Annotated in this window: 55 protein-coding genes and 1 pseudogene (1 of these 56 running past the window's edge); 27 read left to right on the top strand and 29 right to left on the bottom strand. The window is 71.9% G+C overall.

The window, feature by feature from the left end; all coding sequences use genetic code 11:
* On the bottom strand, positions 1–137 hold the beginning of the coding sequence (locus AB0G63_RS02405) for a HipA family kinase (protein ID WP_360742901.1). 778 nt of this gene lie to the left of the window's left edge; only the first 137 of its 915 coding nucleotides appear in the window; its start codon is at positions 135–137; its stop codon lies beyond the left edge, outside the window.
* A gap of 396 nt (positions 138–533) precedes the next feature.
* Between AB0G63_RS02405 and AB0G63_RS02400 the strand changes: the two genes are divergently transcribed.
* Positions 534–2498, top strand: coding sequence for an ABC transporter ATP-binding protein (locus AB0G63_RS02400; RefSeq protein WP_360742898.1), 1965 nt, complete (start codon positions 534–536; stop codon positions 2496–2498).
* Between the two features lie 95 nt (positions 2499–2593).
* On the top strand, positions 2594–3682 hold the full coding sequence (locus tag AB0G63_RS02395) for a sulfite oxidase (RefSeq protein ID WP_360742895.1): 1089 nt from the start codon (positions 2594–2596) through the stop codon (positions 3680–3682).
* 9 nt (positions 3683–3691) lie between these two features.
* On the opposite strand, the pseudogene AB0G63_RS02390 reads toward AB0G63_RS02395, so the two are convergent.
* A pseudogene (locus tag AB0G63_RS02390) lies at positions 3692–3985 on the bottom strand (acetoacetate--CoA ligase); the annotation flags it as partial.
* On the opposite strand from AB0G63_RS02390, the gene AB0G63_RS02385 reads away from it, so the two are divergent.
* Positions 3888–4397, top strand: a complete 510-nt coding sequence (locus AB0G63_RS02385) for a TetR/AcrR family transcriptional regulator (RefSeq protein WP_360743178.1) — start codon at positions 3888–3890, stop codon at positions 4395–4397. The pseudogene AB0G63_RS02390 and the gene AB0G63_RS02385 sit on opposite strands and share 98 nt — an antisense overlap.
* Before the next feature lie 25 nt (positions 4398–4422).
* On the opposite strand, the gene AB0G63_RS02380 is transcribed toward AB0G63_RS02385, so the two are convergent.
* A complete protein-coding gene (locus tag AB0G63_RS02380; RefSeq protein ID WP_360742892.1) occupies positions 4423–5394 on the bottom strand; it encodes a LysR family transcriptional regulator in 972 nt (323 codons plus the stop codon).
* Positions 5395–5742: 348 nt separating this feature from the next.
* Here AB0G63_RS02380 and AB0G63_RS02375 point away from each other — a divergent pair, with 348 nt between their 5' ends.
* The 11 genes from AB0G63_RS02375 (at position 5743) to AB0G63_RS02325 (ending at position 20461) form a co-directional block, all read left to right on the top strand.
* Complete coding sequence (locus AB0G63_RS02375) at positions 5743–6246, top strand: ATP-binding protein (protein WP_360742889.1); 504 nt, start codon at positions 5743–5745, stop codon at positions 6244–6246.
* 20 nt (positions 6247–6266) lie between these two features.
* Entirely contained in the window at positions 6267–7742 is a 1476-nt protein-coding gene (locus AB0G63_RS02370) for an aminopeptidase P family protein (RefSeq protein ID WP_360743175.1), read from the top strand.
* Between the two features lie 138 nt (positions 7743–7880).
* Complete coding sequence (locus AB0G63_RS02365) at positions 7881–9326, top strand: aminopeptidase P family protein (protein ID WP_360742886.1); 1446 nt, start codon at positions 7881–7883, stop codon at positions 9324–9326.
* A 119-nt stretch (positions 9327–9445) separates the two neighbouring features.
* On the top strand, positions 9446–10150 hold the full coding sequence (locus AB0G63_RS02360; protein ID WP_360742883.1) for a GntR family transcriptional regulator: 705 nt from the start codon (positions 9446–9448) through the stop codon (positions 10148–10150).
* A 313-nt stretch (positions 10151–10463) separates the two neighbouring features.
* The gene (locus AB0G63_RS02355; RefSeq protein WP_360742880.1) at positions 10464–12209 is read left to right on the top strand and encodes an ABC transporter substrate-binding protein; all 1746 of its coding nucleotides are present in this window, start codon (positions 10464–10466) and stop codon (positions 12207–12209) included.
* 57 nt (positions 12210–12266) lie between these two features.
* Positions 12267–13166 (top strand): ABC transporter permease, encoded by a 900-nt coding sequence (locus tag AB0G63_RS02350; protein ID WP_360743172.1) that lies wholly within the window; start codon positions 12267–12269, stop codon positions 13164–13166.
* On the top strand, positions 13163–14149 hold the full coding sequence (locus tag AB0G63_RS02345) for an ABC transporter permease (RefSeq protein WP_360742877.1): 987 nt from the start codon (positions 13163–13165) through the stop codon (positions 14147–14149). Before AB0G63_RS02350 ends, AB0G63_RS02345 begins: the two co-directional genes overlap by 4 nt.
* 2 nt (positions 14150–14151) lie before the next feature.
* Positions 14152–15213, top strand: a complete 1062-nt coding sequence (locus AB0G63_RS02340; protein WP_360742874.1) for an ABC transporter ATP-binding protein — start codon at positions 14152–14154, stop codon at positions 15211–15213.
* Complete coding sequence (locus tag AB0G63_RS02335) at positions 15210–16223, top strand: ABC transporter ATP-binding protein (protein ID WP_360742871.1); 1014 nt, start codon at positions 15210–15212, stop codon at positions 16221–16223. The genes AB0G63_RS02340 and AB0G63_RS02335 overlap by 4 nt, the downstream gene beginning before the upstream one ends.
* Before the next feature lie 329 nt (positions 16224–16552).
* A complete protein-coding gene (locus AB0G63_RS02330; RefSeq protein WP_360743169.1) occupies positions 16553–19084 on the top strand; it encodes a collagenase in 2532 nt (843 codons plus the stop codon).
* 147 nt (positions 19085–19231) lie between these two features.
* Positions 19232–20461 carry a S1 family peptidase gene (locus tag AB0G63_RS02325; RefSeq protein WP_360742868.1) on the top strand — a complete coding sequence of 410 codons (1230 nt, stop codon included), beginning with the start codon at positions 19232–19234 and terminating at the stop codon, positions 20459–20461.
* A 106-nt stretch (positions 20462–20567) separates the two neighbouring features.
* Here AB0G63_RS02325 and AB0G63_RS02320 read toward each other — a convergent pair whose 3' ends face one another.
* The 12 genes from AB0G63_RS02320 to AB0G63_RS02265 all read right to left on the bottom strand — a co-directional run bounded on the left by AB0G63_RS02320 (position 20568) and on the right by AB0G63_RS02265 (position 32519).
* Positions 20568–21500, bottom strand: coding sequence for an ornithine cyclodeaminase family protein (locus tag AB0G63_RS02320; protein ID WP_360742865.1), 933 nt, complete (start codon positions 21498–21500; stop codon positions 20568–20570).
* On the bottom strand, positions 21497–22540 hold the full coding sequence (locus AB0G63_RS02315; protein ID WP_360742862.1) for a proline racemase family protein: 1044 nt from the start codon (positions 22538–22540) through the stop codon (positions 21497–21499). The genes AB0G63_RS02320 and AB0G63_RS02315 overlap by 4 nt, the downstream gene beginning before the upstream one ends.
* A 3-nt stretch (positions 22541–22543) precedes the next feature.
* Entirely contained in the window at positions 22544–23257 is a 714-nt protein-coding gene (locus AB0G63_RS02310) for an ABC transporter ATP-binding protein (RefSeq protein WP_360742859.1), read from the bottom strand.
* A complete protein-coding gene (locus tag AB0G63_RS02305; RefSeq protein WP_360742856.1) occupies positions 23254–24093 on the bottom strand; it encodes an ABC transporter ATP-binding protein in 840 nt (279 codons plus the stop codon). Before AB0G63_RS02305 ends, AB0G63_RS02310 begins: the two co-directional genes overlap by 4 nt.
* Entirely contained in the window at positions 24090–25190 is a 1101-nt protein-coding gene (locus tag AB0G63_RS02300) for a branched-chain amino acid ABC transporter permease (RefSeq protein ID WP_360742853.1), read from the bottom strand. Before AB0G63_RS02300 ends, AB0G63_RS02305 begins: the two co-directional genes overlap by 4 nt.
* Positions 25190–26089: a branched-chain amino acid ABC transporter permease gene (locus AB0G63_RS02295; RefSeq protein WP_360742850.1), complete on the bottom strand. Its 900-nt coding sequence runs from the start codon at positions 26087–26089 to the stop codon at positions 25190–25192. The genes AB0G63_RS02300 and AB0G63_RS02295 overlap by 1 nt, the downstream gene beginning before the upstream one ends.
* Positions 26090–26165: 76 nt before the next feature.
* Positions 26166–27314 carry a branched-chain amino acid ABC transporter substrate-binding protein gene (locus AB0G63_RS02290; protein ID WP_360742847.1) on the bottom strand — a complete coding sequence of 383 codons (1149 nt, stop codon included), beginning with the start codon at positions 27312–27314 and terminating at the stop codon, positions 26166–26168.
* 446 nt (positions 27315–27760) lie between these two features.
* Complete coding sequence (locus AB0G63_RS02285; RefSeq protein ID WP_360742844.1) at positions 27761–28762, bottom strand: proline racemase family protein; 1002 nt, start codon at positions 28760–28762, stop codon at positions 27761–27763.
* A 2-nt stretch (positions 28763–28764) separates the two neighbouring features.
* Entirely contained in the window at positions 28765–29661 is an 897-nt protein-coding gene (locus AB0G63_RS02280; RefSeq protein ID WP_360742841.1) for a dihydrodipicolinate synthase family protein, read from the bottom strand.
* Entirely contained in the window at positions 29658–31109 is a 1452-nt protein-coding gene (locus AB0G63_RS02275) for an NAD(P)/FAD-dependent oxidoreductase (RefSeq protein WP_360742838.1), read from the bottom strand. The genes AB0G63_RS02280 and AB0G63_RS02275 overlap by 4 nt, the downstream gene beginning before the upstream one ends.
* Complete coding sequence (locus tag AB0G63_RS02270; protein ID WP_360742835.1) at positions 31102–31356, bottom strand: (2Fe-2S)-binding protein; 255 nt, start codon at positions 31354–31356, stop codon at positions 31102–31104. Before AB0G63_RS02270 ends, AB0G63_RS02275 begins: the two co-directional genes overlap by 8 nt.
* Entirely contained in the window at positions 31353–32519 is a 1167-nt protein-coding gene (locus tag AB0G63_RS02265) for an FAD-dependent oxidoreductase (RefSeq protein ID WP_360742832.1), read from the bottom strand. The genes AB0G63_RS02270 and AB0G63_RS02265 overlap by 4 nt, the downstream gene beginning before the upstream one ends.
* A 143-nt stretch (positions 32520–32662) precedes the next feature.
* On the opposite strand from AB0G63_RS02265, the gene AB0G63_RS02260 reads away from it, so the two are divergent.
* On the top strand, positions 32663–34249 hold the full coding sequence (locus AB0G63_RS02260; RefSeq protein ID WP_360742829.1) for an aldehyde dehydrogenase (NADP(+)): 1587 nt from the start codon (positions 32663–32665) through the stop codon (positions 34247–34249).
* Between the two features lie 81 nt (positions 34250–34330).
* On the opposite strand, the gene AB0G63_RS02255 is transcribed toward AB0G63_RS02260, so the two are convergent.
* The 5 genes from AB0G63_RS02255 to AB0G63_RS02235 form a co-directional block, all read right to left on the bottom strand.
* A complete protein-coding gene (locus AB0G63_RS02255; RefSeq protein ID WP_360742826.1) occupies positions 34331–34663 on the bottom strand; it encodes a cupin domain-containing protein in 333 nt (110 codons plus the stop codon).
* Positions 34664–34714: 51 nt separating this feature from the next.
* Complete coding sequence (locus AB0G63_RS02250; RefSeq protein ID WP_360742823.1) at positions 34715–35299, bottom strand: NifU family protein; 585 nt, start codon at positions 35297–35299, stop codon at positions 34715–34717.
* A gap of 18 nt (positions 35300–35317) precedes the next feature.
* Positions 35318–37267, bottom strand: coding sequence for a ferrous iron transporter B (locus AB0G63_RS02245; RefSeq protein ID WP_360742820.1), 1950 nt, complete (start codon positions 37265–37267; stop codon positions 35318–35320).
* Positions 37264–37572: a FeoA family protein gene (locus AB0G63_RS02240; protein WP_360742817.1), complete on the bottom strand. Its 309-nt coding sequence runs from the start codon at positions 37570–37572 to the stop codon at positions 37264–37266. The genes AB0G63_RS02245 and AB0G63_RS02240 overlap by 4 nt, the downstream gene beginning before the upstream one ends.
* Before the next feature lie 186 nt (positions 37573–37758).
* Complete coding sequence (locus AB0G63_RS02235; protein WP_360742814.1) at positions 37759–39249, bottom strand: IucA/IucC family protein; 1491 nt, start codon at positions 39247–39249, stop codon at positions 37759–37761.
* 95 nt (positions 39250–39344) lie between these two features.
* Between AB0G63_RS02235 and AB0G63_RS02230 the strand changes: the two genes are divergently transcribed.
* Genes AB0G63_RS02230 through AB0G63_RS02220 form a run of 3 tightly spaced genes read left to right on the top strand, consistent with a single transcriptional unit; the run spans position 39345 to position 42988 of the window.
* Positions 39345–40916, top strand: coding sequence for an IucA/IucC family protein (locus AB0G63_RS02230; protein ID WP_360742811.1), 1572 nt, complete (start codon positions 39345–39347; stop codon positions 40914–40916).
* 9 nt (positions 40917–40925) lie between these two features.
* Positions 40926–42191 (top strand): VWA domain-containing protein, encoded by a 1266-nt coding sequence (locus AB0G63_RS02225; RefSeq protein WP_360742808.1) that lies wholly within the window; start codon positions 40926–40928, stop codon positions 42189–42191.
* Entirely contained in the window at positions 42191–42988 is a 798-nt protein-coding gene (locus tag AB0G63_RS02220) for a hypothetical protein (protein ID WP_360742805.1), read from the top strand. The genes AB0G63_RS02225 and AB0G63_RS02220 overlap by 1 nt, the downstream gene beginning before the upstream one ends.
* Positions 42989–43403: 415 nt before the next feature.
* On the opposite strand, the gene AB0G63_RS02215 is transcribed toward AB0G63_RS02220, so the two are convergent.
* Positions 43404–44030: a winged helix-turn-helix transcriptional regulator gene (locus tag AB0G63_RS02215; protein ID WP_360742802.1), complete on the bottom strand. Its 627-nt coding sequence runs from the start codon at positions 44028–44030 to the stop codon at positions 43404–43406.
* Between the two features lie 87 nt (positions 44031–44117).
* On the opposite strand from AB0G63_RS02215, the gene AB0G63_RS02210 reads away from it, so the two are divergent.
* The 5 genes from AB0G63_RS02210 to AB0G63_RS02190 all read left to right on the top strand — a co-directional run bounded on the left by AB0G63_RS02210 (position 44118) and on the right by AB0G63_RS02190 (position 47707).
* Positions 44118–45326 (top strand): pyridoxal phosphate-dependent aminotransferase, encoded by a 1209-nt coding sequence (locus AB0G63_RS02210; protein ID WP_360742799.1) that lies wholly within the window; start codon positions 44118–44120, stop codon positions 45324–45326.
* Between the two features lie 111 nt (positions 45327–45437).
* The gene (locus AB0G63_RS02205) at positions 45438–46295 is read left to right on the top strand and encodes a helix-turn-helix transcriptional regulator (protein WP_360742796.1); all 858 of its coding nucleotides are present in this window, start codon (positions 45438–45440) and stop codon (positions 46293–46295) included.
* Complete coding sequence (locus AB0G63_RS02200) at positions 46295–46525, top strand: DUF397 domain-containing protein (RefSeq protein WP_360743166.1); 231 nt, start codon at positions 46295–46297, stop codon at positions 46523–46525. The genes AB0G63_RS02205 and AB0G63_RS02200 overlap by 1 nt, the downstream gene beginning before the upstream one ends.
* Before the next feature lie 63 nt (positions 46526–46588).
* Positions 46589–47221, top strand: a complete 633-nt coding sequence (locus tag AB0G63_RS02195) for a hypothetical protein (RefSeq protein WP_360742793.1) — start codon at positions 46589–46591, stop codon at positions 47219–47221.
* Positions 47222–47284: 63 nt separating this feature from the next.
* The gene (locus AB0G63_RS02190; RefSeq protein WP_360742790.1) at positions 47285–47707 is read left to right on the top strand and encodes an acyl-CoA thioesterase; all 423 of its coding nucleotides are present in this window, start codon (positions 47285–47287) and stop codon (positions 47705–47707) included.
* Between the two features lie 115 nt (positions 47708–47822).
* Here the strand turns inward: AB0G63_RS02190 and AB0G63_RS02185 are convergent, their stop codons facing one another.
* A complete protein-coding gene (locus AB0G63_RS02185) occupies positions 47823–48017 on the bottom strand; it encodes a hypothetical protein (protein WP_360742787.1) in 195 nt (64 codons plus the stop codon).
* A 153-nt stretch (positions 48018–48170) separates the two neighbouring features.
* Complete coding sequence (locus AB0G63_RS02180; RefSeq protein WP_360742784.1) at positions 48171–49028, bottom strand: NAD(P)H-binding protein; 858 nt, start codon at positions 49026–49028, stop codon at positions 48171–48173.
* 87 nt (positions 49029–49115) lie between these two features.
* Between AB0G63_RS02180 and AB0G63_RS02175 the strand changes: the two genes are divergently transcribed.
* Both AB0G63_RS02175 and AB0G63_RS02170 read left to right on the top strand, forming a co-directional pair.
* Positions 49116–49913 (top strand): helix-turn-helix domain-containing protein, encoded by a 798-nt coding sequence (locus AB0G63_RS02175; protein WP_360742781.1) that lies wholly within the window; start codon positions 49116–49118, stop codon positions 49911–49913.
* A 43-nt stretch (positions 49914–49956) separates the two neighbouring features.
* A complete protein-coding gene (locus AB0G63_RS02170) occupies positions 49957–50571 on the top strand; it encodes a 3'-5' exoribonuclease (RefSeq protein WP_360742778.1) in 615 nt (204 codons plus the stop codon).
* Positions 50572–50582: 11 nt separating this feature from the next.
* Here the strand turns inward: AB0G63_RS02170 and AB0G63_RS02165 are convergent, their stop codons facing one another.
* The 6 genes from AB0G63_RS02165 to AB0G63_RS02140 all read right to left on the bottom strand — a co-directional run bounded on the left by AB0G63_RS02165 (position 50583) and on the right by AB0G63_RS02140 (position 54547).
* Entirely contained in the window at positions 50583–51953 is a 1371-nt protein-coding gene (locus tag AB0G63_RS02165) for an 8-oxoguanine deaminase (protein ID WP_360742775.1), read from the bottom strand.
* Between the two features lie 31 nt (positions 51954–51984).
* On the bottom strand, positions 51985–52878 hold the full coding sequence (gene pucL / locus AB0G63_RS02160; protein ID WP_360742772.1) for a factor-independent urate hydroxylase: 894 nt from the start codon (positions 52876–52878) through the stop codon (positions 51985–51987).
* A 4-nt stretch (positions 52879–52882) separates the two neighbouring features.
* A complete protein-coding gene (gene uraH / locus AB0G63_RS02155) occupies positions 52883–53299 on the bottom strand; it encodes a hydroxyisourate hydrolase (protein WP_360742770.1) in 417 nt (138 codons plus the stop codon).
* On the bottom strand, positions 53296–53814 hold the full coding sequence (gene uraD / locus AB0G63_RS02150; protein WP_360742767.1) for a 2-oxo-4-hydroxy-4-carboxy-5-ureidoimidazoline decarboxylase: 519 nt from the start codon (positions 53812–53814) through the stop codon (positions 53296–53298). Before uraD ends, uraH begins: the two co-directional genes overlap by 4 nt.
* Positions 53815–53930: 116 nt before the next feature.
* Positions 53931–54299: a helix-turn-helix domain-containing protein gene (locus tag AB0G63_RS02145; protein ID WP_360742764.1), complete on the bottom strand. Its 369-nt coding sequence runs from the start codon at positions 54297–54299 to the stop codon at positions 53931–53933.
* On the bottom strand, positions 54296–54547 hold the full coding sequence (locus tag AB0G63_RS02140) for a hypothetical protein (RefSeq protein WP_324786886.1): 252 nt from the start codon (positions 54545–54547) through the stop codon (positions 54296–54298). Before AB0G63_RS02140 ends, AB0G63_RS02145 begins: the two co-directional genes overlap by 4 nt.
* A 233-nt stretch (positions 54548–54780) precedes the next feature.
* Here AB0G63_RS02140 and AB0G63_RS02135 point away from each other — a divergent pair, with 233 nt between their 5' ends.
* Positions 54781–55020 carry a hypothetical protein gene (locus tag AB0G63_RS02135; protein ID WP_324786885.1) on the top strand — a complete coding sequence of 80 codons (240 nt, stop codon included), beginning with the start codon at positions 54781–54783 and terminating at the stop codon, positions 55018–55020.
* Positions 55021–55344: 324 nt separating this feature from the next.
* The gene (locus tag AB0G63_RS02130) at positions 55345–56037 is read left to right on the top strand and encodes a hypothetical protein (RefSeq protein WP_360742761.1); all 693 of its coding nucleotides are present in this window, start codon (positions 55345–55347) and stop codon (positions 56035–56037) included.
* Positions 56038–56216: the final 179 nt, after the last annotated feature.

Genomic DNA, 56216 nt, shown 5'->3' with positions numbered 1-56216 from the left:
AGCGCCTTGTGCCCCTGCGCGGAGCCGGTGAACTTCACGACGTAGGTGCCGAGGTCGTCGGCCTCGACGATCGCGGGGACGGAGCCGCCGGAGTGCAGGGGCGCGACGTAACGGGTTGCGGTGACCTCTCTCAGCATCTCCCAGGCCCCCACAGTGTCCTTCGGCTCACTCGGTTCACTCGGTTCACTCGGCTTGCCTTCCCCGGTCGGCCTCCGGCCCGAAGTGAGCATAGTAACCGAGCGTGACAGGCGGGGAGGAATGCCCGAGCCGTCGCACCGGCGGCGCAGCCCCACGAGCGAGCGGACCGGGCCGTCCGCACACGGCACCCTGCCGGCCGGCTCGGACAGCGCATCCGAACGCCTGGTCGGACATGAGCAGAACTCGCCCCGGAAGCGTGACACTTCCGCGAACCGATCGTGCCGGACGGCGGTCTGCAACAGACTCGGCATGCTCGCCCACGGCCCGGCGTACCGGGCCCTGAACTGGCCCACCTCGGGAGGCGCCCGGTGAAGAGGTTCTTAGGTCCGGTGAAGATGGCCGAGCCACGGGTCTCCGACGCCGAACAGGAGCTGTTCGGCGGACCGTTGCGCTATGACATGGGCTGGTCCCACCACGAGCACGCCGGCCTGGACCTGACCATGATGTCGGCGCTGCGCTCCATGCCGTCCCTCGTCGGCGCCACCCTGCGCCTGGCGTGGAGCGCCGACCGGCGGGCGCTGTTCGCCGTGGCGGTCAGCGAACTCGGCCAGGGCATCGCCGCGGCCGTCGGCCTGCTCGCCCTCAACGCCGTCATGCACGCCCTGCTCGCCGGGAGTGGCGACGCCGCCCAGCGGCTGCACTCACTGCTGCCCGGCCTGCTGGCCGTCGCTGGCATCGGGGTGGTCAACTCCGCCCTCTCCGCCTGGTCGACCTCTCGCGCCGGGCGCCTGGAGCCGATGGTCGAGCGGATCGCCACCACCCAGTACCTGGCCGCCGCCACGAGCGTCGAGCTGGAAGCCATCGACGACCCCGACTTCCGGCGGCTCGTGGACGTCGCCCAGTACGGTCCGGCCTCCGCCCGCCGCATGATCGGCGCCTGCGTCGCCGCGCTGAACGGCCTGATCTCACTGGTCACCACGGCCGGCGTCCTCGCCGTCCTCCACCCGGTCCTGCTGCCCATGCTGATCCTCATCGCCGCCCCGCGCGGCTGGGGCGCCATGCGCGTGGCCCAGGAGCGGTACGTGTCGGTGATGAGCTGGATCGAGCATGTGCGGGCCGGCCGGCTCATCGGCAACCTGCTCACCGAGCGCAGCGCCGCCCAGGAGGTCCGCCTCCACGGCGTCGGTGCCTTCCTCCTCAGCCGCTACGAGCGCATGGCCGAGAGCGCGGAGGCCGAACAGGAACGCCTCGCCTCCAGCAAGGCCCTGACCGAATGGGTCGCCTCCGCGCTGTCCGGCCTGGCCGTGGCCGCGACATACGGGGCCATGTTCTGGCTGATCACGGCCGGGCACATGAGCCTCGCCATCGCCGGTACCGCCGTGATCGCGGTTCGGACCGGGTCGGCGAGCCTGGGCGCGCTGGTGATGAACATCAACCAGCTGCACGAGGAATCCCTCTACGTCCGCGACCACGGCCGCTTCCTGGTCCAGGCAGCGCGGCGCACCATCCCCGAGGGGGGCGATCCGGTCCCCGAGCAGGTCAGGGAGATCGTCCTCGACCGCGTGACCTACCGCTACCCGGACCGTGACACGGACGCCCTGGACCAGGTGTCCCTCACCCTGCCGATGGGCTCGGTCACCGCCGTGGTCGGTGAGAACGGCTCCGGCAAGAGCACGCTGATGAAGATCCTGTCCGGCCTGCTGCTGCCCCAGGCCGGCAGCTTGCGCTGGGGCGGGGCGGACATCGGCGACCTCGACCGCTCCCAGGTGTTCGAACGCGTCTCCCTGCTCACCCAGGACTTCCAGCGCTGGCCCGTGACCGCGGCCATGAACATCCGCCTCGGCCGCCCCGCCCACGCGGCCACACCGCGGGACCTGCAGCCATCGGTGGACTACGCCGGAGCCGGACCGGTCATCGCCAGACTCCCCGACGGGCTGCGGAGCCTGCTGGCCCGCGTGTTCCGCGGCGCCATCGAACTCTCCGGCGGCGAATGGCAGAAGGTGGGCCTCGCCCGCACCCACTGGCGCAGTTCGACATCGCGGGCGGACAGCGTCCTCATCGTCGACGAACCCACCTCCGCCCTCGACCCCGAAGCCGAGATCCAAGCCTTCGACCGCATCCGCCGCCTCGCCGCCCCGAACCGGGCCGTCGTGCTGGTCACCCACCGCATGTCCGGCGTCCGCCACGCCGACCGCATCTACGTCCTCGACCACGGACGCCTCGCCGAACACGGCACCCACGACGAACTCATGACCGCCCGGGGCCGCTACGCCGCCATGTTCGACGCGCAGGCGGCCCAGTACGCACCCGACGCCGACATCCCCAAACCCGCCGCGCCCCCCGTCGCGGATCCCGCATGACCCATCGATCGGCTCGGCCGGAAAGCCCACGCCCGGTCGGGGGCATCTTCCCCGCATGCGAGGGTTCGATCGCGGGCCGCGGGTAGGCGTCCGGTATGGAGCTGTGGGGCAAGCGCGACGACATGGTGGTGCACGAGCGGGAGCCGTTCAACGCCGAGCCGCCGCGCGTGGCGCTGGCGCGAGAGCGGCAGACCCCCGTCGGCGTCTTCTACAGCCGCAACCACGGACCGATCCCCGACATCGACCCGAAGGCGTGGCGTCTGCGGGTGGACGGCCTGGTCGGGCACCCGCTGGAGCTCTCCCTGCGGGAGCTGCGCGAGCGGTTCGGGGAGGTGGAGATCGAGGCCACCTTGCAGTGCGCGGGCAACCGGCGCGCCGGTCTCGCCGCGGTACGCGCCATCCCCGGCGAGGCTTGCTGGGGCCCCGGCGCCACCGCCACCGCCCGTTGGAGCGGCGTCCGGCTCCGCGACGTGCTGGCCGAAGCCGGCCTTGGATCCCCGGCCGCGCACATCGCCTTCAGCGCCCCGGACGTCTCGCCGAGGGCCGACCCGCCCCAGCCCTACGGCGGCTCGATCCCCGCCGCCAAGGCCCGCAGCCCGGAAGTGCTGCTCGCCTGGGCCATGAACGGCGAACCACTCCCCCGCGTCCACGGCGGCCCGCTGCGTGTGGTGGTGCCGGGCTGGATCGGCGCACGCAGCGTCAAATGGCTCACGCGGATCACCGCCCGGTCCCAGCCCTCTACCAACTACTTCCAGGCGACCGCCTACCGCATCCTGCCGGCCGAAGCCGATCCCGCCCGAGCCGAACCCGGCACCGGCATCTCCCTCGGCCCGCTCCCCGTGAACTGCGACATCCTTCACCCTGACAACGGCGCCCGACTGCCCCCGGGGCCCACGGAAATCACGGGCTACGCCCTGGCGGGCGACGGCCGCACCGTCGCCCGCGTCGACGTCTCCCTCGACGCCGGAGGCGACTGGCAGCAGGCCGAACTCGACCCCGCGGACAGCCCCTGGGTCTGGCAGCACTGGCGCACCACGCTCGACCTGCCCGCCGGCGAAAGACACGTGACCGCCCGGGCATGGGACAGCACCGGCGCGCTCATGCCCGAATCTCCCCTCTCCCTGTGGAATCCCCGGGGCTACGGCAACAACTCCTGGGCCGCCGTCCACGTCACCTGCCGCTGAACCGGGGCACAGCTCCCCCGCCCACACGGGCGTGGTGGGGGCGCTGCCGGCGAACCCCGACACCACGTCGGTGCCGCCGCTGGTCGAGGCCGGCAGCACCCGGTCGCCGACGTGGTCGCGCACCCAGGGGTAGGCGGAGGCCGGCAGCGTGGACCCGGTGCAGCCGACGGCGCGGATCGACGACAGGTCGTGCGCCGACGGGTCGATGCCGGACTTGGCCATGCCGAGCAGGTATTGGGGGCTGGTGCCGAAGAGGGTGACGCGGTGGCGGGCCGCCAGTTCCCACGGGATGTCCGGGCGGGCGGACCGGACCTTCGACGAACGCCTCGCGGGAATCGACGACCCGGCGGAACTGGTCGCGGCCGGCTTCCGGCTCAGCGCCCGCATGACCGGCTCCCACCCGGAGCTGATGCAGGTGCTGCGCCGCCGCGGACTCGGCTACCTGCACACGGACAACGGCCTGTCCTCCCGGGCCCGGCGCGACCTGGAGAGCGGGATCGCCTCCGGCCGCTTCACCGCCGTGGAACCCGCCGTGGCCCTCTCCGCGCTGGGCGGCACGCTGCTGACACTGCTGGAACTGAAATTCTCCCGCCCCGACCTGGACGGGGACGAGGCGGCATCGCACCTCGCCGAGATGGTCCTGCGCATGCTGGGCCTCTGCGCGGACGACGCCCGAGAGGTCGCCCGGCGCCCCCTGCCCGACCTCGGCCGGTGAGAGCCGGACGGAGAGACGGAGATTCCTACCCGAGCCCGCTCGGCAGGCGTGCGGAGGTGTAGGCCCGGTTCACCCATCGCTGCAGGTGGGGGGCCTGGGCCAACAGGTCGCGGTAGACGCGGACCGCGTGGTGATGCACCGCCTCGACCACGGATGCCTCGACGGCCTCACCGCGCCAGATCAGCAGGTGCCGCTGCCACAACGGGTCCCCGGCCAGGGGCTTGACCACCACCCCGTCGATGGGGCGCACGGTGGGCTGAACCACGGTCACCCCCAGTCCCCTGGCGATCATGGACTGCAGCTGATCGAGTACGTGGAACTCGTGTGTGCCGGCCGGCATGAAACCCGCGGCCTGGCAGGCGTCGTAGAAGGCGCCGGGCCAGCCCACCCCGTCGTCGGAGGAGACGAACCAGGTGTCCTCGGCCAGTTCCTCCAGCGGGACCTCGACGCGGTGCGCCAGTGGGTGGCCGGCGTGCATGGCCACGAAGATCGGGACGGTGTTGATGGCACGGTGTGCCAGAGCGGAGGAGTGCCGTAGGGGCAGTCCGGGGTAGTCGACGCCCAGTGCGGCGTCGAGTTCGCCGGCCTCCAGCAGACTGAGCAGTTCGCCGGTGGCGTAGACGCTGCAGACGGAGACCTTGAGGTGCGGGCAGGCGTCGCGCAGGGCGTTCAGCAGCGTCGGCACGATCGGTGTGTTGGTGGCGCCGAGGCGGAGCGTACCGTCCACTGTGGCCGGCAAGCCCGTCCGCCGTCGCCCGAGGGCGTCGGCACGCACCAGGATCTCGCGTGCCTGGCTCACGACCTCCGCTCCATAGGCGGTCAGCCGCACACCGGTACTGCCGCGCAGGAACACCCCCTCACCGAGCAGTCGCTCGATGCGACGCAGTTGTGTGCTCAGTGCGGGCTGGGTGAATCCGAGCGCGACGGCTGCCCGGCCGACGCTCCCGCAGTCCGCGATCGCGCACAGCACACGCAGGTGACGCAACTCCAGTTCCATCGGCCCACCTCGTCGTGCGGCAGAAAACGGGGTCCATTATGCGCGCGGGCCGACAGGCGCGGCACTCCACGTTCTCGGGGCCGGAGTGGTGCGGCCCGGCCGGCTCGCCGCGGGCGCCGCGCGTTATGCATGGTCCGCTCGTTCTCTTATGCCTCAGCCCGTTGTCCCCGCGGAGCCGGTCGTGGAAATCTCCACTGCACGTCCTGTCCCGCCGAGGTGGAGCGGGTCTGCTCCCGGTGACTCGCGCATCCCCGCGGCGGTCCTTCCGCCGTGCGGAGTGCTCGTGCGCCGCGGCGGCTGTGGCGTCCGGGGACCGCCGAAGCGCCTCATCTTCGAGGAGAGACAACCATGCCTCATCACCAGGCCCGCTTCACCGTGGAGGCGACCGCGGCGGCGGTCCACGGCGCCCGCCACCGCATCTCCGCGACGGTGAGGTCGTGGGGCACGTCGTTCGAGGACGAACTGTTCTCCCGCTTGGAGCTGGTGGCATCGGAACTGCTCACCAACGGCCTTCAGCACGCGGGCGGACCCATGACCGTCGAGGTGACCCTGGAGCAGGGCCTCCTCGTCATCGCGGTCCTCGACGGCAGTCCGGCGGTTCCGCAGCCGTGTGCGGCCGAGGTCGACGACGAGCGTGGACGCGGCCTTCTTCTCATAGAAGCCCTCTGTCTGTTCCAGGGCGTCGAACGCACCGCCTTCGGCAAGCGGTGCTGGGCGGTTCTGCCCGTGGCGACCACGCCTGCCCCGGCTGACGAGCGGAGTGCTCAGGGCGGCGGCGCCCCGGATGCGCGCTGGTCGGTGACGCCCGCCGGCGAATGGCTGCTGTCGAGCCTGTTCGAGATATGTCCATGACCAATACGTCCGAGGAGGCGATGGTGGCTGTAGAGACGGCCGCGGAGACTGCCGCAGAGGCTGCTGCGGAGACGGATGAGAGCAGACAGCGGAAGAACGGTCTGTACGGCCGGGTGAGCGTCGAACTCGCCGAGAACATGAGGCAGGGCTGGGCGGACACGGAGCGCCGCGGACTCGAGCCGATCGCACAGGCGGCCTACACCGCGCGCCGCAGGACGAAGCTGTCCGCCCGGTTCCCCGGTGAGCTGCTGGTGATCCCGGCCGGCAACCCGAAGGTCCGCGCCAACGACACGGCCTACCCCTTCAGGCCCTCGTCGGACTACGTCTACCTGACCGGCGATCAGTCCCAGGACGCCGTGCTGGTCCTGGAGCCCGGCCGGTACGGCGGGCACCGGGCGGTCGCGTACCTGCTCCCCCGCTCCGACCGGGAGAGCGGAGAGTTCTGGCTCGACTATCACGGTGAGCTGTGGGACGGCCGCCGCAACAGCCTCGCGGAGAATGAGCAGTTGCTCGGTCTGCCCTGCCGCGACGTCCGCACGCTCGCCGACCGGCTCGGCGCGGCCGACGGACCGGTCCGCCTGCTGCGCGGCTACGACGCGGGTGTCGACTCGGTCCTCGACGGGAAGGTGACGGCCGAGCACGACGACGAGTTCCGCGTGGCCCTCTCCGAGATGCGTCTGGTCAAGGACGAGTGGGAGATCGCCGATCTGCGTTTCGCCTGCGAGGCCACGGCCCTCGGCTTCGAGGACGTCGTCCGCGCCCTCAGCGCCGCCGCACCGACGCCCGAGCGGCTCATCGAGGGCACGTTCTTCACGCGCGCCCGGATCGAGGGCAATGACGTCGGCTACGCGTCGATCTGCGCGGCGGGATCCCACGCCACGACTCTGCACTGGGTGCGCAACGACGGCGAAACCCGTCCCGGCGATCTTCTGCTGCTCGACGCCGGGGTGGAGACCCGTAACCTCTACACCGCCGACATCACCCGCACCCTGCCCGTCGACGGGCGCTTCACCCCGGTCCAGCGGAAGGTCTACGACGCGGTGTACGCGGCGCAGGAGGCCGGCATCGCCGCGGTCAAGCCGGGTGCCGCGTACCGGGACTTCCACGACGCCGCCCAGCGGGTTCTGGCCGAGCACCTGGCCGCCTGGGGCCTGTTCGGGGACCGGTCGGCGGACGAGGCGTACGAACTCGGACTGCAGCGTCGTTGGACGCTGGCCGGCACGGGCCACATGCTCGGCCTGGACGTTCACGACTGTGCCAAGGCCCGCACCGAGATGTATGTGGACGGCACGCTGCAGCCGGGCATGGTGCTCACTGTCGAGCCGGGCCTGTACTTCCAGTCCGACGATCTGACCGTTCCCGAGGAATACCGGGGCATCGGCATACGGATCGAGGACGACCTCCTGGTGACCGAGGAGGGCAGCGAGAACCTCTCGGCCGGCCTGCCGCGGGAAGCGGACGAGGTGGAGGCCTGGATGTCCCGGCTGCGCGTCTGACGTCTCCTGCCGCGTTCCCCCGCGGGCGGCGGCCCGGCCACCGGGAACCGCATCAGCACGATTGCGGTCAACCGCGTCTTCGCTGCGGAGCAGAAGCTGTGCAGCCGAACCACGACACGACACAGGAGAGAGCTCTCGATGCAGGAGCAGGGCAACGCCTCCGACACGGGCGATGACGAGCCTCACGTGCCGGCCGCCCCGGCCGGAACCTTCCAGGGAGGCTGGGCGAACACGGACCTGAAGCCGCCGCTCCTGCCGGGTGCGGCGGGCGCGGCCAAGCGGCGCTCGGCGGTGTCCGAACGGTTTCCCGGTGAGCGGATCGTCGTCCCGTCAGGCGGGCTGAAGGTCAGAAGCAACGACTTCGACTACACGTTCCGGCCGCACTCCGCCTTCGTGCATCTCACCGCCGATCACGGGACGCAGGCGGTCCCCGACAGCGTCCTCGTCTTCGAACCGACGGGATGCGGACACTCGGTGACCCTGTTCGTCCGGCCGCGGTCGCCGCGTGACGGCGGCCGGAACGGCGCGGAGTTCTACGGCGACCGACGGCACGGCGAGTTCTGGATCGGCCGGCGCAGAACGCTGTCGGAGACCGCGGACGCCCTTGGCCTCGAGGTCGCCGCGCGCGACGACCTCGAGCGGGCTCTCGGGAAGAAGGCACCGACCCGCGTGCTGCGCGGTGAGGACGCGCACGTCGACGCGCTGGTGCCGCCGGACTCGCGGGCAGACGCCGAACTGGTCACCTTCCTGTCGGAACTGCGGCTGGTCAAGGACGAGTGGGAGGTCGGCCAGCTGCGTGCCGCCGTGGACTGCACCGTCGCCGGTTTCCACGACGCGGTCGGCGAACTGGGCAACGCCACTCGCCTGGCGCGGGGAGAACGCTGGATCGAGGGCACCTTCAACCGGCGTGCCCGGCTCGGCGGTCACGGACTGGGCTTCGAGACCATCGCGGCGGCCGGGGCGCACGCCTGCGTCCTGCACTGGATGCGCAATGACGGCCCGGTGCGGTACGGGGACCTGCTCCTGCTGGACGCGGGCGTCGAGGCGGACTCCTTCTACACCGGGGACGTCACCCGGACGCTGCCGGTCAGCGGTCGCTTCACCGATGTCCAACGCCGCGTCTACGACCTGGTCTTCGCCGCCCAGTCGGCGGGCATCGCCGCGCTGCGGCCCGGAGCCCGGTACGGCGACTTCCACGACGCCGCCATGCGGGTCATCGGCGAAGGACTCGACGCCTGGGGGCTGCGGCCGCCCGGCGGCGCGGTTCCGGGTTCCGGGTCCGACCTGTACCGCCGGTACACTCTGTGCGGCTCGGGCCACATGCTGGGGCTGGACTGCCACGACTGCGCCGGCGCCCGCGACGCGACGTACCTGGGCGGTGTCCTGGAGGCCGGACACGTCCTGACCGTCGAACCCGGACTCTACTTCCAGCCCGACGATCTGACGGTGCCCGAAGAACTGCGCGGCATCGGCGTACGGATCGAGGACGACTTCGTCATCACGGCCGACGGAGCCACCTGCCTGTCCTCGGGCCTGCCGCGCAGCGCGGACGAGGTGGAGACCTGGATGGCGTCCTTGCGCTGACTCCCCCGCCTGAGTGCGGCCCCGGAGCCCCGAACCGATCTTGCAAGTGGAGCAACGTGACATTGTATAGTGGGAGGTCATTGGGCTGGTATATAGGGCTGGTACTCGGAGGAGCGAAGATGCCTCATCTCAAGTCGCAGGCGATCTCCGTCCAGACCCATCTGCGCGATCAGGTCGCCAATGCCCTCCGAGCAGCGCTCATCGCGGGTGAACTCCGTCCGGGTGTCATCTACTCGGCCCCCACACTGGCGGCGGAACTCGGCGTTTCCGCCACCCCGGTGCGTGAGGCCATGCTGGACCTGGCGCGGGAGGGCCTGGTCGAGGCGGTGCGCAACAAGGGGTTCCGCGTCACGGAGATGACCGACAAGGACCTCGACGACTTCACCGACATCCGGACCCTGATCGAAGTCCCCACCGTGGGCCGCGTCGCCGCGACGGCGAGTGCCGGGCAACTGGAAGCCCTGCGTCCGCTGGCGGAGCAGATCGTCACGGCGGCCCAGGGGCATGACGTCCTGAAGTACCTCGAAGCGGATCACCGGTTCCACCTGGAGCTGCTGGCCCTGGCAGGCAACCCGCACCTCGTGGAGGTCGTGGCCGACCTGCGCAAGCGGTCACGCCTGTTCGGACTGGGCAGCCTGAACGAGACCGGCCGCCTGGTGTCTTCCGCCCAGGAGCATGTCGAACTCCTCGACCTGATGCTGGCCGGCCGGATCCAGGAGGCGGAGGACTGCATGCGCCGCCACCTGGCGCACGTCCGCACCCTGTGGGCGGACGGCCAGGCCGACGCCGTAGCCGACGCGTCGGCTCTTCGACTCAGCCGGTAGGCCTCCGGCCACCGCACACCACCTGCCCCGAAGCCGCTGCCTGTGACGCGGCAGCCTTCCGGGCGCCCGATCACACAATCAGCCATGTTCCGGGACGGACCGTTTCCTCCGACCGTGAGGCCTGCCGGCCTTCCTGGTGACCCCACCGGAGCCTGACAGCGCCATCCGAGCCGACGACCCGCAACCCGCGTTCCGGATATCGGACACAGCTCGGTAACGAGCCGTCACACCCCTTGGCTATGCAATTTCACATTACTATGTTACGCGTCACACCTCACAGGCGGATTCCCGCCATCAAAAGCAAGGAGTGGCTATGAGCCGTCACATGCGTGCCCTGTCCGCCTCGTTGAGCGCCTCGCTCACACTGGCCCTGCTGGGCGCCTGTACGAATCAGTCGGGTGAGGGCGGCTCCGACGAGCACAAGCGGCCCGGCGTCGCCACCGGAACGATCATCGGCGGCACCCCGAAGAAGGGCGGCACGCTCACCGTGCTGTCCAACCAGGACTTCGGCCACCTGGACCCGGCCCGGAACTGGGTGATGCCGACCATGGACTTCGGCAGCCGCCTGCTCTACCGCACGCTGACCACGTTCAGGGCCTCCCCCGGCAACCAGGGCAGTGAGATCGTCCCCGATCTCGCGACGGACCTCGGCAAGTCCTCCGACGGCGGCCGGACCTGGACGTTCACGCTCAAGCCCGGTCTGAAGTACGAGGACGGGACCCCGATCAGAGCCCAGGACGTCAAGTACAACGTCGAGCGCTCCTTCGCCCCGGACCTGGTCGGAGGTCCCGACTACGCCCAGCGGTACCTGGCCGGCACCGAGGGCTACACCGGGCCGCTGCGGGGCAGGCACCTGGACTCGATCAAGACTCCCGACGACCGCACCATCGTCTTCTCGCTGCGCAGGCCGGTCGCGGAGTTCTCCTACACGGTCACGCTGCCCACCTTCTCCCCCGTGCCCGAATCGCGGGAGAAGGGAGTCCAGTACGACCTGCGCCCGTTCTCCTCCGGGCCGTACAAGATCGAAAGCTATGCGCGGGGCAAGAAGCTGGTACTGGTCCGCAACCCGCACTGGGACCCCGGCACGGACCCGGTGCGCAAGGCCTACCCCGACCGGATCGTCGTACAGCAGGGCCTGAAGGGCGGTCAGATCGACGACCGCATCATCGCCAGCGAGGGCGCCGACGCCTCCGCCGTCGAGTGGTCCGACATGCAGCCGTCCAGCATCGCCAAGGTGCTGCCGCGGCCGGAGGTCAAGAAGAGGCTGTCCGCGGAGCGGACCGGCTGCACCGACATGCTCGCCCTGAACACCTCCCGCGCGCCGTTCGACAACCTGAAGCTGCGTCAGGCGATGCAGTACGCGGTCGACAAGTCGGCCCAGGTGACCGCCAGTGGCGGCCCCGCCCTCAACGACATGGCCACCGGTTACCTCCCGCCGGCCCTCACCGGCGGCCGCCGCGCCGACGGCCTCTACGGCCGGTCGGCCACCGGCGACGTGGCCAAGGCCAAGAAGCTCCTCGCCGAGGGCGGCAAGCCGAACGGCTTCGCCACGACGATCACGGTGTCGACGGGCGACAAGACACGGGCCGAGGCGCTCCAGCAGAGCCTGTCCCGGGTCGGGGTGCGCCTGCAGATCCAGACCGTCGACCCGTCGGTCTACTACGACACCATCGGTGACACCAAGCACGCACCGGACATGGCGATGAGCGGCTGGTGCCCCGACTACCCGTCCGGTTCCACCTTCCTGCCCTTCGTGTTCGACGGCCGGACCATCAAGGAGAAGGGGAACCAGGGCAACGTCTCCCAGTTCCGCGACAAGGCGGTGGAGAAGCGTATGGACGAGATCGCCGCGATGCCCGACGCGGCGAGCGCCAATCAGGCCTGGATCAGCCTCGACTCCGTCATCCAGAGCAAGTCGCCGGCCGTTCCGCTGCTGTGGAAGCGCAAGCCCCTGCTGGCCGGCGACAACATCGCCGGAGCCTTCGGCCACGCCGCCTGGACCGGCCAGTTCGACTTCGCGGTGATCGGTCTGAAGGACCCGTCGAAGAGCAAGGGCTGAGGACGAGCCGTCGTGACCTTCACACTGGACACCACCGCGCAGACCGGGCGTTCGGCCCTGCCCGAGCATCCGCTGCGGGCCACGTCGCGCAAGCTGTGGGGTGACCGGGGCAGCAGGCTCGCCCTGGTCGCCGTCGCACTGCTGGTCCTGGTCGCCCTGACCGCCCCGCTGCTCAGCCGGCTGGGCGGCTGGTCACCCACCGCCTTCGACAGCGACGCGATCGACCCCTACCTCGGGGGCATGCCCCGCGGACCGCTCGGCGGCATCAGCGCCGAGCACTGGCTGGGGGTGGAGCCCGCCACCGGCCGCGACCTGTTCGCGCGCGTGGTGCACGGAGCCCAGGTCTCGCTGCTGATCGCGTTCGCCGCCACCGCGATCGTCGTCGTGGTGGGCACCGCCGCGGGCATCGCGGCCGGCTACTTCGGGGGCCGCGTCGACACCGTACTGAGCCGGCTCATGGACCTGACCATGTCCTTCCCGTCGCTCATCTTCATGATCGCCATGATGTCCGTGGCCCAGGACGTCAACCGGGTCGCCCTGATGACCGCCGTCATCGGTGTCTTCGGCTGGCCCGGCATCGCCCGCGTGGTGCGCGGTGAGGCCCTCACCCTGCGCCACCGCGAGTACGTCGAGGCGGCCCGCGTGGCCGGCTCGGGACCGTGGCGCATCCTCACCCGCGAGGTCCTTCCCAACATCTCCGGGCCCATCATCGCCTACACCACGTTGCTGATCCCCGGCATGATCAGCACGGAGGCGGCGCTGAGCTTCCTCGGAGTGGGCGTGCGCCCGCCGACCTCCTCCTGGGGTCAGATGATCGCCGAGGCCGTCGCCTACTACGAGACGGACCCCATGTACTTCTTCGTCCCGAGCACCTTCCTCTTCGTCGCGGTGCTGGCCTTCACGGTGCTGGGCGACGCCCTGCGCGACATCCTCGATCCCCAGGGAGGCCGCTCGTGACCGCCTACCTGCTCCGCAGATGCCTCGGGGTGGCCGGCGTGCTGCTCGCCATCTGCGCCGTCACCTTCGTCATCTTCTACCTCCTGCCCGCCGACCCGGCCGCGGCCGCCTGCGGCAAGACGTGCAGCGCGGAGCGGCTGGCGGAGGTGCGCCACCACATGGGGCTCGACCAGCCGCTGTGGCGCCAGTTCGGCGACTACGTCGTCGGCATCTTCGCCGGACGGGACCTGGGCAGCGGGCCGCACGCGCTGCACTGCGGCTTCCCGTGCCTGGGCTACTCCTACGACAACGCCCTGCCGGTGTGGGACCTGCTCATGGACCGGCTGCCCGTCTCCGCCTCGCTCGCCTTCGGGGCCGCCTGCATGTGGCTCGTGCTGGGGCTGGGCGCCGGGGTGACCGCCGCCCTGAAGAAGGGCGGACTGCTCGACCGGACGCTCATGGTCGGCGCCGTCGCCACGGCCTCGCTACCCGTCTACTTCACCGCCGTCATGCTCATCTACGGCCTGGTCCGGGTCGGCGGACTCCTTCCCTACCCCACCTACACCCCGCTGACCGACGACCCCCTGGGATGGGCCGCCAACCTGCTGCTGCCCTGGACCGCACTGGCCCTGCTGTACGCCGCGATGTACGCCCGCCAGAGCCGCAGCTCCATGATCGAGGCCATGGCGCAGCCCTACATCCGCACCGCCAGGGCGAAGGGCATGCCCCGGTACGTCGTGGTGGCCAAACACGGCCTGCGGTCCGCCATGATGCCGGTGCTCACCATCTTCGGCATGGACCTCGGCGCCCTGCTCGCCGGAGCCGTCATCACCGAGTCCATCTTCGGCATCCCCGGGGTGGGCCGGCTGTTCTACGACGCCCTGCAACGCTCCGACCAGCCCGTCGTCCTGGGCGTGACGCTCCTGGCCGCCTTCTTCATCGTGGCGGCGAACGTCGTCATCGACCTGCTGTACGCGGTCGTAGACCCGAGGGTGAGGAACTAGCCGTGCCGTCCAGCACCGCAACCGACGCACCACTGCTGCGCGTACGCGATCTGCGTGTCCAGTTCGACACCCCGGCCGGAACCGTCCGGGCGGTCGACGGGATCTCCTTCACCGTGGAGGCCGGCCGCACCCTGGGGCTGGTCGGCGAGTCCGGGTCCGGCAAGTCGGTCACGTCGATGGCCGTCATGGGCCTGCACCGGCGAGCCCGGGTCAGCGGCTCGATCGCCCTCGCCGGGCAGGAACTGCTCTCCCTGACCGACCGGGAGCTCAGCCGGCTGCGCGGCCGGCGCATGGCCATGGTCTTCCAGGACCCGCTCTCCGCCCTGCACCCCGCCTACACGGTCGGCGAGCAGATCGCCGAGGCGCACCGCCGCCACTTCGGCACCGGCCGCCGGGCGGCCCACCGGCAGGCCGTGGACATGCTCGGCGAAGTCGGCATCCCCGAACCGGCCCGCAGGGCGAGGGAGTACCCCCACCAGTTCTCCGGCGGCATGCGCCAGAGAGCCGTGATCGCCATGGCGCTGTCCTGCGAACCCGACCTGCTCATCGCCGACGAGCCCACCACGGCCCTCGACGTCACCGTGCAGGCCCAGATCCTCGAACTCATCGCCCGGCTCCAGCAGCAACGGCGGCTGGGCGTCCTGATGATCACTCACGACCTGGGGGTGGTGGCCCGCGTCGCGCACGACGTGCTCGTCATGTACGGCGGGCGCGCAGCCGAACAGGCCCCGGTCGACGACCTGTTCCGGCAGCCCGCCCATCCGTACACCCGCGGCCTGCTCGACTCGCTGCCGCGGCTGGACGACCCCGACGACGTCCCGCTGCGCGCCATCGCGGGCAGCCCGCCGTCCCTGGCCGCGCCGATACCCGGATGCGCCTTCGCCCCACGCTGCCCGCGCAGGGCCGAAGCCGACGAGGCCGCCAGCCTCCGCTGCGCCGACGAGCGGCCCTCGGTCGCGTACTACGCCCCGGGCCGGCTGGTCGCCTGCCACCTGCCCCTGGGCGCTTCCGCACGTTCCACGCCCCACCACGGCACCCAGATACCGGCCGAGGAGACTCGATGACCCGACCGAACGCCCCGGCCCCCGCGATACCGACCGATTCCACGCTGCTCTCCGTACGTGATCTGACCAAGACGTTCCCCGGCCGGCGCAGAATCGGCCGTCCCTCCGCTCCGGTGCGGGCGGTCGACGGGGTGAGTCTCGACCTGGGGGCGGGCGAGACGCTGGGACTGGTCGGCGAGTCCGGGTGCGGCAAGTCCACCACCGGGCGGATGCTCGTACGGCTGCTGGAGCCGACCTCCGGCGCCATCGCCTTCGACGGCCAGGACATCACCCACGTCCCGCAACGCCGGCTGAGACCGACCCGGCGGCACCTGCAAATGATCTTCCAGGATCCGTACTCGTCGCTCAACCCCCGGCAGACCGTCGCGCGCATCATCTCCGAGCCGTTGCTGATCCAGGGCACCTCCGTCCAGGCCGCACGCGACAAGGCCGCGGAACTGCTGGACCTGGTGGGCCTCAGCCGGGAGCACCTGGACCGTCACCCGCACCAGTTCTCCGGCGGCCAGGCCCAGCGCATCGGCATCGCCCGCGCCCTCGCCACCGGCCCCCGGCTCATCGTCGCCGACGAACCCGTCTCCGCGCTGGACGTCTCCGTGCAGGCGCAGATCGTCAACCTGCTGGAGCGCCTGCAGCACGAGCTCGGCCTCGCCCTCCTCTTCATCGCCCACGACCTGTCGGTGGTGAAGCGGATATGCGACCGGGTGGCGGTGATGTACCTGGGCCGCATCGTCGAGGTGGGCGACAAGCGGGACGTGTACGAAACGCCGGCCCATCCGTACACCCGGGCGCTGCTGTCCGCCGTTCCGCTCCCCGACCCCGTCGCGGAGCGCCGCCGCGAACGCATCGTGCTCCTGGGCGATCCGCCGAGCCCGGCGGCGCCGCCCAGCGGCTGCTCCTTCCATCCACGGTGCCCCAAGGCACAGGAGATCTGCCGTACCCAGCGGCCCGCTCTGACGGCCGTCGGTCCCGGGACCCGGGAGGCGGCCTGCCACTTCCCCGAGAACGGTTAGAGCCCCGCGACAGGCCCTCACCAGGTCCTTGCCGCCGCGGAGTCAACTCCGCTCCCACGCTGGCCAATTGGCAGCCCTCGATTCCGGCGGACACCTTCCCAGAACCATGTCACGTGTGCAATGGTACATGTCACAGGTCGTGGTCATGTCAATAACGACATCGGTCGGTGCCCCCGTCGGATCGACGGCGCCGCCCTCCCCGACACCACGAACCCTCATCCCCCATAGGCCACCCACGGGTGGTCCGAATCCTCATGGGAGGCGTAGTGAGAAAGTCACTTGTCCGGCGAAGTCTGGGGGCGGCGCTGCCGCTGGCCCTGACCTTCGCCATGGGCGTCGGCCTGCTGGCGCAGCCGGCCAGCGCCCGGACGGAAACCCCCGTGTCCGCCGCACACGCGGCGGCCGGAGGCGCGAAGCACTCAGGTCCGGCGCCCGTGGCGCAGTCCGCCACGGCCGAGGCCGAGCATGTCGGCAAGGGGCGGCTCAAGGCGTCGGAGCTGCCGCCGCTGGGAGCGAGCAAGGACGCGCTCAGGACGCCCTACGGCCGGCCCGAGAAGATGCCGGTCCGGCCCTCCATGTCGGCGAAGACCAAGGGCACGAAGAAGGCCGGGAAGAACGGTCTCGCCGCCGCGGCCACGTGCAACGTCTCCGACTTCACCAGCCGCACCGGCAGCGCCCTGGTGACGCAGATCAAGGCGTCCACCACCGACTGTGTCAACTCGCTGTTCAGCCTGACCGGCACGAACGCCTACTACGCGTTCAACGAGTCGCAGATGGCCAGCGTCGCCTACGCGGTGCGTGACGGCTCGGCGTCCTACCCCGGCAACGGCACCACCGGCATGCCGCAGCTCGTGCTGTACCTGCGCGCCGGCTACTACGTCCACTGGTACAACGCCACCGACGTGGGCACCTACGGCACCACCCTGCAGACGGCCATCCGCTCCGCTCTGGACGCCTTCTTCGCCAGCGCGCACTCCGGCGACGTCTCCGACGCCAACGGCGAGACCCTGGCCGAGGCCGTCACCCTGATCGACAGCGCCGAGCAGAACGCCCGCTACATATACGTCCTCAAGCGGCTGCTGACGAACTACAACTCCTCCTGGAACAGCTCCTGGTGGATGCTCAACGCGGCCAACAACGTCTACACCGTGACGTTCCGCGGCCACCAGGTTCCGGCGTTCGTCAGCGCCGTCCAGGCGGACCCCAGCCTGATCGACTCGCTGTACAGCTTCGCGACCGGACACCTCTCGCTCCTGGGCACCGACCAGTCGTACCTCACGTCCAACGCCGGACGTGAACTCGGCAGGTTCCTCCAGGAGTCCGCGCTGCAGTCCAAGGTCCGTCCGCTGGCCGCCGGCCTGCTCAACTCGAGTTCGATCAAGGGCACGACCGCCCCGCTCTGGGTCGGCGTGGCCGAGATGACCGACTACTACGACAAGGCCAACTGCTCCTACTACGGCACCTGCAACCTGCAGCAGCAGCTGACCAGCTCGGTCCTGACGGTGACGTACAACTGCAGTTCCAGCATCGTCATCAAGGCCCAGCAGATGACGTCGAGCGAGTTGTCCTGGGCCTGCAACAGCCTGCGCAACCAGGACGCGTACTTCCACAGCGTCGTCAAGGACAGCGGCGCGGTCGCGAACGACAACAACACCACCATCGAGGTCGTCGTCTTCGACTCCAGCACCGACTACCAGACGTACGCCGGCGCCATGTACGGGATCGACACCAACAACGGTGGCATGTACCTCGAGGGTGACCCGGCGGCGGCGGGCAACCAGCCCCGCTTCATCGCCTACGAGGCCGAATGGCTGCGTCCGGACTTCCAGATCTGGAACCTCAACCACGAGTACACGCACTACCTCGACGGCCGGTTCGACATGTACGGCGACTTCAACGCCAACGTGACCACGCCGACCGTCTGGTGGATCGAGGGCTTCGCGGAGTACATCTCCTACTCCTACCGCGGTGTCACCTACAACGAGGCCATGACCGAGGCCGGTTACGGCACGTACTCGCTGCGCACGCTGTTCGACACCACTTACAGCAACGACACCACGCGGATCTACCGCTGGGGCTACCTCGCCGTCCGGTACATGCTGGAGAAGCACCCCTCCGACATGTCCACCGTGCTCGGCTACTACCGCACCGGTAACTGGAACGCCGCCCGCACCTACCTGACCAGCACCATCGGCACCCGCTACGACGCCGACTTCCGCACCTTCCTCGCCGCCTGTGCGGCGGGCAACTGCGGCGGCGGTGGCGGCGGCACCAACCAGGCCCCGACCGCGGCGTACACCTTCTCCGTGAGCAACCTGACGGCCAACTTCACCGACCAGTCCACCGACTCCGACGGCACCATCGCGTCGCGTTCCTGGACCTTCGGTGACGGCGCCACCTCCACGGCGACCAACCCGAGCCACGCCTACACCACGGCGGGCACCTACAGCGTCAAGCTCACCGTCACCGACGACAAGGGCGCGACCGGCACCGTCACCAAGACCGTCACCGTCGGCGGCGGCGGCACCGTGACCGAGTGCACCGGCTCGGACACCATGGTGCTGGGCCAGAACTGCAAGCGCAGCAACCGGACCGCCACCACCGGCAACAACGACTACCTGTACCTCTACCTGCCGGCCGGTGTGACCTCGCTGAAGATCACCACGTCCGGCGGCACCGGTGACGCCGACCTCTACTACAGCGGCAGCGGCTGGGCCACCACCACCAGCTACACCAGCCGTTCGACGGGCGCGGGCAACAGCCACACCCTGACCATCACCAACCCGCCGGCCGGCTACAACTACATCACCCTCTACGCGAACCAGAGCTTCTCCGGAGTCACCGTCACCACCCAGTACTGAGCATCCCCGGTACTGCCCACAGTTCACGGCCGGCGCGGCTCCCCCCGCCCGGCCGTGACCCGGGCGGCGGCGGCACGGGGTGGCGCCGCCGCCCGGACTCCGGCCGGCGCGAACGACCGGTCCCCCCTCAGTGAAGGAGGTAATCAAGTGAAAGCCTCGGCCGCACGACGACGCCTTCTCTGGCCGATCCTCGCTTCTCTCACGGTCACCTGTGCCCTCGCCTCGCCCGCCGCGGGCAGCAGCGACCGCACCACGCCGCGACTGAGCGCCACGCAGCGGGCCGCTGCCGCCCAACTCGCCGCGGAGCAGCACGTATCCGCGCAGGAAGCACAACGACGGATTCTCCGCCAGGACCGTCTCACCGGCGTCGCCACCGCCCTGCGCACGTCCCTGGCCTCGCGCTTCGGCGGAGCCTGGATCGACCAGGAGCACGGCGGCAGACTCACCGTCGCCGTCACGCGACCCGCGGCCGCGGCGTCCGTGCGGCAGCAGGCGGCACGGGCCCAGGCGCCCGACACCGCCACCGTGGTCGTCCGCCGCAGTTGGCAGCAGCTCGACCGCATGTCGGACACGCTGGCCAGGCGCATCGCCGCAGCGAACAAGTCGGCCCCCCACGGCCTGCAGTCCGCGGTGGTGGTGCGGGACAACAAGCTGCGCCTGGACCTGCCCCGGGGCAAGGCCCTGACCGGTGCTCAGCGCTCGGTCGTGCGGTGGGCGGAACACACCTTCGGTGACGCCCTCACCGTCAGCACCTACGCGCACGCCTCCAAGCCCTTCTACTGCGGCGGTCAGTACTCCTGTGACCCGCCGCTGCGCTCGGGCCTGGCCATCTACGGCAGCAACATCCGCTGCACCAGCGCCTTCATGGCCTACGACTCGTACGGCTACTACATGATGACCGCCGGCCACTGCGCGGAGGGCAGCTCGTACTGGCAGGTCCCGACCTACAGCTACGGCTACCAGGGAGTCGGCAGCGTCGCCGACTACACCTTCGGCTACTACGGCGACTCCGCCGTAGTACGCATCGACGACTCCAACTGGTGGCAGCCCCGGGGCTGGGTCTACCCCTCGACCCGCATCACCGGCTGGGGCTACGACTACGTCGGGCAGTACGTCTGCAAGCAGGGCTCCACGACCGGCTACACCTGCGGGCAGATCACCGAGACCGACGCGACCGTGTCCTATCCCGACCGCACCCTGGCCGGCATGACCTGGAGCACCGCCTGCGACGCCGCCGGTGACAGCGGCAGCGGCGTCTACGACGGATCCACCGCTCATGGCATCCTCAGCGGCGGTCCCGACAGCGGCTGCGGCATGATCCACGAGCCGGTCAGCCGGGCGCTGTCGGACCGCGGAGTGACGCTGCTGGCCGGCTGAGCGCGTCGCGCGCCCGGAGACCAGCGGCTGCGGCTCGGGGCCTGTGCGAGCACAGGCCCCGAGCCCGTCCACGCCGGGACGTCCGGCAGACCGGCCACGACGGAGGTCACGTCGTCCTGCCTCCCTGCCGGTACACCGCGACCGCCACCGCCAGGTCCTCCCATGCCATTCCGCTCGTCTTCACGACCAGGGGGCGGTCGGCGGCGACGGTCGCTCGCGGGCCGATACGGTCGGCGACGGTCTGCAGCGATTCCGGGTCGAGCCTGCCCTCCCGCACCGCGAGGACGACGTCTCCCGCCTCGCGGAGCGCCACTTCACGGCTCTCGACGACCACCGTGGCGCGTCCCATGAGCGCACCGTCGAGCTCCCGTACCGTCGGCTCGTGGGAACCGACGGCGAGGACGACCGCCGAGTCGCGCACGAGAGTCCCGTCGACGACCGGTTCACGGGCCGAGGTCGCCGCCACGATCACGTCCGCCCCGCGGACGCGGCCGGCGACCGCCGCGTCGTCCGCCGTCAGGTGGCGGTCCGCCCACGCCGGGACGGCACCGCCCCGGCGGGTGACGGCCGTGACATCGGCGACCGGTACGTGCGCCCGGATGGTGTGCACGTGCCCCTCGCCCTGCGGGCCCGTGCCGAAGACCACCAGCCGCAGCCCGTCCGGCGAGCGGGCCGCGACGGCTCGCAGCCGGTCCAGGCAGGCCGCGACCGTGACCGCGGGCGTGCGCAGGGTTGTCAGCGCGACCCCGTCGAGGATCGCGACGCAGGTCAGCGTCTCGCTGTCGTACAGGAGGTAGGTGGCATTGATCCGCCGCAGGCCACGCGCGGGGTTGCCGGGCGCGACGGTCGCGACCTTCACCCCGAACCAGCCGCCGCTCTCCGACGGCATGAGCAGCCCCTGGCCGCCCACGAGGTCGAGGACGACGCGAGGCACGTCGGCATCCGGGTCGAGTCCCTGGGCCAGTACGTCACGGATCGCGGCGACCGCGGCGACGGGACCGAGCGAGAAGACGTCCTGGGCGTCGAGGATCACGCTCATCGCAGCACGAACCCGGGAAGGAGGGCGTCGTGGGGATCGACGGTGAACCGGCAGGTCCCGGTCGCGTGGGCGGTGCCCGTCACCGCCGTGACCACGGCCGGCCTTCCGTGTGCCGTGGTGGGCTCCGTGATCCGTGCGCGGAAGACGGAGCCCACCACGGACTCGTGCCGCAATTCGTCACCGGGACGCAGCTCCCCGGTGTCGGCCAGCAGCGCGACCCTGGCCGACGTGCCCGAACCGCACGGGGACCGGTCCACCTGGCCGTCGGCGAACACCGTGATGTTGCGCTGGTGCAGTCGCCGGCTGCCGTCGGGCCGCGGCAGGGGAGGGCGGACCTCCTCGGTGAGGATCGTCCCGTAGATGCCGGAGAGCCGGACGTCACCGGGGTGTTCGGCGGCCCCGGCGGCGTTGAGGGCGTCGCGGATCTCGCGGCCGACCGCGATGAGCCCGGCAAGGTGCTCCGGCCCGACGCGCAGGCCGGCCGCAGCCGCCGGCAGCACGGCGTACATCGCACCGCCGAAGGCGATGTCGACGCTGACCGTTCCGCGGGACGTACCCACTTGGACGCCGCGGGCGTGGACGTGGCTCGCGACGTTCGTGAAGGTGACGTCCTCGATCCGGCCCCCGCGGGTGCGGACACTCGCCGTGACGCGTCCCGAGGGGACGTCGATCAGGACGTCGGTCGAGCCGTCGGCGGGGGCCGCCACCCTGCCGGAGGCGACGGCCCAGGCGCCGAGGGCGATCGTGCCGTGTCCGCACGCCGTCGAGAAGCCGTCCTTGTGCCAGAACAGGACTCCCAGATGGGCGCCGGCGTCGTCGGGCGGGACCAGGAAGCCGCCGTACATGTCCGCGTGGCCACGGGGCTCGCCGCACAGCAGTGCGCGCACCCACTGCGCTTCGTCGCTCCGGGTCGCGAGGATCCGGCGCTCGGCGACGGTGAGCCCGTCCCCGGTCAGTTCGGCCGGGCTGTCGGGCACGATCCGGAAGGGCTCACCGCCGGTGTGCCAGTCGATCGTCTCGATCGGTGCGTTTCTCGTCATCCGTCATGCTCCCAGGTATGCCTCGACGACCTGCGGGTCGGCGCGCAACCGGTCGGCCGGCCCGGTCAGGGTGACCCGGCCCGAGTCGATGACGTACCCGCGGTGGGCGACCTTCAGTGCGGCTCGTGCGTTCTGCTCGATGAGCAGCACCGACGTGCCCGCCTGGTTGACGGTCACGATGGCGTCCATGACCTGGGCCACGATCAGCGGCGCCAGGCCCATCGACGGCTCGTCCAGCATGATCAGCCGGGGGCCGGCGACCAGTGCCCGGCCGATGGCGAGCATCTGCTGCTCACCGCCGGAGAGGGTGCCGCCCTGCTGATCGCGGCGCTCGGCCATGCGCGGGAACAGCTCGTAGACCTGTGCGATCCGCTTGTCGATCGACGCGCCGTCGCGCACGGTGTAGCCGCCGAGCTGGAGGTTCTCGTGCACGGTCAGCCGCGAGAAGATCCGCCGGCCCTCGGGCACGTGGACGATTCCGCGTTCCACGATCGACCAGGGCGTCGCCGCCGTGATGTCCTCGCCGTAGGCCGTGACGGTTCCCGCCCGGGACCGGACCACGCCGGAGATCGTCGAGACGGTCGTGGACTTGCCGGCGCCGTTGTTGCCCAGCAGGGCGACGATCTCCCCCTCGCCGACGGTGAGGTCGAGCCCCCTGAGGGCCTCCACCTTTCCGTAGCTGACCTGAAGGCCGCTGATGTCGAGGATCGTTCTCACCACTGCACCTCCGCCGTGCCGGCCGGGCCCGCCTGGGCCGCGATACGTTCGGCCTCCGCGTGCGCCTCGTCGTCCTCCGCGCCGAGGTAGGCCTCGATGACCGCCGGGTTGGACCGGATCGATGCCGGTGTGCCGTCGGCGATCTCCTTGCCGTAGCTCAGTACGACGATGCGTTCGGAGACCTCCATGACCAGGCCCATGTCGTGCTCGATGAGGACCACCGCGATTCCGAGGGCGGCGATCCGCCGCAACAGGCCGAGCAGTTGCTCCTTCTCCCCGTGGTTGAGTCCGGCCGCCGGCTCGTCGAGCAGCAGCATGCGGGGCTCACGGGCCAGCGCGCGGGCGATCTCGACGCGCCGCTGCTCGCCGTAGGGGAGGTTGCGGATCTGCGCGGTCCGGTCGGCTGCCATGCCGACGAAGTCGAGCCACTTGTGCGCCTCGTCGGTCGCCGCGTCCTCACTGCGCCGGTAGCGCGGCGTGTGCAGCATCGCGTCGAGGAAGTTCTGCCGGATGCGGACGTGCATGCCCGCCCGGACGTTGTCCAGCACGGTCAGGTCGCCGAAGAGCCGGAGGTTCTGGAACGTGCGCGCGATGCCGCTCGCGGCGATCACGGCCGGCCGTTTCCCGGTGATGTCGGTGCCGTCGAACGTCACCGAGCCCGCGGAAGGCCGGTAGAAGCCCGTGATGCAGTTGAACGCGCTCGTCTTGCCGGCACCGTTCGGGCCGATGACCGAGAGCACCTCGCCCGCGTGGACGGAGAACGTCAGGCCGTCGACGGCGCGTACTCCGCCGAAGGAGACCGCCATGTTCCTCACATCGAGGAGCACCTTTTTCACGACGTGCCTTCCTGTGCTCGGCGGCCGCGCCGCCCGGTTTCGCCGGTACGGGCCGGCAGCAGTCCCTGCGGCCGGAAGATCATGACGACGATCAGCAGCAGACCGAAGATGAGATAGCGCCAGTTCTCCGCCCCGCGCAGCAGTTCGGGCAGCAGCGAGATGACCACGGCGCCGACGACGACACCCGGCGTCGACCCCATGCCGCCGAGCACGACGGCCATCAGGATGAGCGCGGACCACAGGAAGTTGAAGCTCGGCGGGGAGATCGCGCTCTGGTGCGCGGCGAACAGCACGCCCGCGAGGCCGCCGAAGACCGCGCCGGCGATGTACGCCGCGAACTTCGCCTTGTAGGTGTGGATGCCCATGGCCTCGGCGGCGTCCTCGTCCTCGCGGACGAACCGCCAGGCCCGGCCGATCCGGCCGCGCCCGAGCCGGCTGGAGAACAGCACGGCGACGATGACGACGGCCGCGGTGACCCAGTACAGCGTGATGTCGGAGCGCAGGCCGAAGTCGCCGAAGCCGGGGATGCCGTACAGGCCGTTCGGTCCGCCGGTGAAGTCGAGGTTGTTCGCCGTGATGCGGATGATCTCCCCGAAACCGAGGGTGACGATGGCCAGGTAGTCGCTGCGCAGCCGGAGCGTCGGCCCGCCGATGACGAGCCCGCCGATGACCGCGGCGGCCACGACGACGGGGATCGTCGCGATCAGGGGCCACCCGTACCGTGTCGACAGCAGTCCCGCGGTGTAGGCCCCGATCGCGAAGAAGGCGGCGTATCCGAGGTCGAGCAGCCCGCAGAAGCCGACCACGATGTTCAGCCCGACGGCGAGCATCACGAAGATGAGGGCGTCCACGGCGATCTGGATGACGTAGGTGCTGGAGTTGAGGAACGGCAGGGCCAGCGCGATCACGGCCACGCCCAGGCCGAGCCACTTGCCGGCCAGCAGGCTCGACACGGCTTCCGCGATCGGCGCACGGCGGGACCGGGGGGTTCCGACGCCCTTGCCGGCGAGCGCGACGTTCGCGGGTGCGCGCTCGTCGACGGCGTTGACGTAGGCCGAGGCCTCTTCGGCCGGGTGGAGGGTGGTTTCGTCTTTCATCACACACGCTCCGTGACGCGTTCGCCGAGCAGCCCGGTGGGGCGCACGGTCAGGAAGAGGATGAGGAAGCCGAACGCGAAGACGTCGCGCCATTCACTGCCGAGGTAGGCGACGCCGAACGATTCCAGCAGACCGAGCACGACGGCGCCGAGCACGGCTCCGCGCAGGTTGCCGATGCCGCCGATGACCGCCGCGGTGAACGCCTTGAGCCCGATGACGAAACCCATCAGGAAGTCGATCTTCCCGTAGTAGACGCCGGCCATGACGCCTGCCGCTCCGGCCAGGGCCGAGCCGAGGAAGAAGGTGCGGGAGATGACCCGGTCGACGTTGACCCCCATGAGCAGGCAGGCCTTCGGGTCCTGCGAGATGGCCCGCATGGCGCGGCCCGACCGGGTCTTCCGCACCAGCGTGTCGAGGGCGACCATGAGCACGACCGCGATCACCATCATCGCGAGCTGGGCGTAGGTGATGCGCGCGCCGGCCAGATTCAGGGCGCCCGCGCCGACGCCGATCTGGTACACCTCCGGGTTGGCCCCGAAGGCGACCGCGATGCCGTACTCGAGCGCGAAGCTGGCTCCTACGGCGGTGATCAGCACGGACAGCCGGGGCGCGCTGCGCAGCGGGCGGTAGGCCACCCGCTCCAGGACCATGCCGAAGGTGCCGGTGGCGATCATCGCGATGATCATGATGGCGATGAGGGCGACGAGCCCGCCGCCGAGCGCGCCGGCGCCGGCGCTGAGGACGGTGAAGCCGACGAACGCGCCGAGCATGTAGATGTCGCCGTGCGCGAAGTTGAGCAGTTTGATGATCCCGTAGACCATGGAGTAGCCGAGTGCGACCAGGGCGTAGAAGGAGCCGACGAACAGGCCGCTGAGCACGAGTTGGATGAAGTGGTCCATGCGGTGTTTCCCGGTGCGTGAGGGGAAGCGGTGCCACGGGGGTGGCCGGCCGGGGTGAACCGGCCACCCCGGGGCGTCACTTGTTGAGGACGAAGTCGTCGTCCTTGACGACGAGGATGTCGAAGCCGCCCACGCTCAGCGTGTGCTGGATGGTGAACTTCAGCGGGCCGGAGAAGATCTCGAAGCCGTCGAGCTGCTCGAGCGCCCGGATCACGTCGTCGCCGTCGGTGGAGCCGGCCTTCCTGACCGCCTCCGCGGCGACGCGCACCGCGTCGTACGACTGTGTCGAGTAAGGCCCGGGCTCGGAGCCGAACTTCTTCTTGTACTTGTCGACCCACGCCTGGCCGTCGGGGATGGTCTGGGGTGTCTGGGTCATGGTCGCGAACACGCCCTGCGCGTTCTTCCGGCCCGCGATCTTGATGAGCTTGGCGTCGACCGAGCCGTCCGCGATCATGATCTGCCCCTTGTACCCGGCGGCCTTGAGCTGCTTGATGAGCAGTCCGCCTTCCTGGTAGTACCCGGTCCAGTAGACGAAGTCCGCCTTCGATTCCATCACCGCGTTGACGGCCCCGGAGTAGTCCGACTCTCCCGCGGTGACCGACTGGTGGTCGGCGATCTTGACTCCGAGCAGGCCCAGTTCGTCCCCGGTGCGGTTGGCGATGTCGGTCGAGTACGAGGTGTTGTCGTCGAGCAGTGCGACGCGCTTGCTGCCCTGCTTCTTGATGAACTTCGACGCCGCCTCCGCCTGCTGGATGCCCGTGCCGTTGATCAGGAAGACGTTCCGCTGCTCCGGCGCCAGCAGGTCCGTGGAGTTGGCCGCCGGGATGAGCATCGGGATGTTCGCCTTGTCGAAGATGCTCAGCGTCGGCAGGGTCGCCGAGGAACAGTAGCCGCCGACGGAGATGTCGATGCCGGCGCTGACCAGCTTGGCGGCGCCGGCGGCGGCCGTCTTCGGGTCGCACGCCTCGTCCTCGACGGTGAGGGAGAGTTTGCGGCCGTCGATCCCGCCCTTGGCGTTGATCTCGTCGACGGCGAGCTGGGCGCCGTCCTTCATGTAGGGGCCGATGGCCGCGGAACTGCCGGTCAGCGGTGTGAGCATGCCGAGCTTGATGGGGCCGGAGCTGTCCTTTCCGGAACTTTCGCCGGTGAGATCACCGCATGCAGTCAGGGTGAGCCCGAGTGCCATGGCGGCGGCCGTCATGGTGCCGCGACGGATGAATGTCATGCCTTACTCCATCTCGCACGGTCCGTGTGCAGAGGGACCGTTCGGTGACCGAAAGTTGCTCCCGGCTGCGACAACGCCACGCACGACCAGGATGTGTGACATTGCACAAGGAGCTGTTGTTGGCGTCGGGAGGCGGAGGCTCCCCACCCGCGCTTGCGGTGGATGCTCGCCTCCGCCGTGTACTGCCGCGCCCCCCGTTGTAATGTGTGACATTGCACCGAGGGGCGCTGACGTGGGCCGAGAGTTTCGCCGGCACTCGTGGTGGGACACGCAACCCCGCCCACGGCTCTTCTTCGGATGCCGACACCTGCTGTGGTGTGTGACATTGCACAATCTAGCCGTTCGTGCCGCATCACGGGAGCCCTGTGGGTCCTCGTGATGGACACGTGACTTTTTGGCCAACTTCGCCGGTCATCCAGATGACGTGCGGATGGCGACCGGGCCGGTCAGATCGTGAAGCCGGCCGGGTAGGGGTCGGTCGGGTCCAGCATGTACTGCGCGGTTCCGGTGATCCAGGCGCGTCCGGTGACGGACGGCAGGATGCCCGGCCGGTCCCCGACCGTCGTCTCGCCGAGGATGCGCCCGACGAACCGGGAGCCGATGAACGACTCGTTGACGAAGTCCCGGCCGACCGGCAGCAGACCCCGTGCGTGCAGCTGCGCCATCCGCGCACTGGTGCCCGTGCCGCACGGCGACCGGTCGAACCAGCCCGGATGGATCGCCATGGCGTGCCGGGAGTGCTCGGCGGTCGATCCGGGCGCCTCGAGATAGACGTGATGGCACACGTCGATCTCGGGGTTCTCCGGGTGCGACACCGGGTTCTGTGTGTTGATCGCGTCCATGACGGCCAGCCCGGCGTCGAGCAGCCGCTGCTTTTCCGCCCGGTCGAAGGGGATGCCGAGTTCGTCGAGCCGGACGAAGGCGTAGAAGTTGCCGCCGTAGGCGATGTCGTAGCGCACCGGTCCGTATCCGGGCACGTCGACGACCTGATCGAGGGCGTGACTGTACGACGCGACGTTCTCCAGGGTCACCGACTCGGCGTGGCCGTCGCGCACCTGCACCCGGGCGGTGACCAGGCCGGCCGGGGTGTCGAGGCGAATCAGGGTGTACGGCTCGGTGACCTCGACCATGCCCGTCTCGACGAGGACGGTCGCCACGCCGATGGTGCCGTGCCCGCACATCGGCAGGCAGCCGGAGACCTCGATGTAGAGCACCCCGAAGTCGGCGTCCGGCCGGGTCGGTGGCTGGAGGATCGCCCCGGACATCGACGCGTGCCCGCGCGGCTCGCACATGAGCAGGGTGCGCAGGCGGTCGCGTTCCGCGACGAACCGCTGCCGTCGTTCGAACATGGTCGCCCCGGGGAGGACGCCGACGCCGCCCGTGATCACACGGGTCGGCATTCCCTCGGTGTGCGAGTCGACGGCGTGGTAGCAGACGGTCGAACGCATCGTCAGTTGACTCCCGCGTCGATGAGGGTCTGGGTGGCGGCGCGCACGATCGCCTCCGTCTCCGGGGTGAGCGGCTGGCGGGGCGGGCGGCAACCGCCACCGCGCCGGCCGATCATCTCCTGGCCGAGCTTGATGGCCTGGATGAACTCCGTCTTGCTGTCCCACCGCAGCACCGGGTGCAGCTGGCGGTACAGGGGCAGGGCGGTGGCGAGGTCACCTGCGACCGAGGCGTTGTACAGCGCGAGGCAGGCCTGGGGGAAGACCTGCGGATAGCCGGCGACCCAGCCCTTGGCGCCGGCGATGCCGACTTCCAGCACGGTGTCGTCGGTGCCGATCATGAGGTCGAGGCCGGGGGCGAGCTCGGCGATCTCGTAGCAGCGCCGGACATCGCCGGAGAACTCCTTGACGCCCACGATGAATCCCTCGGCGTGCAGCTTGGCCAGCAGTTCCGGGCGCAGGTCGACCTTGGTGTCGATGGGGTTGTTGTACGCGGTGACCGGAAGGCCGACCGACGCCACCATTTCGTAGTGCTCCAGGATGGCGCGGTCGTCGGCGCGGTAGGCGTTGGGCGGCAGGCACATGACGGCCTGGCAGCCGGCGTCCTTGGCGAACTGGGCGTGCCGCTTGGCCTCGCTGCCGCCGTAGGCGCCGACGCCCGGCATCACGGTGAACCCCTCCGGCGCGTTGGCCACGGCCGTCTCCACGACGCGGTCGCGTTCCTCCCAGGTGAGGGTCTGGTACTCGCCCAGCGATCCGCTCGGCGCGACACCGTGCAGCCCCTGCTCGGCCAGCCAGGCGACGCTTTCCCCATAGGCGCCGAAGTCGACGGTGAGGTCGTCGTGGAACGGCAGGCTGGTCGCCACGATGACGCCGTGCCAGGGCTTGCGGTTGTCGGTCATCTGTACTCCTTGTTGGTTTCTTGCTGGTTTTCATCGAGGTCGGCGAGGGCACCGAGGGTGACGGGCGTCGCGACGAGTCGTTCCGCGGGCGTGTAGGCCCGCTGGTCCGGTGAGGCCAGGCAGTGCACCGCCGGTCCGCACATCCGCCCCTGGCACCAGCCCATGCCGGCCCGGGTCAGCTGCTTGACCTGCCGGTGGTCACGTGCCCCGCCTTCGGCGCAGGCGGCACGGACCGCTCCCGCGGTCACCTCTTCGCAGCGGCACACGACGGTCTCGTCGGTCAGCCACGAGGACCATCCCGGCGGGATCGGGTGGGCGAGGGCCAGCGCCCGGGCGAAGGCGCGCTGCCTGGCGACCTCGGCACGCAGGGCGGCCGGAGTTCTTCTGCCCGGCGCGGGGCCCGCCGAGGAGTCGATGAGGACGGATCCGGCGGCCAGGCGCCCTTCGGCCACCGCGAGCGGTGCTCCGCCCACACCGCACGCCTCGCCCGCCGCGTAGAGTCCGGCGACGGTGGTGCGTTGCCCGTCGTCGACGGCGACGGCCGTGTTGCCGTCCTCAAAATCCGCGAGCTCGCAGCCCAGGGGGATCAGCAGGTCGAGCTGCGGCGTGAAGCCCCAGCCGACACCGACCGTATCGGCCTCGATCCGCCGTTCCGTGCCCGGTCGCGGCCTGCCGTCGGGGTCGAGGGAGGCGATGCGGACCGATGACACCCGGTCGCCGCCGTCCGCGCCGATGATCGCCGTACGCGGACGGACGCGGACACGGTGACGCGCGAGCGTGACGGCGTATCCGGCGCCTTCCGCCCACTTGCCCGGGTTGCGCAGAAGGGCGCCCGGGTGCCGGAGCCAGGCCAGCGGGCCGGCCGCCTCGCACACGGTGACCACCTCGACTCCGCGTGCCGCGAGGCCCGCGGCCACCGGCAGCAGGAACGGGCCGGTACCGCCCAGCACGACGCGGCTGCCGGCCGCGACTCCGCCGCCCTTGAGCAGTGCCTGGAGCCCGCCGACGGTGAGCACGCCCGGCAGATCCCACCCGGGGAACGGCAGTTGCCGGTCGTAGGCACCCGTCGCCACCAGGAGCCGGGGCGCGCGCAGGGTCACGGCGGTCTCCTGCGGCGCCTCGCGCCGGTCGACGGCGTGGACCTCGAACCCGGCTTCCTCGCGGACGGCGGACCACACATGGTGCGCCAGGCGCAGGTCGAGCCGTCCCGCTGCCCGGCCCGCCGACAGCTCACGTTCGAGAGCGCGGTACTCGCGCAGCCCGTGGTGGAGGTCCTCGGTCGCGATCGCCGGTCGCGCTTCCTGGGGCGGATGCCGCCAGAACTGCCCGCCGACGGCGGTGCCGGAGTCGACCAGCACGACGCGCAGTCCGCCGGCCACAGCCGTGGCCGCCGCCGCCATGCCGGCCGGGCCCGCGCCCACGATGATCAGGTCGGCTGTCTCACTCATCGTCGCTCTCCCCCGTCGTGACGGTCATACCCGCGCGTGCCAGGACCAGGCAGGCGCGTTGCCCGCCCGCTCCGTCGATCGTCACGAGGCAGTCGAAGCAGACACCGATCCCGCAGAAGACGCCGCGCGGGCGTCGCCGGACGCGGGTGGTGCGCCAGGCGACCCGGCCCGCGGCCACCAGGGCCGCGGCGACGGTCTGGCCGTCGACGAACGGCAGTGGTTTTCCGTCCATGATGATTTCGTTCATCGGGGCGCTCCCGGGGAGGCGAAGAAGCGGTCGGGCAGAAAGTCGGCGTGTGCGGCCGGGTCGGCGCCGCGCCAGGGGCAGCCGAGCAGGTGGGCCGTCACGAGCGCGCCGGTCGCGGGAGCGAGACCGATCCCCGCGCCCTCGTGACCGCACGCGTGGATGATCCCCGGGACCCGGGGGTCGGGGCCGATGACCGGCAGGTGGTCCGGACAGTACGGCCGGAATCCGCGGTAGGCGCGGATCAGGTGGACCTTCCTCAGGAAGGGGAACAGCCGGCATGCCTGCGCGGCGAGTCTGGTGACCACGGCGGCGTTCATCGTCATGTCGAAGCCGACGCGTTCGCGGCTGGCTCCGATGAGGATCGTGCCGCCCGGCGTGCCCTCGACGACGCCGGAGGTCTCCAGTCCCGCGTCGGACGAGGCGACGTTGGCGACGTAGTCGGCCGAGTAGACCTTGTGCCGGACCATGGGCGGCAGCGGTTCGGTCACCAGGACGAAGCCCCGGCGCGGCAGCACTTCGAGGGGCGCGCCGAGCCGGCGGCCGAGCTCACCGCCCCAGGTCCCGGCGGCGTTGACGACGGCATCGGCGGGCACGGTGTCGCCGGCCGCCGTCCGGACACCGTTGACCCGGCCGTCGCGGTCGGTCGTCGCCGCGACGACTTCACCCGTCCGGAAGCGGGCGCCGCGTGCCATGGCGGCGCGCAGCAGCGCGGCAGCCGCGAGAACGGGCTGCACCTGGGCGTCCTCGGGGTAGTGGACGCCGCCGGGAATCCCCGGCGCGAGATGGGGTTCCAGGTCGTGCACGTGCTCGACCGGTTCGGTGCGGACGCCGGCTTCCGCCTGCCGCGCGGCGAACGCGCGCAGCGCCGCGAGGCCCTCGGCCGAGCTCGCGACGACCAGGCCGCCCTTGGGTTCCAGCTCGAAGGAGTCCCGTCCGAGCTCCTCGCCGGTCTCGTCCCACAGTGTGCGGCTCAGGCGCGCCAGGTCGAGTTCGGGGCCCGGTTTCTTGTCGGAGAGAAGGACGTTGCCCTCTCCCCGGCTTGTCGTCCCGGCGCCGACGGGCCCGCGGTCGACGACCGTGACGTCCATGCCCGCCGAGGCGGCGTGGAAGGCGCACGCGGCGCCGATGACACCCGCCCCCACGACAACGACCTTCAGGCTCACCGGCCCGCCTCCTCCACACGACCCTCTGTGCAATGTCACATGCTATTGCTTAGGCTATACATCCGATCGCCCCGAAGACAACGACAAGGTCAGCGTGACTTTGCCGAGACGTTCGTCCAGGACGGACGAAGGGATGGAGCACTGTGAACCACCCGACCGGAAACTCGATCGTCGCCGGACAGGACGTTCCTGGCACGGGGGAAGCGTGGCGTGCCGTCGTCGCCGCCACCGGCGAACCGTATGGCCCCGAGCTGCGGGACGCCTCACCGGACCAGGTCGCGCGGGCAGCTCAGCAGGCCGCCTCGGCCGCGCGTGCGTACCGCGCTGTGCCCGCGCACCGGCGGGCCGCCTTCCTCGACGCCTGTGCGGAGGAGATCGAGGCCCTCGGCGACGGCCTGCTGACGCTCGCGGGGCTCGAGTCCGGACTGCCGCCGGCCCGCCTGACCGGCGAACGAGCCCGTACCTGCGCGCAGTTGCGCATGTTCGCCGGCCTGGTCCGCAGCGGCGACGCGCTCGGTGTCCGTGTCGACCCCGCGCTTCCCGAGCGCCGGCCGCTCGCCCGACCGGACCTGCGGCTGCGCAAGATACCGGTGGGGCCCGTCGCCGTGTTCGGGGCGAGCAACTTCCCGCTGGCCTTCTCCGTCGCCGGCGGGGACACCGCCTCCGCGCTCGCCGCGGGCTGCCCGGTCATCGCCAAGGCACATCCGGCTCACCCCGGCACCTGTGAACTCGTCGCACGCGCCGTCACCGCCGCCGCCCGGCGCACCGGGATGCCCGCCGGCGTCTTCTCACTGCTGGTCGGCCGCGGCGTCGAAGTCGGCCAGGCACTGGTGCGCGACCCACGGATCGCGGCCGTCGGATTCACCGGTTCCCGCAGCGGCGGCCTCGCGCTCCTCGCCACCGCCAACGCCCGCCCCGTGCCCGTCCCGGTCTACGCCGAGATGTCGGCGGTCAACCCCGTGATCGTGCTCGACGGCGCGCTGGCCGATCCCGGACCGCTCGCCGCCGCGTACGTGGCGTCGCTGACCAACGGCTCCGGGCAGTTCTGCACCAACCCCGGCCTCCTCCTGCTGCCGGCGGGCGACGCCGGCGACGCCTTCCGCAAGGCCGTGGCGGATTCCGTGGCCGGCACGACGGGCCAGGTCATGCTCACCCCCGGCATCGCGGACGGCTTCGCCCGGGGAGTCCAGCAGTGGGCCGCCGTCGACGGTGTCTCCGTTGTGGCCCAAGGGACGCCCGGTGAAAGCCCGTACGCCCCCGGCCCGCTCGTCCTCGAGTGCGACGCGGCGACCTACGCGGCCCAGAGGGACCTCACCGGTGAGGTCTTCGGCGCCGCGGGGCTCATCGTGCGGTGGTCGGGAGCCGACGAACTCGTCACGCTGATGGAGCGCATGGAAGGGCAGCTGACAGCCACCCTGCACGGGACCGACGCCGACCTGGCGACGGCCGAACGTCTCCTGCCGGTCCTGGAGGACCGCGCCGGGCGCATCGTGTGGGGCGGCTGGCCCACCGGCGTCGAGGTGTCCCCTGCGATGGTGCACGGCGGCCCGTGGCCCGCGACGTCCGCACCCGGAACGACGAGTGTCGGCACCCTGGCCGTCGAACGCTGGCTCCGGCCGGTCTGCTACCAGTCGTTCCCCGACGCACTCCTCCCCCAGGAACTGCGCCCCGGCAATCCGCTGGGAGTTCCCCGACTCGTCGACGGGGCGCGTGAACCGCAAGCCGGGTGACGCCGTCACCGATCCGTGCCTGCACGCCGGAGACCGTGTCGGCGCCCGGCGCGGGCCGGGGCCGGGCCGGGCGGTTCGCCGTCAGGCGGTCTTGGCGACGGTCAGCAGGACGGCCGCGTCCTCCAGTGCCTCGACGCTGTGGCGGGCCTGGGGAATGACGAGGAGGTCGCCGGTGCGCCCGTCCCAGGAGGTGTCGCCGCTGACGAGTCGTACCCGTCCGCGCAGCACCAGCAGGGTCGCCTCGCCGGGGTTGTCGTGCTCGGCCAGGACGGTGCCGGCGGTCAGGGCGAGCAGGGTCTGGCGCAGCGTGTGCTCGTGACCGCCGTACACGGTCGCGGCGCTGCGCCCGGCGGGGGCCGCCGCGGCACGTTCGAGGTGTGCGCGGGCCTCGGCGTCGAGGGAGAGCTTCTGCACGGGTGCGGTCTCCGGGGTCGGGGGCGGCGTCGGCCTCAGCCTACTGGGCGATCAGTGACGTACGCCGGTGTCGGCGCCGCCCCGGCGGAGGCCGGCCGGTGCCGGGAACCCCGGCGTGCCGATGCTGCGGATCTCCAGCGGGCCGGGCAGGCGGCGGAGCAGTTCGCGTTCCAGGCGGTTGTGCAGGGTGAACCAGGCGGCGGGGCAGCCGTGGCAGGCGCCGCCGAGGCGGACGGTCACCACGCCGTCGCGGACGTCGACGAGGTCGATGGTGCCGCCGTGGGAGCGGGCGAAGTCGCCCACCGGGCCGGCCAGCACGTCGCGCGCCGCCGCGCAGGCCGCCGTGTCGGCGTACGAGCCGTCGCCGTCGGCGGCCGGGGTCCATCCGGCGGGGTCGTCGAGGGCGGCGTGCAGCGCGCTGCGCACCCGGGCGCCCTCCCGGGACCAGGAGCGGCCCTCCGCCAGGTCGGTGACGACGGCGGACGGCTCCACGGCGATCCGGCTCAGGGTGCCGTCGGCCAGCAGCGCTTCCAGCGGAGCGGGTACGGCGGCCATCGGGCCCGCGCACGGCAGGGCGCCGGCGGGGACGATCCAGCGCAGTCGGGCGGGCTCGCCGGGGACCGTCTGGGGGTGCATGGGGATCATGGCCGTGCCTCAGCCGCCCAGCAGGAGGGTGAGGGTGCGGGCCAGGTAGGCCATGAGCCAGGCCAGCGTCGTGAGGTAGGTGAAGGCGATCGCGGGCCATCGCCAGGTGCCGGTCTCCCGGCGCAGGACCGCCACGGTGGCCATGCACTGCAGCGCGTAGACGAACCAGACCAGCAGCGCGGCGATGGTGGCGGGCACGAACACCCGCTCCCCGGCGTGCGGGCCGTCGGAGTAGGTCATGTCCCGCAGCGCTTGCGTCGGGTGTTCGGGGTTCTCGGCGGCGGCGACCTGGCCGATGGTGGCGACGAACGTCTCCCGCGCGGCCTGCGCCGACAGCACGCCGACGTTGACGCGCCAGTCGAAGCCGAGCGGGTCGAAGACGGGTGCGGCCAGGCGGCCCAGGCCGGCGGCGTAGCTGTGGTCCACGGTGTAGGCGGACACGGCCGTCCGGTCGGCGGTGTTCACGCCGTCGGCCCGCATCTGCGCCGTCGAGTGCACCGGCAGGTTGAGCAGCAGCCACAGCACGATGCTGGTGGCGGCGATGACGGTCGAGCACTTGCGCAGGAACGACTGCGCCGAGGACCACATCGCCACCAGGACGGCGCGCGGGGCGGGCAGCCGGTAGGGCGGCAGCTCCATGAAGAACGGGACGGCCTCGCCGTGCCGGTCGCCGATCTTCTTGAACGCCCAGGCGGCCAGCAGCGCGGAGACGGCGCCGAGCAGGTACAGGCCGAACATGACCAGACCCTGCGCCCCGAACGGGCCGACCCGGTCGGACGGGTCGACCAGCAGGCCGATGAGCAGCACGTAGACCGGCAGCCGCGCGGAGCAGGTCATCAGCGGGGCGGCCATCATGGTGGCCAGGCGGTCCTTGGCGGAGGGCAGCGTACGGGTGGCCATGATGCCGGGGATCGCGCAGGCGAACGACGACAGCAGCGCCACGAAGGCCCGGCCCTCCAGGCCGAAGCGGGCCATCACCCGGTCCATCAGGAACGCGGCCCGCGCCAGGTAGCCGACCCCCTCCAGCAGGGCCAGCAGCAGGAACAGCAGGGCGATCTGCGGGACGAAGACGAGCACGCTGCCGACGCCGCCGATCAGCGCGTCGCCCAGCAGCCCGGCCAGCCACTGGTTGCCGACGTGGTCGGACACCAGGCCCGCCAGCCAGGAGAACAGCGTCTCGACCGCGCCCTGCAGCGGGGCGGCCACCGTGAAGACGGTCTGGAAGAACGCCGCCATCACCGCGAAGAACACCGCCGTGCCCCACACCGGGTGCAGCAGGACCGCGTCGACCCGCTGGGTGACCCGGTGCCGTTCCGGCGGCCGGTAGCCGGCGAAGGCCAGCACCGACCGCCCCCAGGCGTCCCGCTCGGCGGGGTCGGTGGGCGGCGCCACCGCGGGCACCGTCCAGGAGCGCCACTCGGCGATCTGTTCGCGCAGCCGGGCGATGCCGTGTCCGCGGTGGCCGACCACCGGCAGCACCGGCACGCCCAGCGCCTGCCCGAGCGCCTCGACGTCCAGCCGGCCCTGGCGGCGGGCCAGCTCGTCGGTGAACGTCACCACCACGCAGGTGGGCAGCCCGCGGGCCAGCAGCTGGGCGAGGAAGCCCAGCGAGCGCCGCAGGGTGGTGGCGTCCACCACGGCCAGCAGCGCGTCCGGACGGTCCACGCCGTCGATCCGGCCGTCCAGCACGTCGACGGCGATCTTCTCGTCCGGGCTGACGGGCTCCAGGCCGTAGGTGCCGGGCAGGTCCTCCACGACGAAGCGCTGCCCGCCCGCCCGGCAGGTGCCGACGAAGCGGGAGACGGTCACGCCGGGGTAGTTGCCGGTCTTGGCGCGCAGCCCGGTCAGGCCGTTGAAGACGCTGGTCTTGCCGGAGTTGGGGGCGCCGACCAGGGCGATGTGCGGCGCCTCGGTGAGGGTGGTCCCCGCTCCCTCGGCGTCGTGGCAGCCGGCGCTCACCGCGCCGCCTCGGCGACGCGCACCCGCACGCAGCCCGCCTGCGCCCGGCGCAGGCACACCTCGTAGTCCCGGACGCGGTAGACGACCGGATCGCGCAACGGCGCCCGCCGCACCACCTCCACCTCGGTGCCGGGGACGAACCCCAGGTCGTGCAGCCGGCGGATCACGTGCGGCGGCTCGGCGCCGCCGACGTCCGCCACCACGGCGCGGGCGCCGGGCGGCAGGTCCGCCAGCGGGCGCGACGTCACGTCGTCGGCGGCCTCCAAACCGTCTGTCTCCTCGCGGACCCCGCCGATACCACTCATGCGCCTCTCCACCAGCCCGTGCCCCACGAGGCCCACCTCACCATGGGCCTCAGTAAGGGAAGGCTAACTTATCGACATGGAGACAGCCGAGGCCCCTCGGCCCTCGACTTCAGCCCCTCCGGCCCTGTCGGCCGAGCGTCGTGGCCGCCAGGGCGAGGAAAGGGGTCCGTCCCGGAGACCGGCCGCTCATCCGGCCAGTGGGTTGGGCAGGGGCCGGTAGCGGGCCTCGGCGCCGTCCGCGCCGGTCCAGCGCAGCAGCAGGTTCGTCTTCCCGGGGAGGGTGGGCGAGGCGAGCAGGGCGGCCGTCTCGGGGAGCCCGGGGCGGGTGAGCGCGCGGCGGGCGGCGGGCCAGGGATCGAGGCCGGGGTGGTGTTCCACGAGGGCGGCGGCGACCTCGGTGAGGTGGTTGACGATCAGGCAGTACACGAGCCGTTCCCAGCCGGCCGCCCGGGACACCTCGGGCAGCAGCTTCACGCCCTCGGCGTCCCGGAACAGGGCCTGCACCGGCGTTCCGGAGGCGTCTACGGCGACCAGCGTGTTCTGCAGGTGCGCCTCCAGGACGACGCCGTGGTCGGCGAAGGCGGCCAGGGCCGGGGGGACGACGGCGGCCAGGTACGCCTCCCACCAGGCCATCGGGTCGGCCGCATGCGGCAGCGGGCTGCCCGCGAAGCCCTCCACGAGACCGGCGGCGAGCAGCGGGGTCGCCCCGGGCAGGAGATGGCCGCGCAGCCCGTCGCGGACCAGGACGGCCAGTTCCTCGTAGGCGAAGCGGGCGGTGCGGTAGCCGCGGTCGCCGATCCAGGCCGCCGGTCCCGGGATCGCCGCGAAGGCGGCCGTCACCGCGCTGTCCGTGCCGCGCAGCCTGACGAGGTCGTGGCGCCACAGCCGCCGGATGTCGTTGGTGATCCGCACGTCGAGGCTGAACTTCAGGAAGAGGTCGGCCCCGGGGGCGTACAGCGTACGGATCGCGGCCGTGGGCCAGGCGTCGAAGGCGGTCGTGCCGAGCCGGACCAGCCGGCCGTCGGCGAAGGCGTCCGCCAGGTCCACCAGGTCCAGCTGCCAGGGGTGGGCGGGCAGCAGCCGGTAGCCGGGCGGGGCGTCGCCGAGGATGTCGAGCGCGGAGGCGTCGCCCTCCTCGACGACCGTGTCCGCGCGCACCCCGAGCAGCACCAGCGGGAAGCGGGCGTGCGCCTCGGGGGCGTACGGCAGCCAGGAGGCGGTCGGGCCGCCGCCGCGCGCCTTGGGGGCGGGATGGTGGGGGTGGCCGGTGACGAGGGACTGCTCGGAGCGCAGGTACGGGTCCGCGGGCGGGGTCGCCCGGGCGCGCGCGGCGAGCAGCGCGGCGACCGCGTCCCGGCTGTCGATCATCTCGGCGGGCAGTTCGTGGTTGGACCGGCCGGTGTGCCGGCGCAGTTCCTCCGCGACCAGCTTGACCAGTTCGGCGTGGCCGATGCGGTGCCAGCGGCCTCCCGCACGCACCTCGGGCTCGGCGGGCCGCCGGGTGCCGCGCACGCGCAGCAGTCGGTCCACCCCGGGCAGCCGGTACACGCCGGGTTCCGGGAGGGGGTGCGCCACCTCGCGCAGCAGGCAGTTCAGGAGCGGTGCCGCCGCGTACGCGTCGGCGCGTTCCATGACGTCGTCACCGCCGGACGGGGGCATGAGGTCCACACGTTCCATTCGTTCCTCGGATGTCCGTTCCGGGCCGGGACGATCAGTATGTATGCCGTCCGCCCTGGACCATGACGCCCTACTGGTACCCGAGGAGCCCGCCCTTGCACCGTCCCCACCCCGTCGAGGCCCGGGTCGCCGGTGAGCTCGCGGCCGTGCGCCCCGGCCTGCTGCCGCGTTACGAGGCCGGGCTGCCGGGCGCCCGGGCTGCCGTGCTGACCCGGTTGTGGCGGGCGCTGTGCCACGAGCCGCTGCCGTGGATCGCGGGCCGCGCGCCGGACGGCGACGGCGTGACCCTGCGCCTCCGGGACGGCCGCCTGCTGCGCGGGCCGGCCGCCGACCCGTACGCCACCGCCGCGTACGTCACCGAGGTCCGCCTCGACGGTACGTCGTACGCGCATCCGGCCCGGCTGATGTCCGGGCTCGCGGTGGAGCACGGGAGCGGCTTCGCGGCCGAGCTGGCGCACAGCGTGGCCTCGCTGGCGCTGTCGCGGGCGGACGCCCGGTCGTCGGCGGACGCCCTGTCGCAGGCTGACCGTGAACCCCGCCCGGAGGAGTGGCCGGTCACGGGCTGGGAGTGGGAGCAGCGGGTGGTGGACGGGCATCCCTACCACCCCAACTGCCGTGCCAGGCCCGGCTTCTCGGTGGCCGAGCAGCTGGCCTACGGGCCCGAGCACCGGCCGCTGGTGAGGCTCGGGCTGCTGCCGGCGCCGGTGGACGAGTGCCTGGTGACGGGGGTGTGGCCGGCCGAACTGCGCGACGGCACGCGGCTGTTGCTGCCGGTCCACCCGTGGCAGGCGGAGCATGTGCTCGGGCGGGCGGGCGAGGCGTGGGTCGCCGGGCATCCGCTGATGTCCCTGCGCACCCTCGCCGTGTCCGGCGGACGGCACGTCAAGACCGCGCTCAGCGCCCGGCTGACGTCCTCGGTGCGGGACATCTCCGTCCGCTCGGTCGCCCTGTCGGCGACCCTGTCGGTGTTCGCGGAGGCGCTGGCGGCGCGCACGGACGGCCTGCTGCACGTCACCCGCACACTGGGCGCGGCGACGGCCGGCTCGCCCGACCTCGCGGCGGTGCTGCGGGAATCGCCGGACATGTACGCGGCGGCGGGCAGCGGTGAGCGGGTGGTGCCGGTGGCCGCGCTGCCGGACACCGGGCTCACGGCCTCCCCCGCCTGGCTCGCCGCCTTCGCGCGCCTCGCCCTCACCGTGGGGCTGCGCCTGCTGGACCTCGGCGTGGCGCTGGAGGCGCACGGCCAGAACCTGCTGGTCGTGCTGTCCGCCACGGGCGCCCCGCTGCGGCTGGTCTACCGCGACCTCGCGGACATCCGCGTCAGCCCGGCCCGGCTCGCCCGGCACGGTATCCCGCTCCCGGAGCTGACCGGACGGAACGTCACCGACGACGAGACGGCCCTGCGGCGCAAGCTGTTCGGCTCTCTGGTGGCGGGCGCGCTGGCGAGCACGGCGGGCTCGGCGGCGGCCCTGCGCGGGGCGCTGGAGGCGGCCGTGGGGGACCTGCCGCGCACCCCCGACCTGGCCGCGCTGCTCGGCGAGCCGCTGCCGGCGAAGGCGCTGACGCTGATGCGGCTGTCGCCGTCGGCCGACGGCGACCGGTGGACCGCGCTGCCCAACCCCCTTCGTTGGGGGGCCGTTTTGGAGCCGGACACCCGGGATCAATAGGATCCGCCGATGATCAGAACACAACGGCTGGCGGCAGGGGTCTGCGCCCTGCTGGCCGCCCTGACGGCCGGGTTGGCCTTCCCGACCGCGGCGGCCGCCGGCGAACCCACGGGCGAGAACGCCCCGAAGGTCGACCTCGTCCTCGACGTCAGCGGTTCCATGCGGACCCGGGACATCGACGGCGGCACCCGGATGGCGGCGGCGAAGCAGGCGTTCAACGAGGTGCTGGACGCGACGCCCGAGGAGGTTCAGCTCGGCATCCGCACCCTCGGCGCCAACTACGCGGGCAACGACAAGAGGACGGGCTGCAAGGACACCGCGCAGCTCTACCCGGTCGGCCCGCTGGACCGCACCGAGGCGAAGACGGCGGTGGCGACGCTCTCGCCCACCGGCTGGACGCCGATCGGTCCCGCCCTGCTCAAGGCGGCCGACGACCTGGGCACCGACGACGGTTCCAAGCGGATCGTGCTGATCAGCGACGGCGAGGACACCTGCGCCCCGCTGGACCCTTGCGAGGTGGCCCGCGAGATAGCCGCCAAGGGCATCGGGCTGACCATCGACACCCTCGGCCTGGTCCCGAACACCAAGCTGCGCAAGCAGCTCAGCTGCATCGCGGAGGCGACCGGCGGCACGTACACCTCGGTCGAGCACACCGACGAACTCACCGACAAGGTAAACCAGTTGGTGGACCGGGCGGCCGATCCGGTGGTCACGCCGGTGGCCACCGAGGGCGGCGGCGCGTGTGCGCAGGCGCCCGCGCTGAAGTCGGGTCTGTACACCGACCGCGAGGAGTTCGGGCAGCAGCGCTGGTACAAGGTGGACGTCGAGCCCGGCAAGGAGCTGCGCGCCTCGGTGAGCGTGGCCGCCGACCGGGCCGTCAACCCCGACTACGGGGTGCTGCTGCGGGCGGTCACCGTGCACGGGCGCGAGATCGTGCGCGGGGAGGCCGCGGGCGACGGCCGTACGGACGTGATCTCGACGGGGCTGCGCTACCCGAAGGCGGAGAGCGACGACGACGAGGCCGCGGCGGAGACCGTGTGCCTCCAGGTCACCAACAGCTTCTCGGCGGCTGCCGGGGTGAAGGCCACGCCCGGTATGCCGCTGGAGCTGACCGTGGACGTGGTGGACGGGCCGGGCACGTCCCGGGACGTGGCCGCCTTCGGCCTCGGGCGGGGCTGGTGGCTGCTCGGCGTGCTGATCCTGACCGGTTTCCTGGCCGGGGTGCTGTGGGGCTGGCTGTCGCGCTGGCGGGTCGCGGTCTGGAGGACCAACTGATGAGGATCACAAGTGTGCTGAGCGCGGCCCTGCTCACGCTGGGCCTGGCCGCCGCGCCCGCGGCAGCCGACTCCTCGCCGTCCCCCTCTGCGAGCGGTGACGCGCCCACCTCGGCCGGCACCTCCTTCCGTACGGCGGCCGAGATCGACCAGGGCCAGGAGGCCACGGCCAGCGGTTCCACCGGCGACTACCTGTACTGGTCGTTCCCGGCCGACGAGGGCCAGCGCCCCACCGTCAGGGCGACGGTGAAGCTGCCCGATTCGCACGCGGACCAGACCTGGCAGATCGACGTCTACGACGGACTGCGCCGCCGGCAGGCCTGCCAGTACGGCGCCCAGACGCGCACCGCCGCCCAGGGCGCGTCCTCGGTCGAACTGGCCTGCGCACTGCGGACCGTGCGCGCCTGGTCCGAGCCGTGGGCGAACGACCCGCTGCCGGGGACGTACTACGTCCGGCTGACGGTGGTGAAGCTCGCGACGGCCGACCTGGGCCTGCCGGTGACCGCCTCGGTCCGGGCCGACTCCAAGGACATCGGCGGTGCGGCGGCCGTGGACGGCTCGCTGGGCAAGCCGCTGGTGCCGGGGATCGCCGTCACGTCCGCCCAGGACGACGAGGACAAGAAGTCGTCCGCGGTGCTGTCCGCCATCGAGCCGGAGGACGGCTGGGCGTCCGGCTGGTGGTCCGACCGCTGGGTGTGGACCGGGATCGGCGGCATCCTGGCCGCGCTCGCCGGAATCGGCGGCTACGCCCTCACCCGCGGCTCGGGCCGCCCGTCACGGGTGCCACCGGGCGCCTGACCGTCACCGCGAAGGTCCGAAGGCCCGCCCGCGTGGCGGGCCTTCGTTCCTCCCCTGCCCGGGGCGGGGTCGCGGGCGGGTCACCTTCGCGGCCACGGTCCGTCGGCCGGGGACGCCGTCAGGGTGAAGCCTGCCGCTCCCGCCGCACGCGCGGCTCTCCGCGCGGCACACCTCGCGCGCCGCTGGGGCCGGGCGCCGCGCGGTCAGGACCGCGCGGCCGCCGCCCTCCCTCACCGCACCTGGGCCCTGCCGCGGCCGGGGCCCCGCACGCGGCGGCCGGGTGGCGTCACCGGAGAAGCTCCGCCCTTCCGTCCCCTCGCGGCGGACGGCTCCCGGCGGCAGCGGCGCACATGCCGGAGCCGCCGGTCCCGCGGCACGGCGAAGCCGCCGTCCACCGGCACGGCGGAGCCGCCGCTCACGCCTCGCGCAGCGCCTTCGCCAGGGTGCCGTCGCCGGTGACCCGCACGCGGCCGGCGCGCACCGCCTCCGTCAGGCTCAGCTCGGCCCGGCCGACCGCCGTGCAGGTGTCCACGTCCATGGCCAGCCGGGCGTCGGGTTCGACCGGGGCGGGTCCCTCGCGGTAGGCGGGGCCTTCGTCGCCTCCGACGTACAGGTGGAACTCGCCTTCCTCCAGGCGCACTTCGACGATCCCCTCGCCCTCCAGCGCGCGCAGCAGCGGCAGCGCGAACCAGTGCGCGCGGACCGCGTCGGTGGGCCGCCGCTCGCCCAGTTCCGCCTGCCCCCACTCCCCCAGCGCCTGTAGCACGGGCAGCAACTCGCGCCCTCGGGCTGTGAGTTCGTACACGTAGGCGGAGGCGGGCGGGGGCAGCCGGCGCCTCGTGGTCAGGCCGTCGCGTTCCATGTCCTTCAGCCGCGAGGCGAGTACGTCCGTGCTCACGCCCGGCAGGTCCGCGTGCAGGTCCGTGTACCGGCGCGGCCCGGCCAGGAGTTCGCGGACGATCAGCAGGGTCCAGCGGTCGCCGACGAGGTCGAGGGCGCGGGCGGCGGAGCAGTACTGGTCGTAGCTTCGGCGAGGTGACATGCGACGCAGTCTAGACATGTTGTTGGACTTTCCAAGCGCCTACTTGGTAAAACCAAGCAACACCAGTCAGCAGAGGGGAAGCGGCGCATGGAGTTCCGGCAGTCGAACAAGCTCAGCGAGGTCTGCTACGAGATCCGCGGCCCGGTGATCGAGCACGCCAACGCGCTGGAGGAGGCAGGGCACAGCGTGCTGCGCCTGAACACCGGCAACCCCGCGCTGTTCGGCTTCGAGGCGCCGGAGGAGATCCTCCAGGACATGATCCGGATGCTGCCGCAGGCCCACGGCTACACGGACTCCCGCGGCATCCTCTCCGCCCGCCGGGCCGTCGCCCAGCGCTACCAGACCCTCGGCCTGGAGGTCGACGTCGACGACGTCTTCCTCGGCAACGGCGTGTCGGAACTGGTGTCGATGGCCGTGCAGGCGCTGCTGGAGGACGGGGACGAGATCCTCATCCCCGCCCCGGACTTCCCCCTCTGGACGGCCGTGACGACCCTCGCGGGCGGCAAGGCGGTGCACTACCTCTGCGACGAGCAGGCCGACTGGTACCCGGACCTGGACGACATGGCGGCGAAGATCACCAGCCGCACCAAGGCCGTCGTCATCATCAACCCCAACAACCCCACCGGCTCCGTCTACCCGAAGGAGATCGTCGAGGGCATCCTCGACCTCGCGCGCCGCCACGGCCTGATGGTGTTCGCCGACGAGATCTACGACCAGATCCTCTACGACGACGCCGTGCACCACTCGGCCGCCGCGCTCGCCCCCGACCTGGTGGTCCTCACCTTCTGCGGCCTGTCGAAGACGTACCGGGTGGCCGGCTTCCGCTCCGGGTGGGTGGTCGTCACCGGTCCCAAGCAGCACGCCAGGGACTACCTGGAGGGCCTGACCATGCTGGCCTCCATGCGGCTGTGCGCCAACGCGCCCGCGCAGTACGCCATCCAGGCCGCGCTGGGCGGCCGCCAGTCCATCCGGGAGCTGACCGCGCCGGGCGGGCGGCTGCACGAACAGCGCGACGTGGCGTGGGAGAAGCTCAACGAGATCCCGGGCGTGTCCTGCGTGAAGCCGAAGGGCGCGCTGTACGCGTTCCCGCGCCTGGACCCCAAGGTGCACAAGATCCACGACGACGAGAAGTTCGTCCTGGACCTGCTGCTGCGCGAGAAGATCCAGGTCGTGCAGGGCACCGGCTTCAACTGGCCGGCCCCGGACCACTTCCGCATCCTCACCCTGCCGCACGCCGAGTCCCTGGAAGCCGCCATCGGCCGCATCGGACGGTTCCTCTCCGGATACCGCCAGTAGTGCCCGCCCCGCCTCCCGGTGCTGTCCGGGCCGGTCCGGGTCGCGAGGCGTAACGCCCCGGCCCGGCCCGGAGTTGGTACGGGCGGCACGGGGAGGTGTGCGCGAGTGGGCGTGACGGGACAGGGATCGCAGCGCGGTGACGGGCCGGAGCCGTACGGCGCCGACGACGAGGAGTCCGCGGGAGTACTGCGGACGGTCGGCAGGGTCGTCAAGACCTGCCGCGAGCGGAAGGGGCTCACCCAGGCCGAGTTGGGCACGGCCATCGGGTACAGCGAGGAGCAGGTGTCCTCGGTGGAGCGGGGACGCCGGGCGCCGAGTCCGACGTTCCTGGAGTCGGCCGACCAGGTCCTGGACACGGGCGGGCTGCTCACCGGCCTGAAGAAGGACGTGGAACACGCCCGCTACCCGAAAAAGGTCCGCGACCTGGCGAAGCTGGAGGCGGAGGCGGTCGAGATCTGCGCCTACACCAACACCGTCATCGACGGTCTGCTGCAAACCCCGGACTACGCCCGGGCCTTGTACGGGATGCGCCGACCGCCCTTCGCTGAAGAGGAGATGGAACGCCTTGTCGCCGCGCGCATGGCACGGCAGGAGATCTTCGATCGACAGCCTGCCCCCGTTTTCAGTTTCGTCCAGGAGGAGGTGACGCTGCGCTGCCCGGTGGGAGGCAGAATGGTGATGCGGAAGCAGCTCGAACGGCTGTTGGAGTTCGGTCAGCGCCGGAACGTGGAAATCCAGGTGATGCCCACAGACCGCGAGGACCATGCTGGTCTGGCAGGCTCGCTCCAACTGCTGCGACTCGGGGCGGGAGACACGATCGGGCACAACGAAGTGCAGCTCATCAGCCGCGTGATCTGCGCCCCCAAGGAGATCCAGGTCCTCGAAATCTGTTACGGCATCATCCGAGCCCAAGCCCTCACGCCCGGTGAGTCGCTGGCCTTCATCGAGAGAATGCTGGGAGAGACATGATGACCAACCCCTCGGCGGGGAACGCTTCGGCGCTGGAGTGGTTCAAGAGCAGCTACAGCACGAACGACGGTCCCGCCTGTGTGGAGGTCGCCTTCGCCCCCCGGACAGTCCACGTACGTGACTCGAAGCACACGCACGGCCCCCGGCTCGCCTTCGGCCCCCAGCAGTGGGCCGCCTTCCTCCCTTACGCCGCCCATCACGACGGGGGCGTTGTCGGACCCGCGTCGTAGCCTTCGGAGCAGGCCGAACGAGGCCCCAAGCCGTAGAGGCCGCCGCCCGGGAAGGAGTACGTCGTGACGCGACCGCCGACCGCCGCCCAGCGGCGGGTCATCGACGCCGCCGATCCCGTCACCGGCCGGCTGCGGGGGACCGAGGCGCAGCTCGCGGCGCTGGTGAAGCGGGGGCTCGCGTTCCGGCACCCGCGGCCGCCGCACGACCACTTCCTGACCCCGGCCGGACACCGGCTGCGGGAGGCGCCGGCGCAGGAACACGAAGAGACCACCGCCGGCGCGCGGCCGGAGGCCGGCGTGTTCGCGGCGCGGGTCGGCGGGGAGGCGGAGCCGCCGCCCGCCGGACCGGCCCGGGACCGCGAGGTGCGCAGCGCCTGGCAGGGGCTGCTGGAGCTGCGCCGGATGACCAATCCGGACGGCGCCGCCGACCGGCCGTGCGGCTGGGAGCGCACGCATCTGGTGCGGGCCGCCGCGCTCGCCCTGGAGGCGGCCGGCCACCGCCCGGCCGGCCCGGACCCGGCCGGCTACCGGGTGCGCGGGACGCCGCAACCGGAGGCGGTCGCCGTGCACGAGCCGGACCCGGAGGCGCTGCGGGCCTGCGCGGCCACCCTGGAGCGGGCGGGCTGGCAGGTCGGCGAGCACACCGAACCCCGAACACGTGAGCGCTATCTGCTGGCATCGCCCCGCCGCACGTGAGGGACATGCCAAGATCGGCGGGCAGGGCAACGCATGCGAGAGCGAACGCGAGAGGGGAACGCAGTGAGCGAGCCGTTTGCCGTCCCGGTGACCGTCCGCGGGTACGAGACCGACGTGCAGGGCCACCTCAACCAGGCGGTGTACATCAACTACGCCGAGCACGCCCGCTGGTCGATGCTGCAGTCGGCCGGGATCAGCCAGGCGGGCCTGATCTCCCGGGGCGTGGGCCCGGTGGCGCTGGAGACCACCATCCGCTACCAGCGGGAGCTGCTCGCCGGTGAGGAGGTCGAGGTGACGTGCGCCTTCGACTGGGGCGGGGGCAAGACGTTCCGCATCGAGCAGACCATCCGCAAGAAGGACGGCACCATCGCCGCCGAGATCACCGCGGTGGGCGGCCTGCTGGACCTGCGGGAGCGCCGTCTGGTCACCGAACCGCAGAAGATCTTCGAGGAACTGGCCTCGGACCCCAGCCTGTTCGGCATCTGACCGCCGCACCGGACCTCAGCGGAGCGCTCGCCGAGGCACTGGACCGGCACTTGGTCTTCCTGACCAAGCCGGCCCGACACCAGGTCGGGCGCCCTTCTCTCGTGCAGGTGCTGAGTCACCGGTCTTGGAGGAACCACAGCGACAGGGCCAGCACAGCCACCCCGCGCACGGCGATCAGTGCCAGGGTCACCGGTTGGACCCGTCGTGCGCGGAACCACAGCCCCAAGGTCAGCAGCAGCGACAGCGTGACTGCGAGGATCAGTGTCAGCGCGGCGGGTACCGCGTACAGGACGTTGCGGTGGTCCCACACCGGGTAGGCCCACCACGTGACGGATGCCGTGCTGAGCGGGGACTCCGCCAGCGGAAGGGCCCGGCCCTCGGGGGCTGCGGGATCTGGGCAGACATCTGGTGGGCTCCTGGCAGTAGAGGGGGGCTTCGACCGTCGGCTGTCCCGTGTCCCGGCTCAGGCGAACGCCTGCCTGTGGTCCTCGGCCCAGTCCCGGAAGGTGCGCGGCGGACGGCCCAGCGTCTCACGGACGTCGTCGGTGACGACGGCGTTGCCGCCCTCCTCGATGAAGCGGGCGGCGACCACGAGACTGTCCGCGTAGGCCTCGCCGAGACCGGCGGCGAGCAGCCCCGCGCGCCGTTCCTCCGGTGTCGGCTCGTACAGGCGCACCGGGCGGCCGACGACCTCGCCCAGGACGGCCGCCTGGCGGCTCGCACTGATCGCCTCGGGACCGGTCAACGTGTACGTGCGTCCCGCGAGCCGCCCGTCGAGCAGCGCGGCCACCGCCGTCCCGGACACGTCCCGCGGGTCGACGACGCCCTGCTCGCCGTCGCTCATCATGCTGGGCACCGGGGTTCCCTCCCGCACGGCCTGCGCCCAGCTCAGCGTGTTGGAGGCGAAGGAGGAGGCGCGCAGGATCGTCCATTCCAGGCCGCTCGCCCGGACGGCCTCCTCACCGGGCAGATGCCAGGTGCCGAACACACCCAGCCGGGGGTCGCCGGTGCCGATCGAGGAGAGCTTCACGATCCGCCGTACGCCCGCCGCCCGCGCCGCCTCGACCAGGCCCCGGTCGTACCTGCCGTCGTCCGGCCCGAACACGCCGACCAGGAAGGCGGCGTCCGCGCCCGCCATCGCCGCCTCCACCGAGGCCCGGTCGCGGTGGTGGCCGGGCACGGCCTCCACCCCCGCGGGCGTCCGGGCCGCCGCCGGGTCGCGGGTCAGGGCGCGCACCATCTCGCCGCGCGCCGCGAGCTGCCGTACCACTTCACTGCCGATGGTGCCGGTGGCACCCGTCACGAGGATCATGCTTACCACGGTGCACCGGCCGGGGCGCCCGGCTCTTGGAAATTCCGGCACGCTCGCGGGCCCCGCACAGCCGTGCCGCGCGCCTACGGTGGAGGGGTGACGAATGCCGTGTCCCTCCAGGTCCTGCCCACCCCGGAGCCGCTGCGCGCGTGGATCGCGGGCATCGGGTCGGTGTCGGTGGACGCCGAGCAGACCGCGCCGTACATCCATCTCCCCGACGCCGCCACGAAGGTGGTCGTGCGGACCGGGGAGGACGGCCGCCGCGGCGTCCTGGTCGTGGGCCCGCGTGCCCGCGCCTCCTACCATCTGGGCGGGCGCTTCGTCTCGTGCGTGGAGATACGGCTGGCGCCCGGCACCGTCCGTCCCCTGCTCGGCGTACCGGCGGCCGATCTGGTGGGCCGTGCGCCGCGGTTGGACGACCTGCCCGGTCCCGTCGCCCGCCGGCTGGCCGGTGAGCTGCGGTGGCTGGAGCCCGGCGAGGCGGTGACCCGGCTGGCGGAGGTGCTGCCCGAGCGGCTGCGCGCCGCCGCCGACCGCTCGCGCACCGAACTGGTGCGGGCCGGGGTCGCCGCGCTGTCCTCCCGCGGCGGCCGGGTCCCCGGCCCCGTCACCGAGGTGGCGCGGCAACTCGCCGTGAGCGAGCGGCAGTTGCGCAACCTCTTCACTGACGGCGTCGGCCTGTCGCCGAAGCACTACGCCCGGATCGACCGGGTGCGCACGGTGCTGGACCAGGCGGCCACGCGCCGCTGGGCCGACCTCGCCGCCGCCACCGGCTACTACGACCAGGCGCACATGACGTCCGACTTCCGCACCCTCATGGGGGTGCCGCCCAGGTCGTACTTCACCGGCCGGCTGCCGGACGCCATGCCCTGCGGGCGGGTGGGCCGGCCCTGAATTCGGGTGCGGGCCGGCGGCGATGATGCGATGCTCCGGGCTCATGTCCGCACGACGCATCAAGCCGAGCCTGTACATCTCCGTCGACGTCGAGGCCGACGGGCCGATCCCCGGGCCGTACTCCATGCTGAGCCTGGGGGCCGCGGTCGCCGGGACGCAGGACGCCGACGGTTTCACCGCCGCCGATCCGGAACGGCAGACCTTCTACCGCGAACTGCGCCCGATCAGCGACGAGTTCGTGCCGGAGGCGCTGGCCGTCAGCGGGCTGGACCGGGAGCGGCTGGCCGCCGAGGGCGCTGAACCGGCTCTCGCGCTGGCCGAGTTCAGCGACTGGGTGCGCGAGGTCGCGGTGGGCGCGCAGCCGGTGATGGCGGGCTACCCGGCGTCGTACGACTGGACGTTCCTGTACTGGTATCTGATCCGCTTCACCGGGCAGAGCCCGTTCGGGCATTCCGGTTGCCTGGACATGAAGACGCTGTACGCGGCCAAGGCGGGCCTGCCTCTGCGGGCGGTGGCCAAGGGGACGATGCCGCGCGAGCTGCTGTCCCGGCGACGCCACACGCACCACGCCCTGGACGACGCGATCGAGCAGGCGGAGCTGCTCGCCAACCTCCTGCGCTGGCCCGGCCCCCATGGAGCGGGGCCGGGGGCCGCCTGACCGCGGTGCCGTCACCCCGCGACGATGCGGGCCAGACGGCGGGCCTCCTCCCGGGTGGCGCGGGCCACGGCGTCCTCGTCGACGTGCAGCAGGCGGCCGTCCTGGACGATCTGGCGGCCGTTCACGAAGGACGCGGTGACCGGCGCCGGCGCGCCGAGGACCAGCGCGGCGACCGGGTCGGCGATGGAGGCGTGGGCGACGGTGTCCAGCCTCCACAGCACCAGGTCGGCCAGCTTGCCGGGCTCCAGGGAGCCGATCTCGTGCGCCCGGCCGAGGACGCGGGCGCCGCCGTAGGTGCCCAGGCGCAGCGCCTGGCGGGTGGTCAGGGCGGCCTCGCGGTGCGGGCCGAGGCGGTTGAGGAGCAGGGCGTTGCGCAGTTCGGTGTGCAGTTCGCCGGACTCGTTCGACGCCGTGCCGTCGACGCCGAGGCCGACCGGGACACCGGCCGCCAGCATGTCGGGGACGCGGGCGATGCCGGCGGCCAGCCGGGCGTTGGACGACGGGCAGTGGGCGACGCCGGTCCGGGTGCGGGCGAAGGCGGCGACGTCGGAGTCGTTCATGTGGACGCAGTGCGCCATCCACACGTCCTCCCCCAGCCAGCCGGTGGACTCGAAGTAGTCGGTCGGCCCCATGCCGAACAGCTCGTGGCAGAACTTCTCCTCCTCCACCGTCTCCGAGCCGTGGGTGTGCAGCCGTACCCCGAGCCGGCGTGCCAGCTCGGCGCCCTGGGTGAGCAGTTCGGTGGAGACGGAGAAGGGCGAGCAGGGCGCGACGGCGACCTGGGTCAGCGCGCCGAAGGAGGCGTCGTGGTGTTCGCGGACGGTCTCCTCGGTCGCGGCGAGCGCGCCCTCCAGTGTCTCGACGGCGAAGTCCGGGGGCAGGCCGCCGTCCTTCTCGCCGCGGTCCATGGAGCCACGGGCGAGGGTGAAGCGGACGCCGGTCTCGCGGGCGGCGCGGACGATCGCGCCGGACAGGTCGCCGGAGCCCTTCGGGAAGACGTAGTGGTGGTCCATGGCGGTGGTGACTCCGCCGCGGGCCATCACCGCCAGCGATCCCTGCGCCGCCGCGTGCACCATCGGCTCGTCGATGCGCGCCCACGTCGGATACAGCGCGACCAGCCAGTCGAAGAGGTTGTGGTCCGTGGCCAGGCCGCGGGTGAGCCACTGGTAGAAGTGGTGATGGGTGTTGACCAGGCCCGGCGTCACGAGGTGGCCGGAGGCGTCGATGCGGCGTACGACGTCCCGCAGGCCCTCGGGGGCACGGCCCGCGCCCAGCGACTCGATGCGGTCGCCGGCGATGACGAGATGGCCGGAGGCGTACTCGGTGTCGTCGGCGTCCACGGTCGCGATCGAACAGTTCTCGATGACGGTGCGCTGTGCCATGGTGCGGCCTCTCCTTTCGTCCGTGTCCGCCTCAGAGGTTGGTGAGGTCCACCGGGATGCGCGCCTCGCAGCCGTCCCGCAGGACGGTGGCCTCGATCAGGCCGTAGGGGCGGTCGGCGGCGAAGTACACCTCGTTGTCGTTCTTCAGCCCGAACGGCTTCAGGTCGACGAGGAAGTGGTGCTTGTTCGGCAGCGAGAAGCGGATCTCGTCGATCTCGCCGCGGTGGTCGATGACGCGCGCGCCCATCTGGTAGAGCGTCTGCTGCAGCGAGAGCGAGTAGGTCTCCGCGAAGGCCCGCAGGATGTGCTGCCTGGTCTGCGCGTACGACTCCTCCCAGTCGGGCGCCTGCTGCTCCTCGCCGCTCCAGTGGAACCGCCAGCGCGCGGAGACCTCGGTGGCCAGGATGCGGTCGTACGCCTCCGGCAGCGTCGTGTACCTGTCCTTGACGTAGCCCCAGAACTCGGAGTCGGTCGAGTTCATCACGACGAGGTCCTTCAGTCCGGAGACGACCTCCCACGCCTCGCCGTCGTGGGTGACCTGCGCCAGCCGGACCTCCTGGCCCCGGCGCGCGAAGGAGTGCGCGCCCTCGCCCGCGTGCTCGATGCGGTCCCAGGCGTACTCCTCGATGCGGACGCGGGCCCGGTGGATGGACTCCTGCGAGGTCACGAAGTGCCGGGCGAGGTGGATGCCGAACCGCTCGGCGGACTCGATGCCGTGCTCCTTGGCGAACGCGTACACCGTGTTCTTGGTGGTGTCGGTCGGCAGGACGCTGGCGTTGGAGCCGGAGTAGTGGACCTCGTCCATGTCGCCGCTGAGCGACACCGACACGTTGAGGTCCTTGACGTGGTGGGTGGCGCCGTCCCGGGTGATCTTCACGACCCGGGTCTCGGCCTTGCCGTACTGGTTCTGTCCCAGGATGGGCATATCGCTAGCTCCCTCGGTAGACGGAGTAACCGAACGGGCTGAGCAGCAGCGGCACGTGGTAGTGCTCCCCCGGCGCGACGGCGAAGGTGACGGACACCTCCGGGAAGAACACGGCGCCGCCGTCCCGGTTCGCGGGGGCGTCCTGCTGCGCATCGGCTTGATTCTTCGCGGACTGGCTTTCGGACCGCTCGAGGTACGCCTCCACAGCGAAGTCGAGCCGTACGTGGGTCGTCCCCTCCGGCGGGGCCGGAAAGTCTCGGCACCGGCCGTCGGCGTCGGTGGCGGACCCGCCGAGCGGCTGCCAGTCCGCGTCCCGGCCTACCCGGGCGAGGATCCGGACGGTGACGCCCGCGGCGGGGCGTCCGGCGGAGGTGTCCAGGATGTGCGTGGACACGGAGGCGGTGGTGGTGCGTGCGCTCATGCTCGGGTGTCCTCTTCGACGAGTCGGGCCAGTCGGATGCGGTTGATCCTGCCCAGCTCGCCGCGGACGATCTCCCGTTCCCGCTCCGGCGGGTTGGCGATCCGCTCCCTGGCCGCGTCGCGCATCTGCTCGGCGCTGCGGCCGGTGGCGCAGATCAGGAAGACGTGGCCGAACCGTTCCTGGTAGGCCAGGTTCAGTTCCAGCATCTCCGCCCGGACTTCCTCGGAGGCGCCGGCCATGCCGCGCTGTTCGCGGGCGGAGGTCGCGTCGCCCGGCTTCGGGCGGCCGATCGGCGGGTGGCCGGCCATGGCCTCGGCGAGATCCGCGCCGGTCAGGGCGGCCATGGCGGCGTCGTTGGCCGCGTACAGGTCGTCGGCGGTGGCACAGGGGCGGGCGGCGAGCAACCGCCGCGCCCAGGCCGTGGAGGCGCACACCTCGCGGAGCGCGGCGAGGGCCGCCTGCTCGTCCAGGGCGTTGAACCGGGCCAGGCCCGGGGGCGGGGGTGTCGACGTCACGTGGGGGGCCTCCGTGGCGGTGAACGGCCGTCGTACTGAAGGGGCTGGCCGTCAGCTAACGCCGCCCGACGACGTCACGTCAACACTTTGTTGAAAATTCCGGGTTACGAACCCGGTCAGCTCTCCTTCTGCCGGTTGAGGTAGTTGTAGACGGTGAAGCGGCTGACCCCGAGCGCGCTCGCGACGGTCTCCACGCCGTGCCGCACGGAGAACGCGCCGCGCGCCTCCAGTCCCCGGACGACCTCCTGCTTGGCCTTGCGGTCGAGGTCGGCCAGCGGCTTGCCCTGCTTGCGCTCCATGGCGGCCAGGATGTGGTCGAGGGAGTCGGCGAGCTGGGGCAGGCGTACGGCGACCACGTCGGCGCCCTCCCAGGAGAGCACGACGTCGTCGGGGCCGGCCTCGTCGGGCGGGAGCATCTCCCCGCCCATGGCGTCGACCAGCGGCTTCACGGCGGTGATGAAGCGCTCGTCGCCGGTGCCGGTCACTCCCCGGCCTCCCCGATCACGTTGACCTGGAGCGAGATCCGGGTGGCGCCGGCCTCCAGGGTCTTGCGCAGCACGGCGTCCAGGGCGGTCAGGACCGCGTCGGCGCCCCCTTCGGCGGTGTTGCCGAACGGTCCCACGTCCACGGAGTCCAGGTCGGCGGCCTCGATGACCTCACGGGCGACCAGCGCGTGGCCGGGCGGCTCGTCGAGGTCGAAGGGCTCGGTGGTGAACTCAACTCTCAGTCGCATCGCGCCCCACACCTCTCTGACCTGCGCGTCTGACGGCCCTCGACGGGGAGGGCGATCCGGGCGGCACGGCGGGCGACGGGAGGGGGCGACGGTGGCCGGGCCTCCGGCTTTCCGTGCGTCCGGACCCCGACCTTAACGGGTCCGCGGGTCCCCCGGGTCCCCGGGCGGATCCCCGGCCTGTGCGCCGACGGTGTCCGCGTGCGCTTGCGCGCGGGACGCAGGAGTCTGAAGGCATGACAGCACATCCGACCGAGCATCCGCACATCGTGGTCCACGCTCCGGCCCTGGACGGATCCCGGCGGGTCACCGCGGGCCGGGAGACGCTGGGCATCGCCACGCACGTCGACGACGTCAGCGAGATCCTGCGGCAGGCCGACCTGTACGTCACCGATGTGGAGGAGACCGACTTCATCGAGTGGCAGGGCGGCGGACCGGAGGACTGGCCCGGCCTGTCGGAGCACCACGAAGCGTGATGCGTGAGGCGTGAGCCGCGCAGCCGCGTACGCCACGGGCCGTAGCCTGCCTACGCAACTCTCAAATCAACCTCTGAACAACGGTGTCGAGGCTTCGACCGCCCCCGCCCGCGGGCACATTCTCCGACACGCGGGGCCCGCGGGTACGGGGGCGGCGGGCCCTTGCCGAAGCCGACACCACGGGGGACGAAGGGGCGGCCCGTTCCACGGACGGGCCGCCCCCGTCGCTGTCGGCACGGAATCCGATTTCCGTCATCCGAAAGCACTGCGGGCAGATGGCCGAAACCCGCCAAGGGACGGACAGGCGGGGTGAGTTGGGGCACGATGGGGGTCATGTCCGAGAGCGTGCCGGTGCGCTGCCCGGCCTGTCGGCGCGAGCACCGCTACACCGCGCCGTCGTATCCCTGCGTGTGCGGCGCCCCGGTCGCGCCGCCGCTCGACCCGTACGGCGTGCCGACGGCCGTCACGCACCGCAGCTGGGACGAGCAGTGGGTCGGGGTGCGCTGCGCCTCCTGCGGCCACCGGGGCCAGTGGCCGCAGCCGGAGCTGGGCTGCCCGTGCGGGACGACGCTCCGCATCCCCGTGACGCGTCCGGCCGGACGGGCGGGGCCGGTGCGCACCGCCCGCGGCGCGGTCACGGCCGCCGTGCTGTATCTGCGCCGGCTCGGCCACGAGAACGTCCGCCGCGCCGACCGGCGGCCCCCGTCCGGCATCGGGCTCGCCGCCCGCGGCCTGCTGGCCCACGTCGACCCGTCCGTGCACCCGGCCTCGCTGCGGGACGTGGAGTGCCTGTGGCTGGCGGCGATGACGGAATCGGCGGACTGCGTCCACTTCTCCCTCGCCGGGTACTCCGCCGAGGCCCTCGAAGGCGCCGTCGCCCTGCGCGTTCCGCTGTTCGTCCTCACCGCCAGCGGCGGCCCGCGGCCGGCCAACGCCCTCGCCGAAGCCCTTGACGCCGCGGCGGCCGGCGCCGCACCCCCGCCCGCCGAGCCGCCGGAACGGGACGACCCGGCGTAGCGCCGGGGCTGCCCGTTCCCGCTCGTCCGCGCGGCAGCCCGGGGACACGTCCGGCACGTACGCGGCCTCGCCGCACAGCACGTACGCGGCCTCGCCGCACAGCACGTACGCGGCCTCGCCGCACAGCACGTACGCGGCCTCGCCGCACAGCACGTACGCGGCCTCGCCGCACAGCACGT

The organism is Streptomyces sp. NPDC020996, from assembly GCF_040641355.1.
In the GTDB taxonomy this organism is placed as follows: domain Bacteria; phylum Actinomycetota; class Actinomycetes; order Streptomycetales; family Streptomycetaceae; genus Streptomyces.
Note: the sequence above shows the minus strand (reverse complement) of the source record. Positions and strands in the feature narration are given on the sequence as shown.

What these genes read in the sequence shown, in the direction of transcription:
- AB0G63_RS02400 (WP_360742898.1), top strand. Translation starts at nt 534, where the DNA reads ATGGCCGAGCCACGGGTCTCCGACGCCGAACAGGAGCTGTTCGGCGGA.
- AB0G63_RS02395 (WP_360742895.1), top strand. Translation starts at nt 2,594, where the DNA reads ATGGAGCTGTGGGGCAAGCGCGACGACATGGTGGTGCACGAGCGGGAG.
- AB0G63_RS02385 (WP_360743178.1), top strand. Translation starts at nt 3,888, where the DNA reads ATGCCGGACTTGGCCATGCCGAGCAGGTATTGGGGGCTGGTGCCGAAG.
- AB0G63_RS02380 (WP_360742892.1), bottom strand. Translation starts at nt 5,394, where the DNA reads ATGGAACTGGAGTTGCGTCACCTGCGTGTGCTGTGCGCGATCGCGGAC.
- AB0G63_RS02375 (WP_360742889.1), top strand. Translation starts at nt 5,743, where the DNA reads ATGCCTCATCACCAGGCCCGCTTCACCGTGGAGGCGACCGCGGCGGCG.
- AB0G63_RS02370 (WP_360743175.1), top strand. Translation starts at nt 6,267, where the DNA reads ATGGTGGCTGTAGAGACGGCCGCGGAGACTGCCGCAGAGGCTGCTGCG.
- AB0G63_RS02365 (WP_360742886.1), top strand. Translation starts at nt 7,881, where the DNA reads ATGCAGGAGCAGGGCAACGCCTCCGACACGGGCGATGACGAGCCTCAC.
- AB0G63_RS02360 (WP_360742883.1), top strand. Translation starts at nt 9,446, where the DNA reads ATGCCTCATCTCAAGTCGCAGGCGATCTCCGTCCAGACCCATCTGCGC.
- AB0G63_RS02355 (WP_360742880.1), top strand. Translation starts at nt 10,464, where the DNA reads ATGAGCCGTCACATGCGTGCCCTGTCCGCCTCGTTGAGCGCCTCGCTC.
- AB0G63_RS02335 (WP_360742871.1), top strand. Translation starts at nt 15,210, where the DNA reads ATGACCCGACCGAACGCCCCGGCCCCCGCGATACCGACCGATTCCACG.
- AB0G63_RS02330 (WP_360743169.1), top strand. Translation starts at nt 16,553, where the DNA reads ATGGGCGTCGGCCTGCTGGCGCAGCCGGCCAGCGCCCGGACGGAAACC.
- AB0G63_RS02320 (WP_360742865.1), bottom strand. Translation starts at nt 21,500, where the DNA reads ATGAGCGTGATCCTCGACGCCCAGGACGTCTTCTCGCTCGGTCCCGTC.
- AB0G63_RS02315 (WP_360742862.1), bottom strand. Translation starts at nt 22,540, where the DNA reads ATGACGAGAAACGCACCGATCGAGACGATCGACTGGCACACCGGCGGT.
- AB0G63_RS02300 (WP_360742853.1), bottom strand. Translation starts at nt 25,190, where the DNA reads ATGAAAGACGAAACCACCCTCCACCCGGCCGAAGAGGCCTCGGCCTAC.
- AB0G63_RS02295 (WP_360742850.1), bottom strand. Translation starts at nt 26,089, where the DNA reads ATGGACCACTTCATCCAACTCGTGCTCAGCGGCCTGTTCGTCGGCTCC.
- AB0G63_RS02290 (WP_360742847.1), bottom strand. Translation starts at nt 27,314, where the DNA reads ATGACATTCATCCGTCGCGGCACCATGACGGCCGCCGCCATGGCACTC.
- AB0G63_RS02285 (WP_360742844.1), bottom strand. Translation starts at nt 28,762, where the DNA reads ATGCGTTCGACCGTCTGCTACCACGCCGTCGACTCGCACACCGAGGGA.
- AB0G63_RS02280 (WP_360742841.1), bottom strand. Translation starts at nt 29,661, where the DNA reads ATGACCGACAACCGCAAGCCCTGGCACGGCGTCATCGTGGCGACCAGC.
- AB0G63_RS02275 (WP_360742838.1), bottom strand. Translation starts at nt 31,109, where the DNA reads ATGAGTGAGACAGCCGACCTGATCATCGTGGGCGCGGGCCCGGCCGGC.
- AB0G63_RS02270 (WP_360742835.1), bottom strand. Translation starts at nt 31,356, where the DNA reads ATGAACGAAATCATCATGGACGGAAAACCACTGCCGTTCGTCGACGGC.
- AB0G63_RS02250 (WP_360742823.1), bottom strand. Translation starts at nt 35,299, where the DNA reads ATGCACCCCCAGACGGTCCCCGGCGAGCCCGCCCGACTGCGCTGGATC.
- AB0G63_RS02240 (WP_360742817.1), bottom strand. Translation starts at nt 37,572, where the DNA reads ATGAGTGGTATCGGCGGGGTCCGCGAGGAGACAGACGGTTTGGAGGCC.
- AB0G63_RS02235 (WP_360742814.1), bottom strand. Translation starts at nt 39,249, where the DNA reads ATGGAACGTGTGGACCTCATGCCCCCGTCCGGCGGTGACGACGTCATG.
- AB0G63_RS02225 (WP_360742808.1), top strand. Translation starts at nt 40,926, where the DNA reads ATGATCAGAACACAACGGCTGGCGGCAGGGGTCTGCGCCCTGCTGGCC.
- AB0G63_RS02220 (WP_360742805.1), top strand. Translation starts at nt 42,191, where the DNA reads ATGAGGATCACAAGTGTGCTGAGCGCGGCCCTGCTCACGCTGGGCCTG.
- AB0G63_RS02215 (WP_360742802.1), bottom strand. Translation starts at nt 44,030, where the DNA reads ATGTCACCTCGCCGAAGCTACGACCAGTACTGCTCCGCCGCCCGCGCC.
- AB0G63_RS02210 (WP_360742799.1), top strand. Translation starts at nt 44,118, where the DNA reads ATGGAGTTCCGGCAGTCGAACAAGCTCAGCGAGGTCTGCTACGAGATC.
- AB0G63_RS02200 (WP_360743166.1), top strand. Translation starts at nt 46,295, where the DNA reads ATGACCAACCCCTCGGCGGGGAACGCTTCGGCGCTGGAGTGGTTCAAG.
- AB0G63_RS02170 (WP_360742778.1), top strand. Translation starts at nt 49,957, where the DNA reads ATGTCCGCACGACGCATCAAGCCGAGCCTGTACATCTCCGTCGACGTC.
- AB0G63_RS02165 (WP_360742775.1), bottom strand. Translation starts at nt 51,953, where the DNA reads ATGGCACAGCGCACCGTCATCGAGAACTGTTCGATCGCGACCGTGGAC.
- pucL (WP_360742772.1), bottom strand. Translation starts at nt 52,878, where the DNA reads ATGCCCATCCTGGGACAGAACCAGTACGGCAAGGCCGAGACCCGGGTC.
- uraH (WP_360742770.1), bottom strand. Translation starts at nt 53,299, where the DNA reads ATGAGCGCACGCACCACCACCGCCTCCGTGTCCACGCACATCCTGGAC.
- AB0G63_RS02140 (WP_324786886.1), bottom strand. Translation starts at nt 54,547, where the DNA reads ATGCGACTGAGAGTTGAGTTCACCACCGAGCCCTTCGACCTCGACGAG.
- AB0G63_RS02135 (WP_324786885.1), top strand. Translation starts at nt 54,781, where the DNA reads ATGACAGCACATCCGACCGAGCATCCGCACATCGTGGTCCACGCTCCG.
- AB0G63_RS02130 (WP_360742761.1), top strand. Translation starts at nt 55,345, where the DNA reads ATGGGGGTCATGTCCGAGAGCGTGCCGGTGCGCTGCCCGGCCTGTCGG.